A 57,671-nucleotide genomic window follows, 5' to 3' on the forward strand; every position below is an offset into this window, starting at 1 on the left:
CCGCCGTCGCCCAGTGCCTTAAGGTCATCTGACGGCACGCTAACAGACCAGGTGCCGCCCGCGTTAACGGTGGTGGTGTACTCTTTGCCGCCCAGCGACACGGTCACCGTCTGACCNGCTTCGGCGTTCACCACGCGTCCGCTGAGGGTCTGGTTAACCGACACTTCGGCTACGTTCAGCACATCATCACCGCCGATGGCATTGATGATCACCTGCGGCGCGGCAGTATTCACCAGCACGTCGTGAGTCGTAGACGTAGTGTTACCAATGGTATCTGCCACGCTGGCGCTCACGGTATAGCTCGCTTCGCCCAGTTTAGCCACATCCGCTGCCGGAACATCNAATGTCCATGCGCCGTCAGCCCCCACGATAGCGGTATAGGTTTTACCGTTTAGNTTCACGGTCACCGTCAGGCCTTGCGCCACATCGGTGCTGGTCCCGTTGATGGTCAGGCTTAAGCCTTTCTCGGTGGCGTTGATAATGTCATCACCGGCAATGGTCGCGATAGATAGCGTTGGTGCGGCGGTATTTACCATCACATCATGACTGGCATCGCTGCTGTTACCGGCTTTATCGGTCACCGTCGCGGTAATAGTCGCGGTACCGTCAGCCAATGCGCCGATCACGCTGGCTGGAACGCCTACGCTCCAGCTGCCGTCGGCATTGACCAACGTGGTGTAGGTGTTTGAACCAACGGTAACGGTTACCTGATCCCCGGCGATGGCATTGGTGGTGGTTCCACTAATCACCTGAGCCTGAGTGTGTTCAGTACTGTTGATCACATCGTCACCGGCTACGGTGCTGATGGTGATGGTTGGCGCCAAGGTATCAACCAATAGGTTATGGGTGGCGGACGAGGTATTGCCCGCTTTATCACTCACGGTCGCCGTGATAACGGCATGACCTTCCGCCAATGCGGCTAAATCAGCCCCATCAACGTTCAACGTCCAGCTGCCGTTAGCGGCCACGGTGGTGGTGTAGTCAGTCCCGTTCAGGGAGACCGTGACGGTCTGACCCGCTTCCGCGCCCACGGTGGTACCGCTGATGGTTAATGGCTGAGCAGCCTCCGCCGCGTTCAGGACATCGTCACCGGCTAAGGTGTTGATGGTGATGGTTGGCGCCGAGGTATCGACCCGGACTTCTTGTGCCGCCGAGGCTCCGTTACCCGCGGCATTGTTCACGCTCACCGCAATATCATTGAGGCCGTCTTTTAAGCCTTTCAGATCGGCTGACGGTACTGTCACCGTCCAGTGACCGCTGTCATCAACGGTAGCCAAATGATTTTTGCCACCGACGTTAACGGTTACCATCTGACCCTGTTCGACGTTTTGAGTCGAGCCGGTTAACACCAGATCCTGACCCTTTTCTGCCGCACTCAATACATTGTCACCGGCCACGGTGTCGATGCTAATAGCAACGGTCTCTAAATCTACNACCACGTTATGTACATGGCTGACCGGGTTATTGGCGCTATCGTTGGCATTCGCCGTTATCACCAATGTCCCTTCAGGGAAGGCCGAAACGTCATTGGCCGGAATACCCAGACTCCATGAACCATCNGCAGTCACGCTGGCGGTGTAATCTTTCCCGTTAACCGTAACGGTCACTACGCTGCCCGTCNCCAGATCGGTACTGGTACCGTTAATCACTAACGGCTGACCCAGTTCGATGGCGTTGATAATGTCATCACCGGCAACGGTATTAATACGCAAGCCCGGCAGGCCGGCATCAATAGCGATCTCACGATCGCCGGTGCCTTCATTCCCGGCCTGATTGGTCACCGTAGCCGTGACGTTTAGCCCGCCGTCGCCCAGNGCCTTAAGGTCATCTGACGGCACGCTAACAGACCAGATGCCGCCCGCGTTAACGGTGGTGGTGTACTCTTTGCCGCCCAGGGTCACGGTTACCGTCTGNCCTTCTTCAGCATTGACGACCCGACCGCTGATGGTTTGCGCCTCGGACACTTCATCGGCATTTAATATGTCATCGCCGCCAATGATATTGATGATCACCTGCGGTGCAGCCGTATTAACCGTAATATCGTGAGTCGCTGAAGTCGCATTACCAATCGCATCCGTCACCTGAGCGCTGACGGTATAATTTGCTTCACCCAGCTTAGCCACGTCGGCNGCCGGAACGTCTAACGTCCAGTGACCCGCAGAATCAACCTGTGCGGTATAATTTTTACCGTTCAGAGAGACCGTGACCGTCAGGCCTTCGGCTACGCCGGTACTGGAGCCGTTAATGGTCAGGCTCAGCCCTTTTTCGCTGGCATTGATAATATCGTCACCGGCCAGAGTGCCAATCAGCAGGGTTGGTGCCGCTGTATTGACCAAAACATCGTGCTCTGTACTACTGCTATTACCGGCTTTATCCGTGACCGTGGCCGTGATGGTGGCTGTCCCGTTCTGTAATCCACTGATAACGCTGGCCGGAACGCCTACGCTCCAGCTGCCGTCTGCATTAACGGTCGTATTATAGGTGTTGCTACCGATGGTCACGGTAATGCTGTCACCGATGACGGCGTTAGCGGTGGTTCCGCTGATAACCTGTGACTGGCCGTGCTCAATGCTGTTAATCACATCGTCACCGGCGACGGTGTCGATAGAAATGGTTGGAGCGGAGATATCCACCAGTATGTTATGTCCGACGGAAGATTCATTACCGGCTTTATCAGTCACTTTGGCAGTAACGTTAATATTACCTTCTGGTAATTGTGCTAAATCAGCCTCAGAGATCGAGAGACTCCAGCTTCCGTTAGGGTTAACCGTCGTAGTGTAATCCTGGCCGTTCAAAGAAACGGTCACTGTCTGGCCAGCTTCAGCACCTACAGTAGTACCGCTAACCACCAGATCATGAGTGGCTTCATCCGCACTCAAAATATCATCACCGGCTAAAGTATCGATGGTAATGGTCGGCGCAAGAGTATCAACGCGCACTTGTTGTGCAGACGATGCACTATTACCCGAAACGTTACTAACGCTGACAGCAATATGATTAACACCATCATGCAGATCCGCCAGATCGACTGACGGGATAGTGGCCGTCCAACGGCCGTCCAGAGCAACTTCAGCCTGATAGTTGTGGCTGCCTACGGTAATGGTTACTATCTGTCCAGCCTCAACATTTTCAGTTAAGCCAGTCAGTACTAAATCTTGATTTTTTTCTTGAGCGTTCAGTACGTTGTTACCACTAATCGCATCAATACTAATAGCGACCGGAGATATATCTACCGTGGCATTATGGATATTGCTGACCGGATTGCCTGAGATATCATTGGCCGATGCTGTAATCGCTAATATGCCCGCAGGGAAAAGCTCAACGTCATTAGCCGGAATACCGATGCTCCATGTGCCGTCTGCCGTTACGCTGGCCGCGTAATCTTTACCATTCACATGAACAGTGATGACTATCCCTTGCGACAGATCAGAACTGGTACCGCTAATAACCAAAGGTTGTTGCAATTCAATAGCATTAATAATGTCATCACCGGCCACGGTATCGATGCTGATAGCCGCTAAACCGGAATCAATCGTAATATCACGATCGCCATGGCCGGTATTACCGGCCTTATTGGTTACGCTGGCAGTGGCAGACAGAGTTCCGTTAGCCAACCCGACAAGGTGTTCAGTAGGAACATCAACTGACCAAGTGCCATCGGCATTTACGGTTGTAGTATATTCTTTACCGTTCAGAGAAACCTTCACCTGCTGGCCGGCTTCGGCGTTAACTACGCGTCCGCTGATAGTATGGTTCATAGCAACTTCAGCGGCGTTCAGAATATCATCGCCACCAATAGTATTGATTATCATGACCGGCGCCGCGGTGTTAACCACAATATTATGGCTTTCAGTCACGGTGTTACCCGCCGAATCTTTACCGGTAACGGTTAGAACATATTGGCTGTCCATCAATTTGCTGACATCCACTGCCGGAACGGTAACGGTCCACAGGCCATTTTCGCCAACGGTTGTCAGATAAGGGGTGCCATTTAAATTGATAACAAGCGGAGTTCCTGGCGCTAAACCATTTGATTGGCCAGAAATAACCGCTGCCGCGTTATGCTCTGTAGCGTTAATCACATTATCGTCAGAAACAGTGCTGAAAGAGAGAGTGGCATTAGCGGTAACCACTTCCAGCGTAATATCCCCTGCGCTAGTTGTTTTATCGCCAATAATTTGAACCACAGAATAAGTGTGCGTTCCTGCGGGTTGGGTAGGAATCATGACTTGCCATTTACCATCAGCATCTACCTGAGCGCTGGCAATCACCTGACCTGATTCATTTTTAATTTGAATTGTTGCGCCCGGTTGACCGCTACCGCTAAACGTTGGCTGGGTTTCGTCAGTAATATCTTTATTGTTAAGTAAACCCTGCTTGTCACCGGTTTTATCCTGCACGATGAACGTGGCAGTTATAACTTGTTCAGGCTCAATAACCGGCCTGTCAACATATTCAGTATGAGTTTTATCACTGCCGCCGCTGCTTGCTAACGCACCAATTCCGGCTCCGCCTAACAACGCACCGGCCAGCATTCCCCATGAATAATCACTTTCTGAGCTGGCATAGAGCAAGGGCTGAATATCTGCTATTAGGGTTTCAACCGGCTCCAGAATCATGGTAACCATTGGTGCATTAGGATCCATTTCACCAAAGGTTACGTGAGTTAATGCACCTGTATCATCCTGAAATACCAACTCGCCATGGTGTTGTTCAGAGTCTTCAATAAAATAACCATTACAACGGATAACGCTACCATCTTTCATCACAATTAAAAGATCGTTTCCCTGGCGTTCATAACGGGCAACATCGGCGCTGGAACCATGAATCACCAATACGCTCGGTTGTTGCAGAGAAATGTTTAAATTGCCTGCACTAATCAGGGAAGTTTTGGTTTCCGCTTTGCGGGAGATAATATCAACAGCCTTGTTCAAAATTCACCTCAATTCTAGATAATGGTAACGTTGTCAGCTTCCACCCAACGTTTTAGTTCAATTAATTAGCTTGCTAAATAAGACCTTTCATTGTTAGCAATAGTGTGGCTAACCATGATTAAAGACATGGTCATAGTCGGATAACGCCTTCATTAATTTCAAAAAAACAAATATATTAAAAATACAAAAACAAAAATGTTGCAAAAGATCACGTAAAAAATATAAACATGGTGCTTTCATTTTATTTTAAAACAAGTAACCCACCGTTATAATACTTGATACCAGTCGTTATTACGTAAACCATTACAGATATATGTATAAGTATGTAAATAGTCACCAGCGTTAATAATGTTAATACCTAATGAATGGATTAATTATAAATTAGGTAGATCGTCCCTATGTTTTCTCAGTATCTCTAAGAGTGGTAATAGATTATCTACCGCAGCTGCATAATTGACTGCAGAAGCCCAACCATCATAATCAGCATTTAATTTAGCTACTGCCGCCTGATGGACATCTTGCTCAACGCTAAGTAAATCATTCAGACTACGTTTACTTAATTTGTATTCATTGCGATAAACATCGCGGGCCGTAATTGCAGAAAAAAACTGCTGGTCACCGGCAATTTCTCTTTCTCTGGCACCCGACCAGTTGGCAAATGCCGTTGCCGCCTTTTGATTAATATCCATTTTAGCCTGACTCACCTGCGATTGAGCCGCACGACGAGCACCTTCAGCTTGCTCTACCCGGGAAGATATGGCTCCGCCCTGGTAAACAGGCATATCAACTGAAAGCTGTAACTGATCATTCCAGTAGGAGCGGTTATCTGTCTCATATCGAGTGCGGCCACCTTGTATGCTTAAGGTCGGCCAATTTTGTGACTTGGCGGCTTCAACACCATACTTTGCCGCATTTTGTTGAGACTGTGCGGCCTGTACCTGAGGGTTATTTTGATAACTAATTTGATCCAGCTCTATCGGTTGCTTGAGTAACGCTTCAGGATAATCAGGTAGATGAGATGCCCTTATTCCGGTCAGAACAGACAGTTGAGATACTGCGGTAAGATGTTGAGCTCTATATTGTTCCAGCGTGGCACGCATACCTGCAATCCGAGCCTCGGCCTGTAGAACGTCTGAACTTGAACTTAGCCCTGCTTCTGCCCGCAAATGAGCCATGTCCCTAACGGCTTCTAAGGATTTAATATTATCTTCTACTGCATCACATAACGATTGATAACGTTTAACTTCCAAATAAGACAACGCAGTTTTTTCCCCGACCTCATTCATTACATTTAGCAAACTGTAATAATAAGACGCAGATATCGTTTCTTGTTTCTTAATATTGTTATTTGTTTTACCAAAGTCATAAACTAATTGAGATAATGTTAATCCGTAAGAGGCTGAATTATTTAAGCTGCCGCTTGAATCCGTTTGTTTCGAACGCCCTGAAGTACCACTTGCGCTAATCTGTGGATACCATACGCTCCAAGCTTCATCTATTTGAGCTTGACCTATTCCAGCCTGAGCTGATGCCTGAGTAATAGCAGGGCTACGTCCGAATGAACGCAAAATGGCCTCTTTTAAAGAGAGGGTTTCTGATTGTCGGACCATTGGTGCTTCAGCCCATTTAGGCAGTGGGGCAGCATAACTAAAATTAACATTGCTAAAAAGAATTAAAACAGCAGCAAGCATAGACGTTGTTTTTTTGCAGGCGAACGTTTTCAACCTCGAATTAATTCGAGATATAGTTAAATTCAAAAATGTTGCAACCACATCTACCCATAAAAACATTGGGCGCAATTCCTTTCGCTAGAAATGAAAACAAAAACCTGCCATAACAATTTAAAAGATCGCTAAATGATCATTTTGAGGAATTTTACACGCAAAGAACAAATAGTAAACACATCATTTAGATATGAATGATATGAATTGGGCTATAACTCTTAGTATGAAGGTAAACTCAGTATTATTACCTCAATAATCATTACCATTAAGGCTAAAGCTCTAAATAAAAGTTAGAAAAAAGTTATCATTTAAAATTAAATACAAGCAGAATCACCTGAATAGCATCAGTTAATTTTTTAAGAAAAATAACATCAAGTTAAAATTCATTAAATACCCACATAAAGGTATTTAGGTAAACAAATAAAAATAAATTCTTTATAAACAATGGAATAGTTAAAGTGCCTTCATAAAAAACATCAAAAAATACGAAATAAAGTAAAAACACACATAAAAATCGATGAAAAAAAACACAATGAAAACTATAACTCACCGTTATCTGTTACAAATGAATCAGCACATCGATTTAGAGTTTTATGCTACCAGCAAGGAAGAGGTGATAGAGGAGATTAATATTAATGACTTAAAACAAAAAAAGCCCCACAAATGCATGTGGGGCATATATTACTGAGGTTTTATTTTAATAAAAAAACCAAAATTAAAGCGTTGAAATTAAAATTAACGACAGCCTCTCCCGCCGCTCATACCATGTCCATTCATTCCCATATGATTCCCCATGCCGCGATGGCCCATCATGGGGATTCCTGCTTTAGCTAATTGGATATCTAACTGAACCCGCTGCTCTGCAATTTGGTCACGCAGCGCGGTGATTTCTTTACTTACCGCTTCAACTTTTTTGTCATCTACGGTGCCGGCGGTTAACAACGCTTTATACTCGTAATTCTTAGACACCATTTGCTTACGCAGATCGGCGGTCTTGGCTTCAAATTCATCAAAGGCTTTCTGACTGGTAGCCTGCTGTTCTGGCGTCAGGTTAGCCATTCGGCCGCCCTGATGTCTTGACATATTCTTGTGATAGCCATTATCCATTCCCTGATGTCTTGCGTTATTCATATGGTAACCGTTATCCATTCCCTGATTTGTTGACTGGGTCTGCTGTCCGGCCGGCATCGTGTTCTGAGCGCTGGCAACGCCGCTAAATCCGGTCAGAGCGGCAAGTGAGATAATAGCGGCGATAGCTGTTTTATTCAGAGTCATGATTAATTTCCTTCTGGTTAATATCAAATGAATCAAACTTCGCATTAAAGCTTACAAATGTAATTGCAAACCACGTGCCAATATTTTATTTGGCACGAAAATTGGATATGAGTTAGCACAACTCAGAGCAAATAAAAATGCGGAAACGCCTGCTAGCAAGGGCATTCAGACGGAAAAATCGGCGTGATGTACCGCATAAAAGGCTATCAGAAAAATCCGTGCTGAAAATGTTAGGCTAAATAAAGTGCAAATAGAAAGGCTGTAAGCGGGTAAAAACTACCCATCAGAGGTACAATGCGAGTAATAATGACTCGTTTAATATTTGACTATCATTGATACCACGTCAATACATACGCGAATAGGCCAATATGAGGATACAGACAGTGAAGGAATTTAAAGGGAAATCCGGTTTACTGGCGGTACTGCCCTCCTGGTTCTTTATAAGTTCGGTGATTATTCTGGTTGGTATCATTATTACCATGGCAATAAAAGACCTCAACCGGGCAAGGAGTATTGAAACTCAAACCCTGCTTGAGAAAAGTTCGGTACTGATCAGAGCCTTTGAGTCCGGAACCCGAACCGGAATGGGCATGCGCTGGCGTAATGAACAGATGCAAATATTGATCGAAGAGATGGCTTATCAGCCGGGCATTCTGTATATCGCCGTCACTGATGATTCAGGAAGAATTCTGGCGCACAGCGATCCTGAGCTTATTGGCAGCCAGATTTATAACGATCAAACCATGAAGTCTCTGGATGTTAGCCAAACAGAAAAATGGCGTATGACTAAACACATGGTGGATAATGAGCAGCAGAATGCCTTCGAGGTTTATCGCTATTTTAAGCCATTAAAAAGAAGCAATAACCATCGTTCTCATATGATGATGCGCAGAGATCGGGATTATAATCAGGATTCCGAGTCGCTGGCAGAAGATAGAAACAGCCCGAAAATTATTTTTACCGCCTTTGATACCGCTGCGCTGGATGCCTCTCAGGCTAAAGATATACGCAATACCATTATCTCACTGTCAATTCTGGTGCTGCTGGCTTTGGCCAGTATTCTGACGCTGTTTTGGGTAAAGCGTTACCAACGTTCAAGCCGTATGCTACAAGATAGCAAAGCTTTTTCAACGGAGATCATCAGCCATCTTCCTATCGGTTTAATCACCACCAATGAACATAATCAGATAAGCGTGGTAAACCACGCCGCCGAGGTTATTCTCGGTTATAACGCCGTCGCCCTTTCCGGTCGGGATATTAAAAAAACGCTGCCGGAAGAGTGGAATCAACTGGTCGCTTATAGCCTGCCCAATAATCCCGTGATTGAACGTGAAATTGAATACTTATCCGGTAGCGGTCAATCCATCCCGTTAAGCATCAGCATTGCCAGAATTGCCAATAACAACGGCCGTTTTTTAGGTAACGTGTTTATCTTCCGGGATATGCGAGAAGTCCGCCAGCTACAGGAAGAGATTCGCCGCAAAGAAAAACTGGCGGCAATAGGCAGCCTCGCCGCCGGGGTTGCCCATGAAATCAGAAACCCGCTGTCATCAATTAAAGGCTTCGCTAAGTATTTCGAAGGGCGCTCTGAAGCGGGTAGCGAAGAGCAAGCGTTAGCTAAGGTAATGGCTAAGGAAGTCGATCGACTTAATCGGGTCATTACCGAACTGCTGGAGTTAGTCCGCCCTTCTGACTTAAGGATCCAGCAGGTGAATATTAATGAGGTGATTGAACACTCACTTCATCTGATTCGCCAAGATGCTGAATCTAAAAATATTGCTATTGAGTTCACACCCAATCAAACCTTGCCAAGCGTAGCCATGGACCCTGACCGCTTTACTCAAGCCTTGCTTAACCTTTATCTCAATGCCATTCAGGCGATTGGTTCTGACGGCAGGCTAACGGTTGAGGTGAGTCAGACCAATGAATCTGATGTTCAGGTCATAGTAAAGGACTCAGGAAAGGGCATTAACCCGGATGATTTAACCAATATTTTCCACCCTTATTTCACCACTAAAGCGGCGGGAACCGGCCTTGGCTTAACCATCGTACAAAAGGTTATTGAAGAGCATAACGGTAAGGTCAGCGTGACCAGCAACCGCCATCAGGGAACCCAATTTAATATGGTTATCCCGCTTAGCTATCAGCGTAGTCAGCCCGATAAAAGTGCGGATAACCACTTAACCACAGGGAGCATTAAATAATGACAACCCATAAAGCCAGCATTCTGGTTGTTGATGATGACCTGAGCCACTGCACCATTATCCAAGCTCTGATGAAAGGTTGGGGCTACCAGGTGACCTTGGCACACAATGGTCTACAGGCGGTTGAACAGGTCAAACAGGCACCTTTTGATCTAATTCTGAGTGATGTTCGCATGGCCGAAATGGATGGGATCGAAGCGCTAAAAGCGATCAAAGCCTATAACCCGGCCATTCCAATTCTCATTATGACCGCTTACTCTAACGTAGAGTCGGCCGTTGAGGCGATCAAAGCCGGAGCCTATGATTATCTGACCAAGCCACTCGACTTTGATATGTTGCAGCTAACCATACAACGCGCCTTAGAGCACACCTACCTTAAAACTGAAAACAAAAACCTAAAGCAGCGTCTGACGGTTGATAACCAAAACATGATTGGCCGTGGCCCACAGATGCGGCGGTTAATGGAAATGGTGGCAATGATTGCCCCGTCAGAAGCTACAGTATTAATCTGCGGAGAGTCCGGCACAGGTAAAGAGCTGATTGCCAAATCAGTCCATGCCAATAGTTCACGTAAAGACCGGCCGTTAGTGATTATCAACTGTGCCGCATTAAGCGAGTCCTTACTTGAGTCAGAGCTATTCGGCCACGAAAAAGGGGCATTTACCGGTGCAGATAAACGCCGGGAAGGCCGCTTTATGGAAGCAGACAAAGGTACGCTGTTTCTGGATGAAATTGGTGAAGTCTCTTTGTTAATGCAGGCAAAATTACTCAGAGCCATTCAGGAAGGTGAAATTCAACGGGTTGGTAGTAACCAAACCCTTTCGGTTGATGTACGGCTGATTGCCGCAACCAACCGAGACCTCAAGGCCGATGTTGAAGCCGGTAAGTTCCGTCAGGACCTCTACTACCGCCTGAACGTGATGACTATCGACACGCCGGCACTACGGGAACGCAATGAAGATATCCCGGCGCTGGCAATGCACTTTCTAGAAAAGTTTGCCGAGCGCAATCGCAAATCAATTAAAGGTTTTACCCCTCAGGCAATGGATATGCTGCTGAAATACAACTGGCCGGGTAACGTACGCGAACTGGAGAATACCGTTGAGCGGGCGGTTATCTTGCTATCAGGAGATTTCATCAGCGAAAGAGAACTTCCGATAAGTATTAACCAGTATTTTGCAGACCATCCAAATGGCGATCGTGATGGCAATAATGCTGACCAGCCGATTCAACCACTTGAACAGGTAGAGAAAGAGGCCATTTTGACCGCACTGGAAAAAACCGGTGGCAATAAAACGGAAGCAGCGAAACAATTGGGTATTACTCGTAAGACACTATTGGCAAAATTACAGCGTTAATCAGATAACAAAACGTCCGCTAGTTAATCTCTTTTGTTGTGATGCTATATTTTTTAGTACGCTCAGTTTAGGATTCTAACGGTAGCCCTGAATCTATAAAAATGGCCTTATACCCAAAATAATTCGAGTTGCATCGCGGCGGCAAGAGAGCGAGTCCCGATGAGCTTACTCCAGTAAGTGATTCGGGTGAGACCACACAGCCAACAAAAATGCAGCTTGAAGTATGACGGGTATAACTTACCTACTATTAATGGAACATATCAATGCCCCATATTCATATTAGCTTCACACCGAACCTGCCAGCTCAGGATAATCTTGAAACGTTTGCACTCAATCTTCATCACGCTATTTCACCGGTTGTTGCCTCCGGCGTTGAGAACTTTAAAAGCTATATTTTACCGCTGAACAGGATCGTTTTCGGTAGCAATGACAAAGAGAAAGCCCTTTTGCGTATCGATATTCGTATGTATGCCGGTCGCAGTGATGAAGTAAAACAGCAGGTAGCTGAAATTATCATTAACGAAGCTAAAAAATTATTTACCGATGCGTCCTGCACCACGCCGACAGAGATTAGCGTTGAAGTCAGAGATATTGAAAAAGAAAACTCCCACAGTGCTCTTATTAACGACTAAGCGGGTAGATACAAAGAGGGTGGTGATTGGTTTAAGCCCTCTCTGTATCATTATTCTTTCGCCTTAGCCGGGAATATAAAGCTGGCTACAATACCGAGCGCCAGCACGGTTAACACCAGGCTTAAGCTGGCTAGCGCACTAATTTCATAGCCATGATGCCAGAAGCTATCGGTTGCATTAAGCGCCAGCTTAAATCCGACAAAAAACAGTAACACAATCACCGCTTTTTCCAGATGAACCAATAAATTGCGCAACGCCTCCAGCACAAAATAGAGCGTTCTCAGGCCAAGCACGGCAAACATCATGGCAGAATAAACAATCAGCGGCTCACGGCTTACGGCAATTACTGCCGGCACGCTGTCAAAGGCAAACATGACGTCAGAAATTTCTACCACCGCTACGCATAATAATAGCGGGGTAGCGTAGTGAATATTCTTCTTCACCTGAAACACAAAGCCTGTATTTTCAGGCTTAGCCAGATCGGCTTCAACTTCAGCAGAACTGAGCATAAAGTGATTACCCACCAGCTTAGGATAAACCGGGAAAAAACGCCTGACCAGTCGGTTAGCCGGGTGATTAGAGTAGTCTTCAATCTCATCACCATCGCCTTTAGCCCGTAGCATCATTACTGCCGTCCATACCACAATGGCTGCAAATACCATTTCAACCCACGGTCCCAGCGCCAGCAGGCTGGTACCGATAGCAACAAAGATCCCACGAAACACAATGGCACCCAGAACGCCCCAATAAAGTACCCGATGACGATAGCCATCCGGGATCTTAAACCAGGCAAAAATAGCCATAATGACAAACAGATTATCAACCGATAGCACCTCTTCCAGCGCATAGCCGGTGATATATAAACTGGCGATTTCGATCCCATGTTGAAAATAGAGAAAACCACCAAACCCCAAACCAATAGCCAACCAAAACAGGCTCCAAAGTGACGCATTTTTCAGGCTAATAGGCTTATCGTTATGGTGGGCAATAAGATCGATGGCTAATGCCGATACCGCTAATACAACAAAAACCGCCACGGTTAGCGGCGGAAAACCAAGAGGGGAATGTTCCATAATGTCATGAAACCTTAATATGAGAGAAGTTTGATAAGCACGTAAACCCGCTAAAAATTATACGCCCCGCCAACGGAGGAAACATACAAATTATACCCTAAAGGTGTGTGATGCCCGATCGGTCGAATATGCGGTTAATCATAGACCCGCATCACCCGACATGAACAGCAAAACGTGCGTTAATGCCGAATGATGCGCTCTCATACCATAAAATTGACTATCTGACAGTCGGCGTTATTTTTCACACTCGCGCTGTAATATTAACTGTCTTTTACTTATCCGGCGCTTAATGACTTTAGCCCTCAACGCATCGTAGGCCAGATTATAGACAAAGGTGTACGGCAGGAAGAACAGGAAGAACCCCACCTCCATCAAGAATGCCGTTTTCGCATCAATGCCCAGTAACGCCATGACCAAGCCCAAGCCAATAACAATAAAACCAACCTCAAAACCCAACGCGTGGAGAATACGAACTTTAGTATTACGAACCACCCGGTCTGATGGCCACAGCCGATCAAACATGCTGTTATAGATGATGTTCCATATCATGGCCGCAGTAGAAAGCACAATCGCCAACGTTCCCATTTGCCAAACTGAACGCCCCATGATCCATGCGGCGGCAGGCGCGGTAATACCCACGGCAATAACTTCAAAGCCGACCGCATGAAATACGCGTTCTAATACTGATTTCTTCTGCATAAATAACCTGCTTAATTTACTCAATGTTTAAAATAGGACCTTATCGAGGAGGATTATCATCGCTATTTGGGATACATTAAAGATAGATTCCATCGATAAAAGCGATACATCATGCGATATTCACCCGAAGCATTAGTAGCATTCGTTGAGGCCGCAGCTCTGGGGTCTTTCTCCGCAGCTGCGCGTAAGTTGCGTAAAAGCCAGTCAACCATTAGTACTGCAATATCTAATCTTGAGGCCGATCTTGGCCTGGTGCTATTCGATCGAGAAGCCCGCCATCCGGTATTAACCTCGCAGGGATTACGGGTGCTAAATCAGGTAAAAGATATTCTGGCGGCCAGCCAGCGTTTAGATGAGCTGGCCATCCGCTTATCGACACATGTCGAGCCCCGGCTGACCTTTGTTCTTTCTGATATTTATCAGCCAACGCGTCATGAGGAGATTCTGTTCAACTTTGAGCAACGCTATCCGGATATTGAATTTGAGTGTTTATTGGCTGAAGACGAAGACGTTATTGATCTGCTGCAAAGCGGGCGTGCCAGCATTGGCTTTATCGAAGCGCAAAAAAATTATCCCCCCGATATCGGCTTTTCCCGAATGCATGAGCAGACTGAAATGAGCCTGTATGTTGCTCAAGAACATCCGCTCGCAGCAAAAAAGCTGGTTACGGCACAGCAGTTAGCTACCTCGCGCCAGCTATGCCTTAATACTTATCTGCGCACTCAGGAGTATGTCCCTCAGGGGCTTATCTGGTCGGCCCCCAGCTATTTGCTATTGCTGGAAATGGCTGAGCAGGGTTTTGGCTGGGCAATGCTGCCCCGCTGGCTGGTTAAACGCTTTAGTCAACGCCATCTGTTTGAGCTTTCGGCCAGAGGCTGGCCAAAAACCATTTCAGTAGATGCCATATGGTCAACCACTACCCCACCGGGACCTGCCGGGCAGTGGTTGTTAGACCAACTATTAGAAACGGACAGAGAACCGTTGTGATGATTAGCCATGATAATCGGCGGGCGGCTAAGGCAACAATAATCGATAAAATTTCATTGAGAAAGCGGACATAAGTCCCTACTATGCACCATGCTAAAATCGGAACTTAATCTTTGAGTTAACCCCTCCGATATTAATATGTTTGACACTTTGAATCGCAGCACTGATATCCGTCATTGAGGTTGATTTAGAATTGAAAAAAACAATGGATGACCAATAACTATGCTAAATAATCATGTCTTGCGCAGCGTTCGTTACATGCTGGATTTGAGCGACGCTCAAATGGTTCAGATAATCAAACTGGCCGACTTAACCGTCACTCAGGCCGAAATGGTTGGCTGGCTGAAAAAAGACGATGAACCGGAATTTCGTGAATGTGATGATAAAGTCATGGGCCACTTTCTGAATGGCCTGATCTTTTTCCGTCGCGGTAAAGATGAGAATTTTCCGGCACCGGAAATCGAAGCCAAGATCACCAATAATATTGTCTTAAAGAAGCTGCGTATCGCCTTTGAACTCAAAGACACTGATATGCTTGATATCTATAAACTGGTTGATTTCCGCGTTTCTAAGCCGGAACTCAGTGCAGTATTCCGCAAGCCGGGCCATAAAAACTATCGTGAATGCGGTGACCAACTGCTGCGGTACTTCCTGAAAGGTTTAAACGTTCGCCTGCGCGGCGTATCGCCGGAATCAAAGAAAAAAGGCGCTTAATTACCAACGCCATCGGTCTATATTCATGACAGGCACTGTCGCGAATCATCCTACCCTTAACTAAGCGCTAATTGGTTAGCTAAAACCTAGATCCCCGTTTTCACGGGGATGACGAGAGAAATAACTTCTGCATCACCTCGTTGAAAAACGGGGGGAACCTTGAAGCCAAGCGCTAATTTGTTAGCTAACCGCACTTAGCCTAAGGGCAAGCGCCCTGGCCGTAATAGGCTCCGGCCCCGTGCTTTCTGAGATAGTGCTTATCGAGTAGCTCTTGCTGCATATCACCAAGATTGGGGGTTAACTGGCGAGAGAAAATGCCCATATAGGCACACTCTTCCAATACGACGGCATTATGCACTGCGTCAGCAGCGTCTTTTCCCCAAGCAAACGGGCCATGGGAATTGACTAAAACCGCGGGCACTTGCATAGGATCGATATTACGCTTCACAAAAGTCTCAATAATCACTTCACCGGTTAAATGTTCATATTCACCGGCAATTTCGTTGGCGGTCATTCTTCGGGTACAGGGAATGGCACCATAGAAGTAGTCCGCGTGGGTGGTCCCCCATGCCGGTAAATCCAACCCGGCCTGCGACCAGATTGTGGCATGGCGCGAATGGGTATGAACAATGCCACCAATTGCACTGAATTTGCGATACAGGGCCAGATGCGTCGCGGTATCTGACGAAGGCTTTTTGTTACCTTCAACCACGCTGCCGGTAGCCAGCTCAACCACCACCATATCATCAGCGGTCATCCCAGCATATTCCACGCCGGAAGGCTTAATCACGACCACCCCCAACGTTCGATCGATAGCACTCACATTACCCCAAGTGAAAGTCACCAGATTATGGCGAGGCAGTGCCAGATTAGCCTCAAGCACCTGCTGTTTAAGTTGTTCTAGCATACAAATTCACTCTCTTTCATTTTGGCTTCAATCCACTGGCGGGCCTGAATAATTTCCATTACCGGCTCGCTGGCCTTTTCCGTCCACATCTCAATCAGGAAAGAACCGCGGTAGTTGAGCTTTTTCAGCGTTTTAAACAAACCGACAAAATCGACACAGCCGTCACCAAAAGGCACATCTCTGAACTGGCCTGCGCAGGTATCGGTAACCGGATAAGTATCTTTCAGATGAATCGCGGCAATACGATCAATCCCCAGGCTCAGCTCATCATCAACATTATTTCCCCACGCAGTCAGGTTGCCAACGTCGGGATAGACACTAAACCAAGGTGATGCGATCTGCTGCTCCCAAACCTTCCATTTAGTAATGGAATTCATAAACGGGGTGTCCATAATTTCCACGGCAAGCATAACCTGAGCGGCGGCGGCACTTTCTACCGCCCAAGCCAGTCCCTCAGCAAAACGCTGTTTAGTCCCTTCGTCCTGCTGTTCATAATAGACATCGTAACCGGCCAGTTGGATGGTGCGGATCCCCAGATCCCGAGCTAACTGAATCGCCTGAGTCATAATTTCACGCGCCCGGCTACGCACAGCATCATCTCGACTGCCAAAGGGAAAACGGCGATGGGCCGACAGGCACATAGACGGAATAGCAATACCGCTCTCTAACATGGCGCCGACCAGCTCTGTCCGCTGCTTTTTGTCCCATGTTAAACGCGATAAACGCTCATCGGTTTCATCCACTGACATCTCAACGAAATCAAAACCACAGCTTTTAGCCAACGCCAGCCTTTCCGGCCAGCTCAGCATTTTTGGCAGGGCTTTCTCGTAAATTCCTAAAGGATGTATCCTCATTTTCGCGCTCCCCATATCCGATCAATTTGCCGATGAAAATCGCCGGCAACGCCGGCCGGTTCGGGGGCTTCAGACAGCGCCCGCCCGGCAATAAAGGCACGCACCGCAATATCTTTGAACAGCGGCAAATCAGCCGGTGTAATACCACCGGTAACCGAAAGCTCAATGCCCAACTCCGTCAGAGCGGTCATCGCCTTCAGATCCTCAGCTCCCCAGCTTTGGCCGCTGGCCTGAGCATCCCGTCCGCGATGGTAGATCGCCTGTTTAACGCCTAAATCTCGCCATGACTTAGCATCGTCCAGCGTCCAGCGACCGAATAATTCGATCTGAACTTCGCCCTGATAGCTCAACGCCACTTCCTGAGCCCGGGCCACGGTCGCTATCGGTGCAGCACAAATCACCGTCATCCAATTAGCCCCCGCACTGAATGCCTGGTTAGCCAGCGTCTCTCCCGCATCGGCCACTTTAAGATCGGCAACCAGAATATGGTCAGGGCACGCCTGTCTCAGCGTCCGGACAGCATTCAGTCCTGCAGAAATACACAAAATGGTGCCCGCTTCGATAATATCCACATGGTCTTTTAACTGGCTGACACTGCGCAGTGCTGCCTGAAGATCCGTATGGTCCAGCGCCAGTTGGAGCAAAGGTCGGCTCATGATTAACAACTCCTTTGAGGAAAATGAGATTCACACCGGGTCTGATAACTACCCAGTGCTTCAACCAGAAACTGATATCGTTGAAATTTATGTTGATAAGCTGCCTGAACGGACGAATCGGGCATAATAAGGCTCGAAGGGTGTTCCAGACGTTGCTGAGCCGATGCGAAATCGGTATATACCCCGCCACCGACCATTGCAGCCATTGCCGCACCTAAACAGCCGGTCTCTTCAATCTGGAGCAGCTCAACCGGCAACCCGCTAATATCTGCCAGCATTTGCATCCAAACGGTTGAACGGGCCGGACCACCGGTAACGCTCAGAGCATTTACCTGCGTAAAACGCTCACGCATCCGGTTAAGGTGGGTCATATGGCTAAAAATCACCCCCTCATAAACCGCCTGTAGCAAATGTTCCCGCTGATGCAATGATTGCAAACCATAGAAACCCGACGTCATACCTAACCCGGCGTTACTGCCATAGAGAAACGGTAAAAACATCACATCACTGCCAGCCTTAGGCAAACCGTTAACGGCCTGATTAATGGCGTCATAGCCCATTTCACCGCACTGACGGGTTACCCATTCAAGATTGGCCGACGATGTCGGGCTGGCTTCATGAACAATATATTTACCTTCATCCGCGTAACGCCCGTAAACATAGGGATGCTTTTCATCATCCAGCACCTGCTCAACAATACCGCTGGTCACCGCCCAGGTACCCATTACCGCATTGAGAGTATGTTCGTCCTTCAATCCGGCACACAGCGCGGTAGAGACAATATCAAACAACCCACCAACCACCGGCGTACCGGTAGCAAGTCCGGTCAGCGCTGCTACCTCAGCCGTGACGCCGCCACAGACCTGTGCGGAGCTAACAATCGGCGGCAGGGCTTCAAAGATTTCATCAATACCCAGTATTCGGGCCAGCTCCGGGCTGTAGTCTCCCTGAGCCATGCGATAAAGGTTAGATTCAGAGATATTGGTCTCTTCACAGCCTCGTTCGCCGGTCAGGCAAAAACGTAAATAGTCATGCCCCATCATGACTGAGCCAATTTGGCTATAGCGCTCTGGCTGATGTTGTTTAATCCAGCGCAACAATGAAACCGGATGCCCGGTCCACAAAGTTTGGCGAGTGATGGGATACAGCTGCTGTGGAATACCCTCTTGCTGCCACTGGGTGACTATCTGAGTCGCCCGGCGATCGGAAGAGAGAATGGCTCGCCCTAATGGCCGATGTTGCTTATCCAGCATAAACAGCCCTTTTCCCTGAGCTGAAATGCCAATACCTTTAACCTGATGCCCGGCTACGCCACACTGGTGTAATACCTTCTGAATGGTCTGGCAGCAGCCTTGCCACAGTTGATCCATATCCCGTTCAGCCCAGCCGGGATGGTCACTGAGCACCGGCATTACCTGACGGCTAATGCCATACTCTCTACCGCAACTGTCATATAACCCGGCTTTAAGGTAGGTGCCGCCGCAGTCAATACCTAACCAATAGTCCATGCTTTTACCTTTGTGGTTTACCGGCCAGAATGACTAGATATCTGGCCGGTATTAATTGACTCAGGCCGTTGCCTGTCCTTCATCTAGCTGCTGACTTACCGGCTTAGTCGGTTGATCGCACTTAGACGGCAGAAGCAGTGCCAGCACCGCTGCAATCGCCAGTGACAGCGCCAGACAATAAACCCCGGCATCTTTGCTGTAATAGGTGATTAATACCCCAACCGCATAAGGCCCACAGAAGCCGCCCAGATTCCCTAATGCGTTAATCACACCGCGGGCACCACCGGCCATTTCAGCGCTAAATAATTTAGCCGGAATAGTCCAGAACACACCGGCGGCCGATTGAAGGAAGAACCCACAGCCCACCAGTGCGGCATAAGACCACCACATATAATCTTTGAGCGTCACGGAAAGGAACATGCACATGGCGAAGCCCAACAGAGGAAGGAAAACAAATAGCTTACGTTTGCCGGTACGGTCTGACAGCGTTGAGAACAGATACATGCCGAACATCGCACCGACATAAGGCAGAATGGCTAACATCCCGACCTTTTCCATTCCGCTGTTGGTCAGCTCTTTTAGAATGGTTGGCAGCCATAGGGTGTAGCCATAAATACCGGTCTGATAGAAGAAATTTAGCGAGATCAGTTGCCACATTGTCCGGTCAGATAGCACCGCTTTTAACGACGCATTTTTAACTTCTTTACCGGCAATGGCCTGCTGTTCCTGACGCAGCGTGTTTATCAGCCAGGCTTTTTCTCGTGGTGATATCCAACGCGCTTCTTCAGGACGGTTACTGATAGTCAGCATCCATAACAGCAATACCGCGGCTGACATAATGCCTTCTATGATAAATAGCCAACGCCAGTCCAGCGCGGAAATAATCCAGCCTGAAAGTGGTGCAGTGATAATGCCGGCAATAGGGACAAACATAATCACAATGGCATTCGCCCGCCCCCGCTCTTTATCCGGAAACCAGTTACTGATCATGGTCAGAACTACCGGCAGCATCCCACCTTCGGAGACTCCGAGAGCAAAGCGTAAGAACAGCAGTTCATACTGATTACTCACAAAACCGGTTAATACCGAGATCACAGCCCATGCCACCAGTGACCAGCCGATAAATTTCTTACCGCTGCCGTGAACGGCTATTTTTCCGCCCGGAACTTGTAAAAACAGATAACCGATAAAAAAGATACCGCCGGCCAGCCCGGCCATCGATGCGGTAATACCGAGTTCTTCATCCATACCACCGGGCATTGCAAAGGCAATATTGACCCGGTCCATATAAGAGATAATGCAGGTAATAAGAATGGGTGGAATGATCCGTAGCCAACGCTGGCTCGGAATTTTATCAAGTAGGGTATTTTGTTCTATATTCATATTACTTCACGCCTTAATAATTATTATTAACAACATTCAACGCGATTTGCGTAGAAAATGACGCTCTTCTATTGGAAGAAGACTTTTATTTCAGTGAAGAAACTCGCTTTATAGATTCAGAAAAATAATGAAAATAAGGCGTAAATAATCCCGTTCCCATCATCAGCATGAATCTGGAAAAATAATAAATACAATATTCTGCTTAACTATTAATGTTTAAATATTAATAGCTCAACGGCCATTACTGAGAAGCCGATATTAGCGCTTTTATTCCATCTTCAATAATGGCAACCCGGTGTTCAACGCTGGCCTGAGGATCTATTTCCAGCAGTTTAATACCTGAAAAACTCAGTGAATTAGCCGGTGCTAATTGATAAATTTCACGGGCAATATCCAACGTCATAAGTGACTCTTCACAGCCCGCTTTGGCACCGTCAAAAGGGGCAAACGGAGAGTGCAAATCTTGCCAGTCACCATAAGGTCCCGATTGGGTTGTGCCGGAGAACATCACTGAACTGAGTAAACCTGCCTGCTGGCACTGTTTTATATGCTCAACCGGTAGCGTTATATTTTGCGCTTCAAGCGCAGAACGGGCCCAGTTAATACACAGGCTAATACCAGTATTGTGCTGTTTATTTACCGCAGTTAAGACTTCAATTTCATCTTTCAGTGGCAAAAATCCTTTTCGCGGGCTGACTCCGCTCATGGCATCACAGTGCTCAACCACCAGTTCACAAGGCCAATCCCACTCCAGCATTTGATGTAATGAGGTTTGGAAGCAGGCGGCGGCTGAATGGCTATCTTTGCAACCGGCCAGCGGTGCTGACTGTAGTTCTAAAGCCAGCACTTTCTTGCAGCCAAAATGGTCATTGGCCTGGTTGATTTTGTCCAGAATATGTCGGTAGAGCCCAACGCATGCCTGACGCTGTGCTTCATCCGTTGATGCCAGGCCAAAGCCACCATTAGCCCCTCTGCGCCGCATCGTCTCCATCACGCCGGTCACAACAATTTGCCAGCTATCAGGTATATGATTAAACAGGAAGTCATCCCCATAAGGGTGAAGGTCGGCCAAGCAGGGCTGTTCAATTCCGCCAATACCGGGAATTTCTGCTAACCGCTGCCAGAACTCAACTTCTAATGACTGTTCCCGTTGGTGGAATGAAGGTGCGCTCGGATAAGCACCAACAATAAATCCTTGAGGTTGTTTCAACATAATTATTACTCCATACCGCTTGCCATTACGGCTAATGTCCATAATCAATAACGACTATTTAGTTAACTAAAAAGTAGGCTAAATGAATCATTGAAAAACAGATGGTGCGTAAACTTTCGTGCTTAATTAATTTCTGTTAATGCAACCTTAACGACAATTTTTCTTATTGCCGTCGGCTGATGATGAACACAGGCTGGCCGGTGAACATCCTGAGGAAAAAAAATGCCAAAGCTGCCCGGGGTCATAATTAATGACGATTCATTTTCCATTTGGTGATAAAAAATAATATCGCGCTGTTCCAGTAATGATTGTGAAATTTGGTTATTTCCGCTATCCGGGGCAAAGCCAATAATTTCTTCACCGCTGGCTAAATATTGAATATCAATATATCGGCGATGAACTTCAGGACGATTTTCTTCCCGAGGTCGGGTGGTCAAATCAATCACCTGAGCATAAATATTCCGCCCTTCGATTTCTATTTCACCGACCGGCAGTTGGCTAAAATCCGTTGTTCTTAAAAAAGCCAGCGCCCGCTGAATCGCAGATGGAAAAGCGCAAACATCGGGGCAAGAAATATGTCCTGAAATCATGGTTGCTCCTTGGCGCTATAGCGCTTTAATTTTTGCCCAAACGCTGTCATCAACGTTAATACCGTTGCGACGATTTTCAGCCAAAAGCTGGGTAAACTCATGGCCCGGCAGGCGAACGGCTACCTCTGGGTCTGAACGCTCAGCGGTTTTAACATATTCCACAATGCGTTTTAGTTTGGCATCGCGATTGTCACCAGAGATCAGCTTATCGACTTCAATAGCAATAAAGATTTGCGAGATGCCGTATTCGTCTGAGTTATCTTCCGTCACTTCTGCAACTGAAGCTCCGTCTGACAAGAGCGTGGCGATCATATCCAGAACAATCGACATCCCGGAACCTTTCCAGTATCCCATTGGCAGAATGCGACGATTTTTCTCAATCACTGACGGCTCTTTCGTCAAATTGCCTTGATCATCAAAACCACCGTCAACCGGTAGTTCCCGGCCGGCTAAGCGATTCACTTCCAGCATGCCGTAAGAGAACATCGACATCGACATATCAACCATGGTGATAGGCGTACCCGGTACAGCAACAATCAGCGGGTTAGTCCCGATGCGACACTCTTTGGCTCCCCAAGGCGGCATTACCGCTATAGAGTTGGTCCAACAAATACCGATATAGCCTTTTTCAGCGGCCTGCCAACCATAGCTTCCACCACGCATCCAGTGATTGGCGTTACGCAGCGCAACCAGACCAATACCGTGGCCGTCGGCCAGTTCGATCGCTCTGTCCATCATTTTTTTGGCGGTTAGATTACCGATAGAGCGGTGCGCGTCCCACTGTTCAATAGCCCCTAACGCTAGCGCCTTGGTTGGCTGAGCGTCAGGAATAATATCCCCCGCTTCCAACTGCTGGATAAAACGTGGAAAGCGGTTCACGCCGTGGGAATAAACGCCGGACTCTGTGGTTTGAGCAAACATAGTGGCACATTCATCGGCCAGCTCCGCCTTTACACCACGGGCCAGTAACACTCGTTCAAACTCTTGCTTTAACTGTTCAAAGGTTAACCGCATCTCTTTCTCCTTGGTGACAACAGCGAACGCCATTGTTCATATTTAAATCTATATATTTCACTATATGAAATTGCATTCCAAAAATAATACAGATCGACCACGATCAAGTCAAAGCAGTGTGTTTTTTAAAAATGCCGTAATATCATTGAGTTAATAATTAAATATCAGGATCGTGATGAAGGGCACAATTTGGAAACGAGGATCTCTGGCGCAAAAAAGGAAATAATCGCTGTATCTGATAGTGCATGTCAGCTAAGCATTTCTAATACCTATCTGCTCTAGTAAAAGTTAATGCCGCTAAATCGTCATCGTGCCCCTCCCGTTATTCCCGCCCTCCCGTCATCCCGGTGAAAACGGGAACGCGAGCCGTAGGCGAAGCAAACATTTGCATAGCGAATGGTCCGAAGGGTGAGCGCAGACAATCATCTAGGTTTTAGCTCACAAATTGTCATTCAACCTAAAGGCTGGATCCCCGTTTTCACCCACTACTGTCCGGGATAAATACAACAATATGTTGGTTTTAAAAGGGTCAAACGCAGGGAGAGCGTTACTGGCTACTTCCTGTCGCCAGCCCTTTGGGCCAACACTCCGTGTTGTTCAACGCCGTTCCCTACGGCTTTGTCCGTTGGGGTCGTAGCGGCGAAAGCCGCCGGAGCGCCAGTAGGAAAGGTAGGCCCGGAGCCTATTGAGCTTAAAAACATCGCCCCTCGGCCGCTAGAAAAAGATTATATTTCGACATTCTTTTTGCGGACGAAATTGACGATAAAACTAAATTGAATCATTTTGTCATCAATTGGTTGGAGTGGACTCTACTTATCCCGGACAGCAGTGCGTTTTCACCGGGATGACGATATAGGGGATGGCGTATCGCTAACCAAAAGTATCACGGATATAAATCACTATTACTTCGCCCCAAGGTTAACTTTGAGCTAACATCGTCATTATCAAGATAAATATCGGAGCGATTGACGGATATGAAAGGTAACGATCTCACTAAAGATAAGCCTCAGGGTAGCCAGAGTCTTTTTCGCGGGCTTCAACTGCTTGAAATTCTCAGTAACTACCCGAACGGTTGCCCGTTAGCCCTGCTGTCTGAACTTTCGCAAATGAACAAAAGTACGGTTCACCGTTTATTACAGGGGCTTCACTCCTGCGGTTATGTCAAACCTGCCCCGGCCGCCGGTAGCTATCGCTTAACCACCAAGTTGATTGCCATCGGGCAAAAATCTTTGTCATCACTCAACATTATTCACGTTGCGGCTCCGCACCTTGAATCACTGAATATCACTACCGGTGAGACGGTGAACTTTTCCTCCCGTGAAGACGATCACGCAATTCTGATCTATAAGCTGGAACCCACAACCGGCATGATGCGCACCCGGGCCTATATCGGCCAACATATGCCGCTGTACTGCTCCGCCATGGGAAAAATCTACATGGCCTACGGCCAGTCAAGCTACATTGAAGAATACTGGCACAGCCATCAGGATCAGATTCAGCAGCTAACGCGCAATACCATCACGAATATTGAGCTGATGTATAAAGAGCTGGAGCTGATTAAAACGCAGGGTTTTGCGATGGATAAAGAAGAAAACGAACTCGGCGTCTCCTGCATAGCGGTACCGGTTTTTGACATCCACCAGCGGGTCAGCTATTCAGTCTCTATTTCTCTGTCTACCGCCAAACTGAAGCAAATTGGTGAAAAAACCCTGATAAAACCACTGAAAGAAGCGGCAAAATCGATTTCAGAGGAACTAGGGTTAACCACGTAAAAACTCGAAGAACAGTAAGAGAAACTGATAAACAGCCTCAACGCCCATTTCATCCTTGACCTTCAACTCGAGCATGACGAATGTTGCCGAAGGAATCAGAAAGATAGCACGGCCCGCAAGGATGCGGGACGAGGCGCAGTGGAGCCGGGAGCGACTCTGCGCCGGTGCGTTGAATCTTTCTGATGACTGAGGTTGCCGCAGCAACGCTGCGGTCAACATTTGTAGCGAGGCCGCGGAGATACAAGAGGGGGTCGGCCTACCCCCTCTTGTTCGGCCGATGTACCAATGCCAAGTTAACCCCATCACTATTAACGGCCGAAACCGATCGAAAATCTAGCCTTTGCCTTCTAAGAGAGCCCAATATTAATTATTAAAATTATATGTAAAGGTCGCATTAAACCGCCACCCCCTCTTATCACTATCACTCGGAACATCCCCAATCGGCCTTGCTCCCTCCAGCGATAATGAATAATGCTTACCATCACCAATCGTCACACCCGCAGCATAAGATGCCAACTTACGATTCGCCGGCACGGCATTGAAGTAGGTCCGGGCGGTATCGAGGACAACATAGGGCTGAATGCTATTCAACCAAATACTGTCTCTGGTATGCAGATAACGCATTTCAACCTGACCGCCATAGCCATAGTCACCGGAAGCATCGCCGTCGGGATAACCACGCCCGAATCTTAACCCGCCAAAGCTGACCCGCTCCGGTTCTGGTAAATTATTATCCGACCAGTCTCCTTCTATGCTGCTGCTAAGCCGCCACTTCTTATCAAAAAGGTAGGCGGTCTCTCCGTTTCCTCTCCAGCGGGTAAAAGCAATATCGGTATTCGGCACATCGCTGTGCGCAACGCCGCCTTCAATACCCTGACGCAGGCTGAAACGGGTTGACCAGTAAGCCTGACTATATTCACGATAGCCGTTCAAAGAGAGTTCCGCAGCCGGATAGCGCAATGTCTGATCCACGCCCGGAATAGAAATAGGCAGCGTCTGCCCGGCTTGGGTAGCCCGAAAACGATATTCATAGCTTTTATTCAGGTAGTCTAGTGCGCCGCTGACCGTCCACTGATGCTGGCGCGTCAGCAATAACGGATAGTTAAACTGAATACCGCCGGTTGACTGTGTCTCTTTTGACTTGTTATCAATATCCACATCATAGGGAGGCAGCGTCAGCAGGTAGGTATAATCTTTTGGATTCTTTTGGTAATAACTGCCGCGAAGCTGCATCTGTAAACCACTGTCGCCCAGATATTGCTGATAGTTGAGGCCAAAATAATTCTCGCGATCGTCACTGTTAGAGATCGGAATCAATGCGGCTACGCCCAGCTGTTCGCCATAAGATGTCAGGCCGCTCAAGGTGGCATTCACTACCGCTTTTTGCTGATTTTTACGGCTATCCACCGTCGAACTTAGATTCCAGTAATGGGGGTGTTCGGCTTTAACATCCATCACCGTTGAGCCGTAGATATTATCCGGGTTATTCGCTGATACAGTAACTTTGGTATCCGGAGTACGGGACATCAGAATGGTATAGCGTTCAAAAACGCCTTGGGTCAGAGGTTTGTCAGCCATAATCTTATGAGACAGTCGCTCTAACCAGCGGGCAACGGCCGTGTTGTCACTTTGAATCCGGGTGTTCGCCACATAGCCTTCAACCAGAGCAACCCTCAACGTCCCTTGTTGAAAGTTATTGGCGGGCAGATAGGCATAGGACAGAACATAGCCGTCATTATGGTATTTTTCCGTGATCGACTGCGTGGCGGCCAACAGCTCTTTCAATGCGACTGTTTTACCAATAAACCGGGCGAACGGAGCAACCAGCACGTCATTTTGATAGCGGGTCCCGCCAATAAATTGAATATGTTTTACCTCAATCAAGGTATCCATAGTTAAACCGGCTGACTTTGTTGCAACGCCGGGAGAAGGAACCGAAGCTTGATCTCTTGGTGCTTGCGGTGATGAGGGGCGAGGTACTTCACGCGCCAGCCGGGCTGGGTTATTTGGATCAATTAGGGTGGGAAGAACATCAGCCCACGCACCACCAACGGCTGAACTGAGTAAAGAAAACAGGCAGATCTGTCTTATTTTCATTGTTTAATTACCCTGTCGAGACACTTTTAAAAACGCCTCCCGATTTAGAGAGGCGTTGAATGTGGTTATATTTCTTTATATGTAGTTGATAATAAATAGTAATTATTTACTTTTTAGGGGTTGAGCTGGTACCGCCTAATATGCCGCCTATGCCGACATTAGCACCAGCGCCAATACCCAAACCGCCGGCCAGACCACCATTATTAGCCGTTCCGCCGGCCAGGCCGGACACCGTACCCGTCACGCCTTTAACCACGCCACCGACAACGCCGCCAATACCAGAAGCACCAGTGCTTCCGCCCGCTGTACCGTTATCGACTAAGCCACCCGCATCACTTACTGCATTACCGACGTTAGTCACTGTCGTTCCTACACCACCCAATGCAGGAGCGCTATTACTTACCTGAGAGCCAATGCCACTGACGGTACCGCCCACCTTATCCAGTAAAGAATCAACCGGAGTACCAATGCCCGTAGCGGCTCCAAGTTGCTGAGTTACGCCCTCAACTTTGCCAACGACCGGCGTCACTACGCCAGTTAACGCCGTAGTGACCTGGGCGGTACTGCCTGAAGTCAAATCAGTTGCCAGACCGTTACCTACCACGGTTACCGTATCGCCAACCTTATTAACCAGTCCTCCGGTGGTATCCAGCACGCCGGTTTTACCAACTACACCGAGCAGCTTAGTATCACCTAAGTCAGCCACCGTATCGCCCAGCCCGGAAACGCCGGTACCCACATCGGCAACGCCTTTAGCCGCACCGGCAGCCGTAACGCCGATAGCATTCGGATTGGAACCTAACTGCCCGACGCCATTTTGGATACCGCTACCAATATCGTTAATCGCATTACCCGTACTGTCTAATAAGGTAACGCCCCCTTGAACGACCGTAGCGCCGGCATCAGGTAGTTTGACGTTGCTGACGATACCACCTAGATCTTTTACGGTATCACCGACGCCGTTAACCGCCCCGCCTGCATCGTTAAGAATATTTCCGGTGGTTGTGGTGGTATCTGTCGTGCCGGGATCTCCGCCGCCATTATTGCCGCCTCCATTGTTACCCCCTCCGTTATTCCCGCCGCCATTGTTACCACCACCGCTTCCGTTATCACCACCACTTCCGGAGCCGTCATCTCCACCAATACCGGAATTCTGTCCGCCGTTATCTTTTGCAGAGTTGAATCCACCGCCACCGCCTCCACTACACGCCGCGAGCGAGCAGGCAAGTAATATTGCCAATGCTATTTTGCTCAAACGGCCAATATTTGTCGGTTTCATGATATATAGCCTCAATAGAAACGTCATCTGACGTATTTTAATTGTAGAGTTGGTTTTAATTTATTCCATTTTGTCAGCAATATATTTGTGAGCATTTAATTCAATGAATAGAATAGGGTTATTTTTATAATAAACAACAAAAAGACCACATTCTTTATGTGTCAATTATCATTAAATATTTAACAATAAAAACTACCGTCTAAAAAATTACCATTTGAAATGTATGTTAAATTTTTAATTAAATTTAACCATTAAATTCAATTAAATACAAAAACAACAAAATGTTTATTTTTATATTAGAAATAAACATTAAAACCAAACCGTTCTCAAAGCCGTCAGATTAAAACCATATAAAAATTAGATTACAGTATCTAAACTAAGTTTCATCAATAAAACTTGATACCCAATCAATAGAAGGATTAAGCAGTCATTAACATGATAATATGTAGTTTAAAGGTGGTGATGACAGTGACTAATTTTAATATCACTGTCGCCACCTAAACTGAAGAGTTAGAAATATAGCGAATGAATTGAACAATATTTACCAGAAGCCAGAAGAAAGGAAAATAGATAGCTTAGTACTTAACCCCATTCTTTTTTATTGAAATACCAAACAGATAACGATAGAAACGTGCAGATTTAACCAATATCACCCTGCCAACCCTTGACCATATATATTGGGTTATTGCACAGCTCAGAAGGCTAACTAGCAATGCAGCTAACATATCCAACGGCCAATGAACGCCCAGATACACTCTTGCCCAGGCAATCATTAATGCCAGAGAGAAAAACGCAACAGCCTGAGAGATTCGTCCCCATAATATAAAAGCCAGTGCAAATGTGAATGCAATCGTGCCATGGCTGCTGGGAAAAGAGGGTGTTGCAGAGTGGTTCAAAAACTGATGTCCGATATGTTCAACAAAAGGTCGGGAATGAGGATAGATAGATGAAAGCATTTTTGCTGTCAAAACGGCGATGGCTAATGCGATGATTATCTTTAGTACCAGCTTACGCTGAGGTAGCCATAGCCAGCCAATCAGCAATACCACTGGAATAATATTTATCGCGTAAACGGCGATAAAATCAGCAAATTGAATTAGCCATTCCGGCGACTCAGGGGTAGCATTTATTAGCAAAAAGAGTTGATGATTAAGCTGATCCATTGATTAGAACCCTCTGAGAATGACGACCATAATAAGCAATGCAATGGCTTATCAGCCAATAAGATAAAACCTGAGTCAACCACACCCACCAGCCAGACCACAGATTATGAGAAAGAAAATGAGCACCGCGCATTACCTGACCAAACCCCATAGCCATGCCAAGCAAAAGCCCCGCTAACCAGCAAAGCCACGCGGCTTTAATCCTTAAGGGATACAGCAGAAAAAACAGGGCCATTAGGCTAAATCCTGATGACGCATGACCTCCGGGAAAGCAAGATCCCGGCCCCGAATTAGCACCGGCAGGCAACGAGGTAAGCAAAGGGATATAAGCCGCACTTCCGCCGTACTCCGTCAGGCTCCACGGACAGGAATGAATACTGACCGCTTTCAATATGCCTACGGCTAAAACACCTAAGCCCATCAATAACATTGTTACTACCAACTGAATATTTCTCTGGTAAACACCCCAAAAGAGAGCGCATATGGCACTGATAATAATCATGTACTTCATTGCTTTATGATTAATCAGCTCCAGCCAATAGTTGTCTTTCCAAGGAAAGCTATGCGTAGATGCCTGATACCAAAAGTCCGTTATCCAAAAATCTAATCGGCTATTTTGAGAAACAGACCCAAAAACCACGGCCATAATCAGTAAACCCAAAATCTGGCGACGATAGAACTCCGCAGGCAACATGCTGACGGTACTCAAATGATTCGACATGGTTAATTTCTCCACCGCTCTCCCGCTTTCGCATCATGATGACTCGGGCGCTTACTGAATGAATGGCCCAAGCATAATCAGCAATTATTAGTGAAAACTTAAGAGGGTGGATTTAAGCGGTAACGAGGAAGGCAGTTGCGACGTAATATTTATATCAGGAGTACATACTCAGTATGGTGAGTTTGCTAACATGTTATTACTGTTAACATATAGCCAAAATAATTCGAGTTTCATCGCGGCGGCAAGCGAGCGAACGCAGCCAACAAAGATGCAGCCTGAAGTAGGACGGGTATAAGCATTTATATTGCGATAAATCATCTCACCGGAGTTATCCATGTCAGACCACACCATTCCCTTGGCTTCACGTAAGCCCATTGGCGTTGCACAGCAGCATGCCACAAGAGTGGGTTTTCTTATTGCCGGGCTGGGAATGTCAGTTTGGGCACCGCTGGTCCCCTATGCCGTACTGCGCATTGGAATGGACGATGCCACTCTTGGACTGCTTCTCCTCTGTTTAGGCATCGGATCAATCTGTGCTATGCCAATGACCGGCTCTTTGGCAGAACGCTTTGGTTGCCGTGCAGTGATTATTTGCGCCGCAATTTTTATCATGCTGTGCCTCCCTCTGCTGGCCACCGTACCTTCAATTATGACATTAGGCATCATGCTCTTCATCTTTGGTGCCAGCGTAGGCACCATTGACGTAGCGATAAATATTCAAGCAGTTCTGGTTGAGAAGGCCAGCGGAAAACCCATGATGTCAGGGTTCCACGGCTTATATAGTTTGGGATGTATTATTGGTGCCGGTGGCGTTAGCCTGTTACTTACCCTGGGGATAGCAACATTGACTACTACGCTGGCCGCCGTAGCCTGCATTATTCTTTTGCTGCTGTTTGGCGCGCGTCATATGCTGCCCTATGCCAATGTAATGGATGCCAATCAAGGGCATCAGGAAAAATCGCCAATATTCATTCTCCCCCGCGGGAAGGTCGCCTTTATCGGTATATTGTGTTTTATCTGCTTTTTGGTTGAGGGTGCAATTCTTGACTGGAGTGCGGTATTCCTGACTACGGTCAAAAATTTTGCCACTGCCGAGGGTGGAATTGGCTTTACGCTGTTTGCCTTTACCATGACCTTCGGCCGACTTACCGGGGATCTTATTGTTAAAACCTTCGGCAATTTTAAGGTTCTGCTTGCCGGGAGCCTGACAACCGCAACCGGTCTGGCTCTGGTGGTTTATGGTACTAACGATCTGATCACGCTGGTTGGATTCGCCCTTATCGGGTTGGGTGCATCCAATATTGTTCCTATCCTGTTTTCCGCTGCCGGAAACCAAAGTCAAATGCCGACCAATTTGGCGATTACTGCGGTCACTACAATGGGCTATTTAGGGATACTCGCCGGCCCTGCACTTATCGGGTTTATATCGCATGCCATTAGCCTGAGCTTTGCTTTTAGCGCCATTGCGGTCTTGATGTTAGTCATAACCGGTAGCGCCAGATACATCGTTAAATAAGAAAAAATTCACGTCTATCAGATCTTCCATACCGGTGACGCATGTATATATGACACCGGTACAGGAATCAGCCCGGAATACGAATCCGGGCAAATACTACTCTGAGATTACTGCACCAGCATTGTCAGTCGGCTGAATACGCCTGATTCATCGGTATCACGTTTGACATGTAGCACATCTTCCAGCTTTTCGATTTGACTGATCATTTGTTCCAGTCGCTGATCGTCGGCTACCTGTAACCAAATACGGCTGTGCTGGTTGTCTTGCAGCGGCAGACAGAGAATGCCTTCCACGTTAAATGCCCGACGGGCAAACAGACCACAAATATGCGACATCACACCCGGATGGTTACGAACCGTAAGCTCTAAGGTCACTGTTGAACACGTTTGTTGTTGCATGGCTTACTCTCCAATCATCTCAATATTTGCAGCGCCCGGCGGCACCATAGGGAATACTTTTTCATCAGTGTCGATACGTACGTGGATCAGGCTAGGTCCCGGTCGTGATATCGCCTCTTGCAGCGCTGCCTGCGGATTTTCTGCCGCGTTCAGGTCGCAGGTTGACAGGCCAAACCCTTCGGCAATCTTAAGGAAGTTGGTTTGCCCCGGGTAAGTGGCGGCAAAAATATTTTTTTGATAGAACAGGGTTTGCTGCTGATGAACTAATCCTAACGCCTGGTTGTTCATCAGGATGATTTTAACATCCAGATTGTGTTCGGCTGCGGTAGCCATTTCCTGAATGTTCATCATCAAACTACCGTCACCAGAGAAGCACAGGACTTTACGCTGTGGATTTGCCAGTGCAGCACCAACGGCGGCAGGCAGACCGAAACCCATCGTCCCCAGGCCACCGGAAGTTAGCCACTGGCGCGGACGATTTAGCGGATAAGCCTGTGCTACCCACATCTGATGCTGGCCTACATCGGTGGTGATAATCGCGTCATCATCAACACATTCAGCGGCAGCCTTAATCAAACCATAGGGCATTAACGGATCGTTTACGCCCGGCATATTGCACGGAAACTGGCTCTTCAGCGCGTCAACCTGTTGATGCCACTGCTGGCGCTGGTCGCTATTAATCTTCGGCAGCAGTTGCTCCAGCACTTCGCCGACGTCTCCCTGAATGGAGATATGAGCCTGTTTAATTTTGCCCAGCTCCGCACGGTCAATATCGACGTGAATAATCTTGGCATTCGGGCAGAACTGTTCTGTTTTACCGATAGCCCGATCGTCAAAGCGTGCCCCCAATACAATCAGTAAATCGGCTTCCTGCAGGATAAAGTTAGTGCTGCGTGTCCCGTGCATGCCCAGCATGCCTAACGACAGCGGGTGCTTAGCCGGTAGTGTTCCCAGCGCCATTAGCGTCATCGTGGTCGGTAAATTTGCCTGTTCGGCCAACGTCCGGACTTTAGTATGGGCATTAATCACACCACCACCCAAATACAGCACCGGGCGCTGGGCCTGATTAATCATTGCAGCAGCATCTTCAATCTGCTGTGGCTCAAACTGAGGTGCCGGCGTAAGTTCAGAAACCGCTGGCAGCTCACTGATATCGATTTCAGCAGTCTGCACATCCTTTGGAATATCAACCCATACCGGCCCCGGGCGGCCAGACTGTGCAATACGGAAGGCGTCGTAAATCACCTGTGGCAGTTCACAAATATTACGCACCAGATAATTGTGTTTAGTGATAGGAATGGAGATACCATAAGTGTCTACTTCTTGAAATGCATCCGCACCAATCATCGAAGTGGCTACCTGGCCGGTAATACAAACTAGCGGTATGGAGTCCAGACGGGCATCAGCAATAGCTGTAACTAAGTTCGTTGCGCCGGGGCCACTACAGGCGATACACACCGCCGCTTTGCCTTCGGTACGCGCCATGCCCTGCGCGATAAAGCCGGCGCCCTGCTCGTGGCGCGCCAGAATATGTTGAATCTTAGTGCTTTGACTCAGCGCGTTATAAAGCGGTAGCACTGTGCCACCGGGAATACCGCTGACACGGGTAATGCCGTGAAGTTCAAGCAGTTGTACAATCAGTTGTGCGCCAGTAATACGCTGTGCCTGCGGTGGGTTTGCCGAAATTGCCATGCTCCAGTCCTTCTTCTAAGCCGGTTCGCTTTTTCGGGTTAGGGGGACTAAAACAAGAAACCCCGCCCGGTTTGCGCCGGCGGGGTTTTGAAATCGATGCGTTGATTCAGACCCTACGGCGCACTGCCGACGACCACCACCACACGCACGACGACTACCGCGGCTGGTAGCGCGGTAATGAGTCGAATCGAAGTAGGCATAGTTGAGGTCATGTGGGTCCTGAATTAATGTTGTTTATGATAGAAATCTGAATATAGATAAACATACTGAATCGCTACACACAATAGGTTTATTCGCCATCAATGAAAATCGTGCGCAAGATCACAAGGTTAAATATGGAATATCCGCATATACCGCCAAACAAACCATTGCTAAACCCCACACATTATCTATTCTAAAACCTGTTTTACGTCTATTCTGGAGAATCTGTTATTCAGCTTTGTCTCAATTGACATTGATTGTTTATCCATCAATCAAGGGGAGTTATATGCGTATTCTTACCGTTGGTGCGGGAGCCGTAGGCGGATATTTTGGCGGCAGACTGCTTGAAATTAATCAGGATGTCACCTTTCTGGTCCGTCCCGAGCGGGCAAAACGATTAAAGCAAAACGGACTGGTTATTAAGAATCCGGATGGCTCATTGAGCACCCTACAATCACCGCCTACCGTACTAAGTGAAGAGATAAAACAGCCCTACGATGTGATCGTGCTGAGCTGTAAAGCTTACGATCTGGATAGTGCAATTCAGTCGATAGCTCCAGCCGTCGGCAGTAACACCATTATTCTGCCGCTGCTTAACGGCATGCGGCATATCAATGCGCTGGAAGACGCTTTCGGAGCAGAAAAAGTCCTTGGCGGGTTATGTAATATCGTCGCCACCGTTGAGCCCGACGGAACGATTCATCGCATGACGCCAATTCATAACATCACCTTTGGTGAACGTGACGGCACGCTTAGCGAACGCGTAGTGGCTATTGCCGGCATCTTAAAACAGGCAGCATTTGACTCCGAGCTCAGTGAAAACATCATGTTAGCGATGTGGGAAAAGTGGCTATTCCTCGCCTCGCTGGCTGCCGGAACCTGCCTGATGCGCGCGCCAATCGGCGATATAGTCGCATCACCGCATGGTAAAGAGTTTATTCTGGGGCTGATAGAAGAAATACGCAGTGTTGCACTAGCATCAGGCTATTCACCGTCAGTCGAACGGGCTCATTCCATGTTATTAGTACCGGGATCAACCCTGACCGCCTCAATGTATCGGGATCTGCTTAACGGCAGCCGGATCGAATCCGATCAAATCGTTGGCGACCTGATTTATCGGGCTGAGCAGCAAAATATGCAGAAAGCCTCTTTACCACTGCTGTATACCGCTTATACCCATTTAAAAGCCTATGAGCATCAAAAACAGCGGACAGAAAATTAATCAGTCGGTGATATTAATCAGTACTGCATATAACCATCGGTTATGCGCAGTACTGAAGAAATATACACTGAATATCTTTCAGCACGTTCACCATCATTTAGATTAAAAACAGCGTTGCCAAGCCAAGGAAAATAAAGAATCCGCCGGTATCAGTAAGGGCAGTAATCATGACGCTTGATCCTATGGCAGGATCTCTTCCCAACCGATTCATGGTCATCGGAATAATCACCCCCATCAGCGCAGCCAGCAATAAATTCAGGATCATGGCTAAAGTCATGACCGCGCCCATAGCCAGATTGCCGTACAATATATAGGTCACTCCGCCCATAATTCCGCCCCAGACAATGCCATTAATAATGGCGACGCCCAGCTCACGCAGCATCAAGAAAGGCATATCTTCAGAACGAATCTGGTGTAGAGCCAATGAGCGGACAATCATTGTAATAGTCTGATTACCGGTATTACCGCCAATACCTGCCACAATCGGCATTAAGGTGGCGAGTGCCACCAGCTCAGAAATGGTGTTTTCAAACAGGCCAATCACCCGTGAAGCCACAAAGGCCGTACATAAGTTGATTGCCAGCCATGCTGAACGGCGATGTACCGAAACCAATATCGGTGAGAAGATATCTTCTTTTTCAGACACCCCGCCCATTCTGCGCAGATCGTTATCACTTTCTTCCAATACTACGTTGACCACATCTTCGACCGTTAACCGGCCAATCAGCTTATTCTGGTGATTAACCACCGCCGCACTAATCAAGTTATAGCGTTCAAACGCACCGGCAGCCTCTTCAGCATCATCTTCGGGTAAAAAAGTCAGCGGCTCCTTTACCATTAGCTCAGAAACTTTAGTCTGCGGGGGATTAAGCAGCATATCGGTAATCAGTAGCTCACCGAGTAAATGGTTTTCCCGATCGATAACAAACAGCTTATCGGTTGAATCTGCAATCTTTTTACGCTTACGTAGAAACCGTAACGCGGCCCCTAATGTAATATCATCCCGAATAGCGATAAGTTCGAAGTCCATCAAACCACCGACTCGGTCATGGCCTAGATGAATGATCTCGCTCACTCTGGCACGCTGATGCGCATCCAGAGAAGCCAGTAATTGCTCAACTAAATCACGGGGTAAGTATCCGGCCAGATAGGCCTGTTCATTCAGATCTAAATGCTGAAGAGCCGCCAGCAGTTGGCGATCGCTCATATCTTCAGTCAGGCTGTCCCATACGGTATCAGAGGCTTCTATCAGCGTTTTACCGCGTTTTTTATCCCCCATCAGGGCCCAGACGGCCCGGCGTTTATTATTCGGCAGTGACTCAAGTAAGTCCGCAAGGTCGGCGGCGTGCAGAGAATTAACTAACTTATGGGCTTCATGAATCTCTTTATCCAGAGAGGGATCCGATAAGCTTTTGGTCTGTTTACCGTAGTCGATAGCAGCAACTAACAGGTTATCTGATAATAATTCCAGAATCCGTTTTCTATTTCTCTCTAGCTTGGTATTGGTTAATTTATTGTCCTGCATAAAAGTCATTGCTCATTAATAGTGACTGATTTCCGGGCTCTTTTTTCACATTTGATCGTCGGCTCCGGCCTTTCTGCCCATAGCATACCCTGCGGTATCACAAATAGTTTAGTGGATGTTCGAGATTAATATCAGCCGATTATCTGCAACACATTAAATAATCTACTTCATAGCCCAAAACACGATCTACCTCAATAAAGACGCATTTAAAATGCAATATACCTGTTCCGATATATTCTACATGGTATGTTTTATCGATATTTGAAGATTATGCTGCTCGCTCAATGACGAAGATAAGATATGAATTCTCATTTAAAACAGATCAATGCCCAAAATAACGATGCCGATGATGACATCGATAAGGCGGCGACCCGGTCGAGAAAAAAACTGATCCGCCGCCCCGGCACCAAGGGCGGAAAACTGCCGTGGAATAGCCAGCAAAATGCTAAGACATGGCGACATGTTGCTCAGTCGGTGTTTGTTGTCATCAACATCTATATTTGCGTCACTTTCTATATCTGGGTTCGGTTTTATGAAACCGGCGGAAATAGCCTCTACCTTGAACGCCCGGCGGGTATTGAAGGCTGGCTGCCTATCGCAGGTTTGATGAATTTAAAGTATTTTCTCGAAACCTGGAATATTCCCCCTATCCATGCCGCATCGATGCTGCTTTTAGTGGCATTTTTAGCCATGGGATTACTGCTCAAAAAAGCATTTTGCTCCTGGTTATGTCCGGTGGGCACGCTATCTGAAGCGCTTGGTGCATTAGGCAAAAAGCTGTTCGGCCGGCATTTTTCTCCTCCGCGTTGGCTGGATATTCCGCTGCGCAGCCTGAAATATCTGCTGTTGGCTTTTTTCCTCTATTTGGTTGTTCCGATGCCGGTCCAGGCTATTCAGGGATTTCTGATGTCACCTTATGGGCTGATAGCTGACGTAAAAATGCTGAACTTCTTCCGTAATATCGGGCAGGTGACGCTAATTTCCGTTATCGTGCTGACGATCGGCAGCCTGTTTGTTCAAAACCTATGGTGCCGCTATCTGTGCCCTTATGGCGCACTGATTGGCCTGTTCTCTCTGTTCTCACCGTTTAAAGTACGCCGTAACCCCGACTCTTGTATCGACTGTGGAAAATGCGCTAAAGCCTGCCCGTCACGTATTCCTGTCGATCGCCTGATTCAGGTCAGAACGGTGGAATGCACCGCTTGTATGTCATGCGTTGAATCCTGTCCGGCGAAGGATACTCTGGTCTTTTCGGCCTTTAGGCCCAAAGGTCAACCGGGAGCAACCCGCAGTGCCGGATTGTCCGGTATGGCTATCGCGCTGATTCTGACCCTGATCCTGGGCGGTACTATTGGCTATGCCAAACTCGCAGGACACTGGGATACCAAACTCCCGGAACAATTTTACCAACGGTTGATTCCACAGAGCCAAATGCTAGGACATCCCTGAATCAAAACAATCAATATCAACGGGATAACAACATAGTCCGGGGCTTATTAATATTAAGCCCCCTTCCCCTCAACCGGCACAGAGTCAAAAAGATATCCGTCAAAACCGGGATCGTCGGAGTCAGACAGAACCATCAAGGTCTGCTTTACATTTTCTAAATGCTGCCACATTGCCTGACGGGCGCCCTGCGGATCTCTACATTGCAATGCCTGTAGGATCTTTTGGTGGTCGCTTAACCAGTTGCGTCGATAGTCCTGATTACTGATATGGGTGTGTAACTTTTGCCACATGGCGCTGTTATTTCGGCGCACCCAAAGATCGTGCACCATATCTTCTAACAGTGAGTTCTGTGTCGCTTTGGCAATTAAAGTATGGAACAGCTCATCGCCGTCATAGTTAGTTTGCCCGCTCTCCAGCGCAAGGCGTTCTTGCTCCAGAGCGTTACGTAAATCAGCGATATCAGATTTAACTAATTGAGTTGCGGCAAAGGCGGCAATATTGCTTTCAAGTAATTGTCTGGCCTGCAACATTTCAAACGGGCCAACATCATCGGCTGCCGATTGTGCTGGTTTTACATTATCAGGCAGATTAATCACGTAAACACCTGAGCCTTTGCGGACATCAATCAGGCTTTCCAGCTCTAACATAATTAATGCTTCACGGATAACTGCGCGGCTAACCTCAAATTGAGCGGCAATTTCACGCTCCGGCGGCAAGCGAGAACCTATCTCAAACTTGCCTGAACTTAGCATTACCCTCAGTTCCTGACCGACTTTTTGGTACAGGCGTTTAGCATCTGACATGTAATATCCCCAACGTTACGCTTTTTAATATGGCTGATTATAACAAGTCTACCAGCCTTACCCATTAACTGAATGATATTTAGCCTATTTAAGTTATTACATATCTAAGCTAAGTAATAAATCACGGTCCGTTAGGTCATCGCAGCCAGCCCATTGAACCTAAAAAAACATCGTCCGTTGACCTCAAGACAGTCACTATACTCCGAAGTCTCTTTTGCGGATGAAACCGATGCAAATATAAAATGTAATGGTTTCATCAGTATCAAGCCGCCATTACGACGGCTTATCACTACTCATGCATCAACGGTCTCAGCAGAGTGAAGCCAATACAACCTCACTAACTTGCTCGCCATTGATAAACAGAGGGCGGGTTTCGGTCTGAGGCAATATTGTCACTAGCTTATCCCATGATGGCACATAACGGCCTTTGGTCTGAATAGTCAGGTCAATACGCTGCGAATCTGAGGTAAGCGTCCAATCCAACCAGAGCGCATTCTGAGTCAGATAGTCAAAGCTTTCACCGTCATCCTCAAAAATATCGCCTGATGATGACCCGCTACCCTGCTGAGGAAATAAATACAGCTCCCGTACCTGTTCTTTTGCCAGCTGCGTTGAACACAGGCATCTTGAAGCAGGCAATACACTTCCGGCTCTGACCAGCAAAGGCAGACGTTCCAGCGGCGCAGGTACCACAATAGTCTGACCGCCGGTAAACCACTCACCGGTATAGAAGCAATACCAGCCGGTCTGATTAGCAGGAAGATAAACTGAGCGCTCACGCTGCCCCTCTTCTACTACGCTGGCAACCAGCAGGTCACGACCGATAAGGAAATCATCCGTTTCACTAAAGGTATTTACGTCGTGTTCATGGTCTAAAAAGGTCGGGCGAATCATCGGTTCATCATCGCGATGAGCCTGCCAGAGTAAATTATAAAAATAAGGGATCAGTCGATAACGCAGATTAATCGCATTACGAATCGCCGGAGTCACCTCCGGATACATCCAAGGCTCGTTGGCCGTATGATCATCATTCCATGAATGGATAGTAAAGCGCGGGTGCATTACACCATTCTGAACCCAGCGAACAAACAGCTCTGCATCAGGTTTATCGCCAGAGAAGCCACCCACATCGTGTCCTAAGTTATACAGACCGGACAAACTCATTCCAACCCCCATACGGGTGTTATAACGTAGGGTTTGCCAACTGGTGCGGTTATCTCCGCTCCATGTCTGAACATAGCGTTGAATACCGGCACAGCCGGAACGGGAAATCAGATACGGGCGTTTTTCTGGTGCAAATCGCTGCTGAGCTTCCATCGAAGCGCGAATCATCAATAATGGCATCACCGGGCGAATATGTTTAATGGCTATCGGCTTACCGAATCCGTGACATACCGCTTCCCGATCCCAAACTTCAAACTCATTATTGTCATTCCAGGTAGAACCGATCCCCATCTCCAACAGTTGGCTGGTGACGTTGCTCTGCCACCATTGAATGGTTTCAGGGTTGGTAAAGTCCAGATGAGAACCTTCATCATCCCAGAATACTGAGCGTTCCGGCTCACCGGTTTCAGAATCCCGAACAAATAGCCCCGCCTGAGCAACTTCCTGGTATCTAGGGTGATCCTGTAGCAAACAAGGTTTGATATTTGCCGCCAGTCTAAAACCGGCATCGAGGAATGCTTTACTCAATACCTTTGGCTGAGGAACTTTGTCGTAGTTCCAGTTAAACACATAACGTTTGTTATTAATCGAGGTATAACCCGATGAAAGCTGGAATGAATCGCAAGGAATATCATGCTGTTTGCATAAGCTAATAAACTGCTGAAGCTGATTTTGGGCATCCGGCGCATCCGTATATGACATAGTAGAACCGCTATAGCCAAGGCTCCACTTGGGCCCGAACAGCGTCTTACCGGTTAAACGAACGAACTTCTTCGTCACATCTAATACTTGAGGCCCAAGGAATAGGTAATAGTCGATATCGCCCGCTTCAGCCTGATAACGGCGATAAGGCAGATGGTAGTTATCCAGCTCTTTGCCTAAATCCAGCCAAGTACTGCTTAAGTTGTCATAAAACAGGCCAAAACTAACGCCTTCCCGACGGGTTATTGTAAACGGAATATGTTTATACAAAGGATCGGTTGATGCTGCGTTATATCCCATCGCATCAAGGTTACGCATCTCGAAACGACGCCCGCTGCGGTTAAGATCGCCCGATTTTTCACCCAGCCCGTACACCTGGTCCTGACCATAGCGCCGCTGATAGTGCGCAACGCCATCGCCGTGTGAATTCAACATATAGGCACCGGTTGAGCGATCGGAGGTCAGCGCCTGCCATTGGTTTTGAGCATTTTTAAATTCCCACTCCAGCCATAGCGGCTGATGGACCGTAACCCGTAGCTTATCGGTGCTGATAACTAAGTGGTTTTCAGCCTGTTCTAACCGATACGCTGGCAGAGAGAATCCTTCAACGCTCAGACGAGGGCGACCTTCCCATGGCACATCATCTTTGGGAGCAATACACCAGGTTCTGTCCAGCGCCAGGGTATTATTTTGCTTAACTAACACCCGAAACAGATCCTGTTCCAGAACGTACAGGCAAAAGGTATGGCGATTATCGACCCAAAGCTCAACGTGGTCAGAATGCTGTTGTTTTAACGTCCAGTTTTTCAATGTCTTCATAGCAAATATCTTCTTGGTTATCAGCAGTATCTTCACTGCCGGAAAAAATAAATTCAGGCATGAGTGTTTTTTTGACTACGGCGTTCGGCAAACAGGAAAATCAGGAATGCGGCACCAATCAGGTCAAAGAAGCCCATGGCAACAAACAGTGGCCCAAAGCCGATCGTGTCGGAAACGGCGCCAATAAGCAGAGTAAATAAGAAGCTGGCGATCCATGCCGATGAACCCCGCAGGCCATTCACCGTTGCAACCTGACTCTTATCAAAGTTATTCACCACCAGCGCACTTAACATGCAGGAAATAACCTGATGACCAAACCCCCCCACGGAGATCAGAGCAATGGCGATATAGGGATCTTTGGTGATCGCCACAAAGGCCAGCGATATCATCATAAAAGCGCCGGTAACCGAGCTGGCGATCACCGAGTTAATCTGACCGAAACCAAATATTTTGTGATACAGGTTAGTCATGTATCCACTGGCTACGCTGCCGATATCTGCCGCTAAGAAAGGTAGCCAGGCAAACATAGCGATCTGTTTTAGCTCCATTCCGCGCTCATTGGCCAGATATAAAGGAACCCAAAAACTAAATACCGCCCATGCCGGTTCAGCCAAAAAAGCCGGGATGGCGATTCCCCAGAATTTTTTATTTTTGCTTAGAATTCGCAGAGACTTAAAGAAAGGCAGCTTTTCAGTATCCGGCTCATTGTCCTGGCGGATAAAGGCCAGCTCTTTTTTGCTCAGATTCGGGTGATCTTCAGGTGAATGGTAAAACAACCACCACAATACGACCCAAAGCAGTGCTAAGCCACCGGAGAACAAAAATGCCCCCTGCCAGCCAAACGAGATATGAGCAACAACAATGATTGGCGGAGCCAGCATGGCACCAATGGAGAAACCGACGCCGGCCCAACCGGCAGCAACCGGACGCTCTTTTCTCGGGAACCAGTCAGCAATTGTTTTGGCATTCGCTGGCGTTGCGGCAGCTTCAGCGCCGCCCATAAAGAAACGTAGAATCGCCAGTTGCAGCCAGCTACCGGCACCGGCATGCATCATACAAACTATGGCCCAAATACTGGCGCAAATTAAGAAACCTAACTTAAGGCCAATCACATCGATCAACCAGCCACATATTGGCTGAAAAACGGTATAGGCTAACTGGAAAGAGGCGACCACCCACGAGTACTGCTCAGTGGTCATATTAAGACTGGTCTTTAACTCCGGGGCCAAAATACCCAATGAGTTACGGGTAATGTAGTTGACGGTCACGCCAAGTAAAAATAGCGCCAGCATCCACCATCTTAAAGACTTCCATTTTCTGCGGGTAGAAAAGGCTTCTTCGCCCGATTCTTTAACATCAATACTCATCGCACTCTCCATCATCCATTTTGTGGGAAATTTCCCAATACCGGTTCAATTTGGCAGAGTCAGTCAAATGTATCAGGTGTTCTGAATATGAGAAAAACACTAATGAAAAATAAAAATTTTAATAATCATTTGGTTATAATCATACCCACCGAAAAATTTATCTGACCAGTAAGAGAAATTGGTTTACCAAATAAACATAGCGATAAAAGAATCCTGGCTACAACGGCTTTATTTGCAATAATTCTCATGGAGTGACTAAAAATCATTCACATTGATCAAATAAACCTTATATTGATGCAATCACTGGCCATGAGAATTTTTTCATTTGCTAATTTGAAGGAGATCACAAAATGAACGGAAAGCTAAAAATTCGTGAAATATCAGACTCGACTGGCCTTTCGATCAGTACCGTTTCCAGAGTATTGGCCGGTAAGTCCAATACCAGCGATAAAGCCAAAAGCTTGGTGATGAATTACGCAAAATCCCAAGGAATTCTGAGTGATATTTACGGTGGAAGGCTGTTGCTCAACCACCTGACAATCTTTGCGCCGCCCAGAGCGTTTGATATCCGCACCGACGTCTTTTATCACAAAGTGATTCAGGGTGTCGTTCAGGCATTAGAAAAACGTGAAGTTCACATTCGTTATTGCGGCATTGAGGAAAATAACAGCGATACGTCGCTGTTTCTGGAAAGAATTACCGATCCGATGACCGAAGCCGCGCTGATTATTGGTATTGATGACCCTCATATTCACACTCTGGCCGCCGATTTAAAAAAGCCCTGCGTATTAATCAACTGCTACGATAAAAGTATGCAGCTAGACTGCGTTGCTCCGGATCATCGCCTTATTGGTGAATTTTCAGCGAACTACTTAATCAGGCAGGGGCATCGAAAAATACTGACGCTAATCTGCCCGAGAAGAATCACTATGGAACGGCGGCTAAGTGGTATTAAATCGGCCTATATTGATAACAATATCGAATTTATTGAGCCCCTGCACTTGGTTACCACATCGGGTTTCAGCACCGCTGAATCAGAACTGGCGATCGGTCAATACTTCAGCCAAACCGCGCCTGAAGACTACCCGACAGCCATTTTGGCCGGAGGGGAATTTATGTCAGCCGGCGCTATCAATGCGCTAAAAAACATGGGGATGTCGGTGCCCGCAGATATCTCAGTCATGAGCATGGACGGCTTTAGTATTAGCGCTATCCATGGTATTGAACTCACTTCTCTTCAGGTTCCGTGCAGTGAGTTGGGGGAAGAAGCCATTAACCTATTACAGCAACGAATTCTCCGGCCGGAGTCCTCGTACCGAACTCAGTTATTACAGGGGAAACTGGCAGTTAAAGAGTCGGTAAAACCGGCCAGCGCTTATAAAAATAATACGGCGATAGACCACCGGCTATATGACTGATTAAACCGGCTTAGGTCTCAAATAGTAAAATAGTGATTAGCAACTATAATTAAGCCATGGTCAAAATAATTCGAGTAGTGCCGATGAGCTTACTCAGCTAAGTGATTCGGATGAGGGAACGCAGCCAACAAAAATGCGGCTTGAAGTATGGCGGATATATGAGCACTTATCCGACCGGATAATCAGCAGAGACCAACGGAGGACAGAATGAATCTACATTTTTTCCGCGCCCACGTGCTGGGAATGGCCATAACCTCTATACCGGTGATTACAGAGGCGACGACGTCTAGTGAAGTTGCTGCGAAAGCGCCTAAAGAAAACGGCCAGATCGGTAGCAAAAAAGCCACTGCTAACAAAAGGCATTGATAGACCTGAAGCGAGTATTAACGCTTTAACTTCTGACCGTTGAGCAAAGGAATCGACGCCCCAAGGTCAACGGTGAAGTGATAACCAAAACATATCATATCCTGTCAAAAATAATGATTAACCTAGAGGCTCAAACCGTTTAGCTTTTTGGCGTCACCGTTAACGTATAGGTTCCGCTATAGTTACCCAAAGGATAGGTTTCGGTTCGCTGAGCAGATATAAAGCGAATATAGATCCCTTCATCGGTAGCGGGTATCTCTGTCACCGTAGCGTATACCTTAGCTTCGGCATTGAATCCGGTACTACTCATAGGCTTCGTCGGGCTACTGTACCAGGTAGAGCCTATCGGCATAATAAAGTTATTCGGGTCACCTACCTTCTTCAACCCGGTCGAACCTTCCAGCTTTAGGTTCACCATATTGGCATTACCAATAAAATGGAAAGACTTGGTCATCCCTACCATATAACTGTTTTTATCTTCCAGCTTCACCTGAACGTTACCTTCGGTAACGTCGGCGTTATGGTCATAAATAACGCGCACGCTGGACGCTATTTCAGCGGTAACATCGATGGATGTTCTCACCGAAACCACGGCAAGAGCCTGTTGGGAAGCCAACAGCACGTATACAAGTCCGAACGTCACTATCAATTTATTCATTATTTTTTCCCTGTAAATGTTCTGACTATTCGCTAAAGGCTCGGAGTCACTACCGCAGTAAAGGTATCTGAAAAGTGGGTTCCGCCTTTTAGCCCCACCAGATCCTTTCCGCGAATAGTAAAATTAATTTCTAATAGCTGCGCCGACCCTGAAGTGCTTCCCAGGGTATAGGTCAGTACGTCACCATAGCCGACCGTCCGCTTATCCACGCTGATGCCGTAAGGAATAAATTTTTCAGGCTGTTCAAGGGAATACATACGGAAGTCTCGGTTTGGCGCCCCTTTCATTGATTCAAAAGTCACATTAAACGGCAACACCGTCGCCGGCGAATCAGAAATACGCCGTACGTTAAGCACCGCCGTTTTTATGGTGTCCTGATTAATGGCGACGGTGCTAAAACGTGCCGCGTCAGCCTTTAAAAAGCTTGCATCAATCAGCGCCGGGTCGCTTCTTAAGGTTCGGGCAAAAGAGAGATAAACATTACTGGCTTTCGCCACTCCGTCGTTACCCGTCAGGCGAACATTGCCCAGTAAAATGCGTTGACCTGCAAACTGGCTAAGATCGGTGTTTTTTTGTAATACGATCTCGGTTCCATCGCCGGACTGACTATCGCCCAGCGCAAAGCCCACCACGCTATCCCCTGACGAAGACACATAATTGATGGTGCTGCCACACTGATAGTTTTTCTCATAGCGATAAGGGCGCTGACTGAACATGGCAATGGGAATTCGCACACCTTGCAGAACGCCAGAACCGGTAAGATAACGCCCTGAACATAGACCTTGCCCGGCACTTTGTACTATACCGCTAAGCTTTTCACCGTCAGACAGCGTAGAGACAAAGTATGACGGTCCCAGCGATCCTGCGCCGCCATCGCGAGTCACGATAGTGCTATAACGGCCGGGAGCGTTCTTCTCAACGTTAATAATCAGATCGCCGCTCCCCTGAGTAACCGCAGCCAGTAGCGGATGACATACCAGGCTAAGCCCGGCATAAAATAAGCACAATCCGATCCGACGAATAGGAAAACGGTGAATACACGCTGATTTCATTGATTACTCCTTGAGTGCACAGGCAACGTAGCGATACTTCTTGCCGTCGAGTTCAAAAGAGAGCTCATTTCTGGCTTTGACCTTACGTATATGAACCGGATAAACATTGATATCTTCCGATTTAACGCCGTCGATGGTGACGTTGCGCATCTCGCTGCGGCTATTACCCTGAGATTCCAACTGATAATTTCCGCCGCTGCAGTTAACCTTTAAATCTTGGGTCAGAGTACCGTTTGGCATATAACGCACTAAAACGTCATAACCAATAGCAAAGCGAACCTTGCCTGGGTCGACGGCATCTTCAGGATAGGTAGGACGAACCCGCAGGCGATAGACCTGCTCTTTCTCCACCGGTTTCATGGTCATAATGCGGATTTTCTTTTGTGAACCATAAGGAATCATCACTTTAGTTGGCGAGAACAGTAAGGTCGGTTCCGCCTTTCCTAGCTCTTTCTCAAGATCCTCTTTTGACTCCCCCGGATTCTTAATCATAAACAGATCCAGAGAGACGAACTCATACTGCTCCTTATCACTGGAAGCAGGAAATGAGGACTTAATGGTGATGTAGTTATCCCGCGGAGTGTCAATTTTTATCTGTTTAATAATAGGAATAACTTCTACCGCCGGAGCCATAAAAGAAACGCTGGCCAATGAAATTATCCCCATGAGAATAAAAGGTTTTTTACTATTAAATATGCTCACACTCGACTCCATTAAGTTGAATAACGCCCTGCAGACTCTTGGTCTTACTTTGATCTATTTGGCAAACAAACTGCTGTTCACCTTCACGGACTTTTAACTGTTCCAGCTTTTCATCTGAATTCATCAGGAAGTCACCGACAAAAAAACCTGATTCATCTGAGATGCCATTGCTGCCAATGACTCTGGCATTAGCCAGTGGCCTGCCGGCGTAATAAATTCGCCCGGTTACCGTTTGGTTCTTCACTGCATTTAACGTCACTTTGTACGACTGCCCCGGCAATACATGGGTTGATTCACTCTTAGCCGTCACGTTATAGAAGCTGTTCTCACTGCCGGTATAGACCTGCTCCGCGCTGGGGTCCACCTGGGTATAGGGCCGTACGCTGATGGTCGTCACTTTACCGCCCGGTACAATCACCGAACCGCTGTTAGCGTTACGCACTTCAAAATGTTCATCTGCCGGTAACTTGCTGGCATCAACCACCAGTGCGCTCTGGTCGGTAATAGCGCCGTAAGCCATGGTGCCATCGCCGATAGCAAAACCGCTGCGCTGAGTGACATATGACTGACGGTAGTTATTGTCATTAAAGGTTTGGCTGGTACCGAATGAGGTGTAACCAAAACGGTTATTTACCGTCAGGCTGCCGCTGGCATTTTTATTGACGCCGACTTCGTCTGAAGCAGAGAGATTGAGGTTATAACGACCGCCTCGATCGAACTCCGGGTTATTGACCGTCATGGCATAATCGGCGCTATAGATACCATCATCCCCTTCCTGGTCGGAATTACGCGCCTTCAGATATAGCGACTGATAATGGTTATAACGGCTATCGGTAAAGCCGAGGGTAAGCTGGGTGTAGATCTTATGGTCGCGATTCTCTTGTGCATCATCGTATACATCTTTACCGGTGTGGTAACCGGCATCGATACGCAGACTAATATCACTTGCCAACTGAAAGTCGCGGTTAAATAGAATATCCAGCGTGTTCTGTCTGCCTTTGTTCTGACGACCACCGGTACTAAATGAGGTACTTCGGCTATAGTCGATGCCGAAACCGACTTGATACGGCAAATAGGTACGCATACTTAGCTGCAGATATTCATTGTCATAAGCGGGAATAATTCCATACCGGCCATAGTCAGAATCGTCCCCGCTAAATACTGAATTACGGTAGGTGACGTTCAGGCTGGTACTGTCATAACTTTTAACCCCGGCGACGCTATAGCCATAAGAACCTGATTTTCCGTAAATCCCGTCGGTATAAATACGCTCCAGAAACATGGAATTAACCGGCATATCAATACTGGCATTAGCAAAGGTCAGGCCGTTATCACTCATCACCCCGGAGCCCAAAGAAATGGCATTTTCCGTGGTATATGAAGTAGCTGCGCTGGCAAAGTTATTATTTTTAATATCATTGAGCTTGCTGTCTTTTTGGCAGTTACTGCACTGATTAATCGTATCATTCAGCATGCCGTCGTACTTTCCCATCTGGACCAGATACTCGATCTTACCGGCACTGAAGTCCCCATAACGTTTGAAGAAAGGCTGAGTTCTACGCTCTTCACTGCCGTTATTCAGTTTAGAAACGATGGTGATATCGTAGCCCCCGGCAGGCCAGCGTTCGGTATTCACCGGCTGTAGTCCGCCCGACAGCTGTTGCATATCAAGCAATCTTCCCGCCCGATATATTTCAACGGTACCCGCAGTGGGCATATAGATATTCACCGGCGATGAAGCGCCGCCCGCACGATCGCGATAATAGTCAGACAGATAGCCCAACGAAACGCCGTCAAAGTTAACCGAGTTCATAAAGCTATAAGACATGGAAGGCGTACTTGAAGTCACGTTGCCGGTAATATTCTGTCGCCCGAACTTGTAGCGGGTACGTTCATCTTCCAGATAGAGTGCCGCCTCATCAAAGACCGCGCTAGAATCTTTAGAGACGCTTAATGAAGAGTTAAGGTAGCTATTACCGGTTAAACTCAACGTATCGTTAGACATCAGGTTAAAGTTAGAACCGTAGCTGTCGTCAAAATAGTTCAGATTCTGGCTATGTACAAAACCGGGACGGTGTTGGTAGTTAATAATATTATCGCTCTTATCCCCCCCTGATTTCATTGCCAAATAGGATTTTGGAAAAATCAGTATGACCTTGGCTTCATTTTCATTGATATAGGCGGTGATGTTTTCCTGAGGAAATCCCAGCTTATTCACCCGTGGAATTGGCTTCGCTAACGCTGAATTCAACTGACTAATAGTCACCGTTAAATTTGGCACAACGCCGGATGAAATCCGGCCAGCAACCACAGAGGGCTCCTTTAACGTTACGTTGCCCATATTATAGGTAATGGCGTAGGTCCCGATATTGACATCGGCGACCACCAAATCAAGAATACCGGTTAATTCCGAATTAAAAACTTCATCAAACCCCGGAGGTAAGGAGACTGGTGCAGAATAAACCGCAGGAATGGCCGTTACCGGAGATATAATAAGACCAAAGCTAATTAAGCGGGTTAAAATATATCTGCTATCCATATTATTTCCATATCATTATTATTTTATATCCCGGAAATAGCCGGTTTTATAATATTGGCGTGACAACCATCGTGAACTTACCGGTGTAATATCCAACGGCGTAATCGTCAGCCCGGTTTTTTGATTCAAATGTCACTTTTAATCCATTATTACTATTTCCATCACTTAAACGGTTTAATACCGGCACAACTAAATCCCGATCGGCGCTGGTTTGCTGGGCATTAAAAGTAAAGTAGCCATTTAGCGGAATAGCCCCACCGCCGGAGTTTATCGAGGTTAATTCAAAGGGTAAGGATTCCATCACTACGTTTGCTTTAGCGACGTTTCCTACTAAATAAAAATTATCTGACGTATTAGCAAATTTCTGGCTTACGGAATTCACCGTTAACGGAAAGTTTAATTCTCCGGAAGTAATATCAACGCCTTTATAATAAATAACTATTTTAGCCGGAGCCTCAGCGCCCACATCCACCTCAATACTCGTTCCCCGCCCAGCAGAAAAAACGCTAAAGTGAATTCCTAATAATATAAATAGAGAGGATTTAATTATATTCATTCGGTTATATAACAGGTTGGCTCTCACCAACCTGTACTCTAATTTCATTATATGAGTATTAATATATTCAAAATTATTGAAGCCGTAGCATCAATGACTGTGAAATATTATGGTCCTACGGTCACGTTTGCATATACGATGCCGCCGTAAGCGCCTTCGGTATATGAGTTATACGCAGCGGTAGACTCAAATAAGAAAGCCACTTCTTTCTCGGCGTGTGTGCCAACCGGGGCTAAAGTGTAGTTCTTAGTTTCGCCAGAATTGGTAAAGGTTTTCTTAGCGGCACCGGCTTCAATAGTTGAAACTTTGTAGGTCATCCGATTTAACTGGCCGCCGCTGGTGCTGTTCAGAGTGAATGCACTACCGGTAGCAACATTGCTATCATCTAAAGTTAACTTAACTGCGGTATCAGAAGAGCTGTTGCTCCATAAACGCAGAGACTTTAGATTTTGAGTATCAGCAGACATAGAGGTTTGGCTGTCTGCATGTCCGCTTCCATTCGGTGTTAATCGCACGTCTAGCTCAGTAACCGGGTTACCGTCTGGATCGGTGATTAATACGCTGTCAGGAACCTGAGCAGATACGTTGAAACGGGTATCGTAGTTCGCCGGAGTGGTAGCCAGTACTGCGGTAGAAAAAGCCATTCCTGCGACTACAAGTGCTAACTGTTTAATTTTCATATTGATTTATGCCTATTAAATGATATATAGATTAAAACTAGATGTTTCACATTTATGTAAAGTGTTTAGCTTTACTTTAATGACTCACTCCCGAATAACAGAAGCAAGTCATTAAAGCGCAGCACTTTATTTCACTATTTAACGGCAACCACAAAAAAAACCGAAAACAGAGAAAAACTACAATGCAAAATTAATTACCAATGGAGGGGAATGAATGTAAAAGGACGTTTAACCTTCAGAAGAGAAAATCCTTTTTAATACTATCCTTCCGATAAACATAATAGTTATTCACTGCTTATTTATGTAATTATTAGTTCTCAATTCATCTCAGTAATAAAAAATACATCTATCACCATCGTTAAATAGCCTGATTAAAATCAACCACTGCCTACATCTCTGTACTTAGATATAAGTGATTATCATAAATAAATAGGCTTCTTGATTATTCTTATTAGTTCTTACTACTTAATAAAATGAATGGCCGTAAACTCAGACAATAAGGGCCACTCCATTAGGAGCGGCCCTTATTGTTAATGATCATGCGCGACTAACTGATTAGCTGATGATCAAAATCTCTTCAGCGTGTTATGTCCAACTTCTTCAAATACTGCACGACGAAGATCGTCCTCTAGTTCATTAACATTGGTTGAGATATAGAAATTATTGTCACCAACGCATAGCTTCCAATCCACGGTCGGCGTATAGCCAATCCCGACAAAGGCTATCTTACCCACAGAGTATCTGGTACTCATTACCCGTTTGATTTTCTCACACATACCTCTTTCAATCAGGGTTGGCGTAATAATTTCATTCACCGTATCCTGCCCGTCAGAGACAATCACCAAAACGCGTTTAGCGGCAGTGCTTTTACCCAGTAACTGAGCGGCACGCAGTATACCGGAGGAAACAAAAGTATTTCCCCCGGCGGGCATAGCATTAATAGAAAGTAGTTCGTTATAGTTGGCAGTCAGCCCCGTTTCCAAAGACATTGGACTCGCCTTCAGACACGCCCAATCGGAACCATATGGTTGATAACTTATCTGAGATAAAGGGACATTTATCTCGCTATCCGACTCGTTAGGAATGGAGTTAATGGTCTTTTCATAATCGACATTATTGTGTAAATTTTTAATAATATCAGTAGATAAAGCGGTAACTTTAGTTCTGGTAGACAGCGCTATTCGACAGTTACTCCCACGATGCATTCCCCAATCAAAGGGAACAAACCCGACTTTATTACCCTGATTATAAGAGTACAGTTCAGTAGAGAGTTTCAGCACGATACGCTTTAGCTCTTGAATTCGGCTACTACCGCCACTTAACCTCTCATTCATCGAGTTTGAAAAGTCAGTCGCAAATACGACATCGATATTTGAACGGTATTTACGTGCCGCCCCGTTGTCCCCTACGCTAACCGTGGGTTTAAAGCTGGGAAAGAAAGAGGAAGAAAACCATGAAGTATGAGAAGTCTGAGCGCTGACCCGGTACTCAACATACTGGACGTTTTCATTAACCGAGACCACATCACTAACGTTAATAACCGGCCTGGAAACACTTTTTTCATTACGCATATAGCGGCGAAAATATTCACTCGCTAAAAAATTATTGCGATTAATAGCTGCAATAGTTCGATTGCCATTATCTTCAGCCGACAGGGCCAATGCCGCCTGCTCCATGGCATCAGATAGCCGAGCTTTTTCCATCACATAGCGCGAGCCCTCAAAGCCAAATGCGGCCATGCCCAGTAGAAATGAGCCTAGTATTACAAACATAATTGCAATAGCCCCTTTCTGATCCTGTGAAAAACGCCGTATATTAGCCACCAGGCGAGTTATTAACCTGCTCCTATGGCCAGAATTCTGATTGTCTATCCCTTTGTTGTGCATTCTCTTATCCCACTTGCTTGGTACAACCCTTGTTTGTGGATAGCCTTATCTCCCTGAAAACAGATTAAATACGGTAATCCGCCCGGTCGATACTTGGCTACCCACTCTCCAGTACTGTCGAAGCTATAATCCACGGCTCCGTTAAATGCCCGACCGTTTGGGTTAACGTCAATCACGGTAACCTTAAGCTGCGAGCTCAACGTAGCGCTGTAATAAAGCGTCTGATTAATATCGATAACCAACGATTGTTGCTTTACGTCAGCTGAGTCAATAAACACCATGGCACTTAAGCTCTTTGCGGTCTTCGTCGCTACAGCCTGAATGCTGAACAAGGTCAGGCTGAAAAATATAACGATGGCGATCGGCTTTTTCACGCTATCTGACGACCACAATGGCAAAGGATTTCTGCTGAGTCTTATCGTCACCGCCACTGGTTATTCGGGTAAACCAGCTACTCGTTGGTAGACATATCGTCACCTGATACAGAGGAACCCAACGCCCGTAGCTTCCCTTAGGGGAAAGATCCTGCATATTATTCAACGTAGTAAACGGCGCGCAGGTTTGCGGACCGCTCCTAAAGCTGTTGTAGCGCGAAACCACCCGATCGTTGGTACCGCTGGTTAGCTTTGGCTCAACAAAATGCAGCTCTTCTATCGTCATCGACAGCTTGCTCAAATCAGCGCCGCTTTCCATATCCTGCAGTACCTTCTTAGCCAACAGCGCTACGGTATCGACCTGATTTTGATTCAAGTATTCATCGCTACGATAAAGCTGGGTCCGTTCCCGGATGGCGCCAGCCATTGAGTAAGTCACCCGATCGAGCTTGCCGATCGTGGCCTGCTGTACCACTAAATCGACCAGAAACGCGGTAAAAAAAGTCAGCGCTAAACCAATCAGTGCAAACTCAATGGCTATTGACCCTCGTTCATTAGTCAACAAAGGCTGAACGTTCGTATTCTTGAACAAAAATCACCTCCCTATTTAATAATGTACCTGCCCATATCCCTGGAAACGGAAAGAACATCGGGTGGTAATGGTATTTCAACTGGTAGCGGGCCAGTGGGCTATCGGCCGACGTCCCGCTATAGTTATTACTTAACAAGTCATTGATATTATTTGCAAAGTTAATCTGAACGCTAACCGCATCCTCTGAAGTTAAAAATTGCCATAATCGGCCGCTGTCGTCAGTCAGGCGCGCCTTAAATCGGCGTTGATATACCGCTGAATTCGGCTGTTTGGCATTTTTGGCCTCTTTAGCGGCTTCAGTTACGGCCAGGTCGATAACTGCCGACATATAAGACAAACGGGCAATTTCAGCGACGAACATCACCATAATAAAGAAGCCAAAAAAGACCATCGCAAACTCAATACTTGCGCCACCCTCCCGCCGGTGCCAAAAACGACTTAATCGGGCCATAATCATCCGTTGTCCCTGCCTTTGCTGTTGCTGATGTTATTAACCTGATTTAGCGCTTCAATAATACCGTCCGGGTTATCAGAGAGTTTTTCAGACTCAATAATGTCCCGGGCATATCGGGTATCCCCGACTTTAACCAAAGAGAAAACCAGATTGTGTAATAGGCGATCGCCTTTGCGACCACGCAAATACTGAGGAAGAAGTAAGCGCACCGAGTCGTCATAGCGGTTATCAATAATTGCGATCATCGCCAGATTATTAATGGCAACATCATCGGCAATAAACAGTTCGCGGGAGCGTTCAATAGCCGCTTTGCCATCGGTTAAGCGACCGCTTTCAGCCAGTGCTACACCTTTAAGATTATAAGCATCGCTACTTTCTGGGCTGCGCTGTAGCAACATCTCGGCCGTACGTATCGCTTTGTCATACTCTTTGAGTGCAATCAGATTCTTTATCTGTAGCAAATAAATAGTGTCATCCGGCTTTTCCATCAGGGGCTGTAGGTAATAAAGCGAGGATTTACTGTCACCGACTAAGTAGTAATAGTTGGCCAGTTTATAGCGAATTTTGGGGTCTTCTTTTTGCTTGAGCCAGCCGCGATAAAGATCGATAAGTCCATTGTAATTTTTAGCGCTGAGTAAAATATCTTCTTTATAGCTAAGGGATTTATCATCCATGCTTTGCATGTTATTGCAGCCACTCAACATAAATGAAAACGCCAACGCCAGTGAAACAGGAACCAGTTTAGACATTAGATAAAATCCTTAATAAGCCCGGTGCGGCAATTAATATAACTATCGGGAACATGACAAAAAGAATGAGGGGGATGCTCATCTTTGCCGACAGGTTGCCCACTTTTTCTTCCGTGGAAAGCAGTTGGAGATCGCGAATATCTTTAGAGAGGTCCATAAGTTGTTCATATACTGAAGTACCGAAATAGACGCTCTGCTGCAAAGCGGTGCAGAACATTTTTATCTCCAGCGTTGGTAAGGTGTAATAGAGCTCTTTTAATGCACTTTCCAGCCCTTTGACTTCGGCCCGGCGAATGACCCGGTCCAGCGTTTTAGACAAATCCGGATTAATATCGCCAAAGTGATCTGCCACATATCTCAGCGAACTTTCAATGGTCATTCCCGCCTGAATACACACCGCAACCAGATCGATAAAGTAAGGAATATCGTTCATCATGGTGCGGGTTTTGGCGTTAATCATATATTTGCGGATCATGGCCGGCAGAACGATCACCGCCACAAGAACCAGCACCAAAATAGTGGCACCAACCTCCAACGATAAAGAGGCCACACCAACCAGATTAAGCAAAAACAGCATCGCCCCGACGCAGCTGATAATCACCAGCTTGTAGTTGACGTTCTTATCCAACTGAGTGAATAAGTTGATCGCCTGGCTGTTGCTCTCAATTAATACCTCATACTCCGCAACCGGCGTACGCTTAACCTGAGGTTCAATGTCCTCATTCTCAATCACGCGTTTAACCTGATGAAAATGTTTGCGCTCGCGCACCTGAATCAGTAAGAACGTGATACCGCCAATAATCAGCACCAGATAGTAGATAATCGCCATCAGGTTGCCCTCTTAACCAAAATCCAGATAATGCCCAGCCCTAACCCTTCACTGATCAGGACGTAATAAAGAATTAATCGCCCGGTAGGATCGTTAATGATGTAATCAAAATTCTCCGGGCTCATAAATTTCATGCCAATAAAGAACAGCAGCGGAATAGCCGCCACAATTTTGGCCGACATGCGGGCTTCAGACGTCATCGCCAGCTTTTTACGTTCCATCGCTTTACTACTGGCCAGCACGCGGGAAAGGCGAGCCATCAGTACGCGCAGTTGACCGCCGCGCTGAATACTCACCAACATCACGATGATAAAAAAATAGAACTCTTTATATTTAAAGCGCTGATAGGCATCAGAGAATACGACTTCGGCATCTTCACCAAGGTTGAGCCTGCGCCCGATAAGATGAAACTCTGCCCCCAATGGTCCTGAAACATCTTTGCCACAGCGCTCGAGCGCGTGGTGAATACTGCTGCCGGAAGAGACCGCAGCGTTAACCACCGAGAGAATCTCCGGAAAGCTGCTATCAAACAGTTTTCGGTTAGCAATCCGCCCGAAGCGAATTAATCCGCCAAAAATAAGCACGGTGGTCAGCATAATAACCACAGGCCAGTTAAAGCGGGTCCAGTAGGCATTAACGAACATAGTTCCGGTAAAAATTACGAACATAATTGTCGAATTCCGGATAACTTTTTCGTTGTTGTAGCCCCGAAAATACTGCATCCACTCGTTAAAAAATCGACTTAACCACAGGCTAATACTGCCTCGTATATGCTGTTCATTCTTAACCGCATTGTATGAATCACACTGTTTCCGCCAGCTATAGCTGTTAATGATCAGCAGCAGGACGCCGGCGATAATCACCACCAGATAAATCATCATAAAATCATTCCAAACATCTGCTTTAGCTCGTCACCCAAATCGAACATATAAGCGTTGTTCATAATAGTGGAACGCATTAATAGACCGTGATTGATAAACTCACCGTCAACAAAACCTTCTGCGGTTTTGGTCTGTTTTGCCTGAAAGGTGAAGATGTCCTGTAACACCACGTTATCCCCTTCAATTCCCATTATTTCGGTGATATTCATGATTTTTCTTGAGCCGTCGTTCATGCGGGAGACCTGAACAATCAGATTGACTGCCGAAGCTATATTGCGGCGTATCGCAGTAATCGGCATGCTCATGCCTGACATCATCAC

General features: G+C 46.9%; 50 protein-coding genes and 2 pseudogenes (1 of these 52 running past the window's edge). 11 read left to right on the forward strand and 41 right to left on the reverse strand.

Annotated elements, in window-relative coordinates:
* The 5 genes and pseudogenes from YWE_RS32150 to YWE_RS0121720 form a co-directional block, all read right to left on the reverse strand.
* The coding region (locus YWE_RS32150; RefSeq protein ID WP_428829302.1) for an Ig-like domain-containing protein at window positions 1–323 on the reverse strand (323 nt) is incomplete at its 3' end.
* A pseudogene (locus YWE_RS32155) lies at window positions 315–2,336 on the reverse strand (Ig-like domain-containing protein); the annotation flags it as partial. The gene YWE_RS32150 and the pseudogene YWE_RS32155, both read right to left, overlap by 9 nt.
* Before the next feature lie 75 nt (window positions 2,337–2,411).
* A pseudogene (locus YWE_RS32160) lies at window positions 2,412–4,934 on the reverse strand (Ig-like domain-containing protein); the annotation flags it as partial.
* Window positions 4,935–5,308: 374 nt separating this feature from the next.
* A complete protein-coding gene (locus tag YWE_RS0121710) occupies window positions 5,309–6,625 on the reverse strand; it encodes a TolC family outer membrane protein (protein WP_029096351.1) in 1,317 nt (438 codons plus the stop codon).
* Window positions 6,626–7,393: 768 nt separating this feature from the next.
* On the reverse strand, window positions 7,394–7,933 hold the full coding sequence (locus YWE_RS0121720; protein WP_029096352.1) for a periplasmic heavy metal sensor: 540 nt from the start codon (window positions 7,931–7,933) through the stop codon (window positions 7,394–7,396).
* 383 nt (window positions 7,934–8,316) lie between these two features.
* Between YWE_RS0121720 and YWE_RS0121725 the strand changes: the two genes are divergently transcribed.
* The 3 genes from YWE_RS0121725 to YWE_RS0121735 all read left to right on the forward strand — a co-directional run bounded on the left by YWE_RS0121725 (window position 8,317) and on the right by YWE_RS0121735 (window position 12,127).
* Window positions 8,317–10,137: an ATP-binding protein gene (locus tag YWE_RS0121725; protein WP_029096353.1), complete on the forward strand. Its 1,821-nt coding sequence runs from the start codon at window positions 8,317–8,319 to the stop codon at window positions 10,135–10,137.
* The gene (locus tag YWE_RS0121730) at window positions 10,137–11,495 is read left to right on the forward strand and encodes a sigma-54-dependent Fis family transcriptional regulator (RefSeq protein ID WP_029096354.1); all 1,359 of its coding nucleotides are present in this window, start codon (window positions 10,137–10,139) and stop codon (window positions 11,493–11,495) included. The genes YWE_RS0121725 and YWE_RS0121730 overlap by 1 nt, the downstream gene beginning before the upstream one ends.
* Window positions 11,496–11,758: 263 nt before the next feature.
* Window positions 11,759–12,127 carry a 5-carboxymethyl-2-hydroxymuconate Delta-isomerase gene (locus YWE_RS0121735; protein WP_029096355.1) on the forward strand — a complete coding sequence of 123 codons (369 nt, stop codon included), beginning with the start codon at window positions 11,759–11,761 and terminating at the stop codon, window positions 12,125–12,127.
* A gap of 50 nt (window positions 12,128–12,177) precedes the next feature.
* On the opposite strand, the gene YWE_RS0121740 is transcribed toward YWE_RS0121735, so the two are convergent.
* Window positions 12,178–13,200, reverse strand: a complete 1,023-nt coding sequence (locus tag YWE_RS0121740) for a TerC/Alx family metal homeostasis membrane protein (protein WP_029096356.1) — start codon at window positions 13,198–13,200, stop codon at window positions 12,178–12,180.
* Window positions 13,201–13,434: 234 nt separating this feature from the next.
* A complete protein-coding gene (locus YWE_RS0121745; RefSeq protein WP_029096357.1) occupies window positions 13,435–13,899 on the reverse strand; it encodes a multidrug/biocide efflux PACE transporter in 465 nt (154 codons plus the stop codon).
* A gap of 111 nt (window positions 13,900–14,010) precedes the next feature.
* Between YWE_RS0121745 and YWE_RS0121750 the strand changes: the two genes are divergently transcribed.
* Window positions 14,011–14,886 carry a LysR family transcriptional regulator gene (locus tag YWE_RS0121750; protein ID WP_029096358.1) on the forward strand — a complete coding sequence of 292 codons (876 nt, stop codon included), beginning with the start codon at window positions 14,011–14,013 and terminating at the stop codon, window positions 14,884–14,886.
* Between the two features lie 222 nt (window positions 14,887–15,108).
* Entirely contained in the window at window positions 15,109–15,600 is a 492-nt protein-coding gene (locus YWE_RS0121755) for a YehS family protein (protein WP_029096359.1), read from the forward strand.
* Between the two features lie 199 nt (window positions 15,601–15,799).
* Here YWE_RS0121755 and araD read toward each other — a convergent pair whose 3' ends face one another.
* The 8 genes from araD to yiaK form a co-directional block, all read right to left on the reverse strand.
* Window positions 15,800–16,507 carry an L-ribulose-5-phosphate 4-epimerase gene (araD, locus tag YWE_RS0121760; RefSeq protein ID WP_029096360.1) on the reverse strand — a complete coding sequence of 236 codons (708 nt, stop codon included), beginning with the start codon at window positions 16,505–16,507 and terminating at the stop codon, window positions 15,800–15,802.
* A complete protein-coding gene (locus YWE_RS0121765) occupies window positions 16,501–17,361 on the reverse strand; it encodes an L-ribulose-5-phosphate 3-epimerase (RefSeq protein ID WP_029096361.1) in 861 nt (286 codons plus the stop codon). Before YWE_RS0121765 ends, araD begins: the two co-directional genes overlap by 7 nt.
* Window positions 17,358–18,017 carry a 3-keto-L-gulonate-6-phosphate decarboxylase UlaD gene (gene ulaD / locus YWE_RS0121770; protein WP_029096362.1) on the reverse strand — a complete coding sequence of 220 codons (660 nt, stop codon included), beginning with the start codon at window positions 18,015–18,017 and terminating at the stop codon, window positions 17,358–17,360. The genes YWE_RS0121765 and ulaD overlap by 4 nt, the downstream gene beginning before the upstream one ends.
* Window positions 18,018–18,019: 2 nt before the next feature.
* Complete coding sequence (locus tag YWE_RS0121775) at window positions 18,020–19,525, reverse strand: FGGY-family carbohydrate kinase (protein ID WP_029096363.1); 1,506 nt, start codon at window positions 19,523–19,525, stop codon at window positions 18,020–18,022.
* A gap of 60 nt (window positions 19,526–19,585) precedes the next feature.
* The gene (locus tag YWE_RS0121780) at window positions 19,586–20,908 is read right to left on the reverse strand and encodes an MFS transporter (RefSeq protein ID WP_029096364.1); all 1,323 of its coding nucleotides are present in this window, start codon (window positions 20,906–20,908) and stop codon (window positions 19,586–19,588) included.
* Between the two features lie 241 nt (window positions 20,909–21,149).
* On the reverse strand, window positions 21,150–22,121 hold the full coding sequence (locus YWE_RS0121785; RefSeq protein WP_029096365.1) for a DUF4862 family protein: 972 nt from the start codon (window positions 22,119–22,121) through the stop codon (window positions 21,150–21,152).
* A 122-nt stretch (window positions 22,122–22,243) separates the two neighbouring features.
* Window positions 22,244–22,711, reverse strand: coding sequence for a NanQ anomerase/TabA/YiaL family protein (locus YWE_RS0121790; RefSeq protein ID WP_029096366.1), 468 nt, complete (start codon window positions 22,709–22,711; stop codon window positions 22,244–22,246).
* 15 nt (window positions 22,712–22,726) lie between these two features.
* The gene (gene yiaK / locus YWE_RS0121795) at window positions 22,727–23,725 is read right to left on the reverse strand and encodes a 3-dehydro-L-gulonate 2-dehydrogenase (protein ID WP_029096367.1); all 999 of its coding nucleotides are present in this window, start codon (window positions 23,723–23,725) and stop codon (window positions 22,727–22,729) included.
* Window positions 23,726–24,699: 974 nt separating this feature from the next.
* On the opposite strand from yiaK, the gene YWE_RS0121800 reads away from it, so the two are divergent.
* Complete coding sequence (locus YWE_RS0121800; protein ID WP_036016861.1) at window positions 24,700–25,497, forward strand: IclR family transcriptional regulator; 798 nt, start codon at window positions 24,700–24,702, stop codon at window positions 25,495–25,497.
* Here YWE_RS0121800 and YWE_RS31265 read toward each other — a convergent pair.
* The 5 genes from YWE_RS31265 to YWE_RS28330 form a co-directional block, all read right to left on the reverse strand.
* Window positions 25,486–25,716, reverse strand: a complete 231-nt coding sequence (locus YWE_RS31265; protein WP_127526499.1) for a hypothetical protein — start codon at window positions 25,714–25,716, stop codon at window positions 25,486–25,488. The two genes, YWE_RS0121800 and YWE_RS31265, sit on opposite strands and share 12 nt — an antisense overlap.
* Window positions 25,717–25,860: 144 nt before the next feature.
* On the reverse strand, window positions 25,861–27,594 hold the full coding sequence (locus YWE_RS0121810) for a ShlB/FhaC/HecB family hemolysin secretion/activation protein (protein ID WP_029096370.1): 1,734 nt from the start codon (window positions 27,592–27,594) through the stop codon (window positions 25,861–25,863).
* Window positions 27,595–27,700: 106 nt separating this feature from the next.
* On the reverse strand, window positions 27,701–28,873 hold the full coding sequence (locus YWE_RS0121815; RefSeq protein WP_029096371.1) for a collagen-like triple helix repeat-containing protein: 1,173 nt from the start codon (window positions 28,871–28,873) through the stop codon (window positions 27,701–27,703).
* Window positions 28,874–29,448: 575 nt separating this feature from the next.
* Window positions 29,449–30,036: an undecaprenyl-diphosphate phosphatase gene (gene ybjG / locus YWE_RS0121820; protein ID WP_029096372.1), complete on the reverse strand. Its 588-nt coding sequence runs from the start codon at window positions 30,034–30,036 to the stop codon at window positions 29,449–29,451.
* Window positions 30,023–30,757: a phosphatase PAP2 family protein gene (locus YWE_RS28330; RefSeq protein ID WP_036016864.1), complete on the reverse strand. Its 735-nt coding sequence runs from the start codon at window positions 30,755–30,757 to the stop codon at window positions 30,023–30,025. The genes ybjG and YWE_RS28330 overlap by 14 nt, the downstream gene beginning before the upstream one ends.
* 334 nt (window positions 30,758–31,091) lie before the next feature.
* Between YWE_RS28330 and YWE_RS0121835 the strand changes: the two genes are divergently transcribed.
* Entirely contained in the window at window positions 31,092–32,273 is a 1,182-nt protein-coding gene (locus YWE_RS0121835) for an MFS transporter (RefSeq protein ID WP_029096373.1), read from the forward strand.
* A 107-nt stretch (window positions 32,274–32,380) separates the two neighbouring features.
* Here YWE_RS0121835 and ilvN read toward each other — a convergent pair whose 3' ends face one another.
* The 3 genes from ilvN to ivbL form a co-directional block, all read right to left on the reverse strand.
* Window positions 32,381–32,671, reverse strand: coding sequence for an acetolactate synthase small subunit (ilvN, locus tag YWE_RS0121840; RefSeq protein WP_029096374.1), 291 nt, complete (start codon window positions 32,669–32,671; stop codon window positions 32,381–32,383).
* A 3-nt stretch (window positions 32,672–32,674) separates the two neighbouring features.
* Window positions 32,675–34,363, reverse strand: coding sequence for an acetolactate synthase large subunit (gene ilvB, locus YWE_RS0121845; protein WP_029096375.1), 1,689 nt, complete (start codon window positions 34,361–34,363; stop codon window positions 32,675–32,677).
* A gap of 113 nt (window positions 34,364–34,476) precedes the next feature.
* Window positions 34,477–34,575 (reverse strand): ilvB operon leader peptide IvbL, encoded by a 99-nt coding sequence (ivbL, locus tag YWE_RS30795; protein WP_127526500.1) that lies wholly within the window; start codon window positions 34,573–34,575, stop codon window positions 34,477–34,479.
* Between the two features lie 275 nt (window positions 34,576–34,850).
* Between ivbL and panE the strand changes: the two genes are divergently transcribed.
* Window positions 34,851–35,786 carry a 2-dehydropantoate 2-reductase gene (panE, locus tag YWE_RS0121850; protein WP_029096376.1) on the forward strand — a complete coding sequence of 312 codons (936 nt, stop codon included), beginning with the start codon at window positions 34,851–34,853 and terminating at the stop codon, window positions 35,784–35,786.
* A gap of 97 nt (window positions 35,787–35,883) precedes the next feature.
* On the opposite strand, the gene mgtE is transcribed toward panE, so the two are convergent.
* Window positions 35,884–37,311: a magnesium transporter gene (gene mgtE / locus YWE_RS0121855; protein WP_029096377.1), complete on the reverse strand. Its 1,428-nt coding sequence runs from the start codon at window positions 37,309–37,311 to the stop codon at window positions 35,884–35,886.
* 300 nt (window positions 37,312–37,611) lie between these two features.
* Here mgtE and YWE_RS0121860 point away from each other — a divergent pair, with 300 nt between their 5' ends.
* Window positions 37,612–38,760 carry a 4Fe-4S binding protein gene (locus tag YWE_RS0121860; RefSeq protein WP_084167166.1) on the forward strand — a complete coding sequence of 383 codons (1,149 nt, stop codon included), beginning with the start codon at window positions 37,612–37,614 and terminating at the stop codon, window positions 38,758–38,760.
* A gap of 53 nt (window positions 38,761–38,813) precedes the next feature.
* Here the strand turns inward: YWE_RS0121860 and YWE_RS0121865 are convergent, their stop codons facing one another.
* From YWE_RS0121865 to YWE_RS0121875, 3 genes are all read right to left on the reverse strand, one after another.
* The gene (locus tag YWE_RS0121865) at window positions 38,814–39,563 is read right to left on the reverse strand and encodes an FCD domain-containing protein (RefSeq protein WP_029096379.1); all 750 of its coding nucleotides are present in this window, start codon (window positions 39,561–39,563) and stop codon (window positions 38,814–38,816) included.
* A gap of 309 nt (window positions 39,564–39,872) precedes the next feature.
* On the reverse strand, window positions 39,873–42,248 hold the full coding sequence (locus YWE_RS0121870; protein ID WP_029096380.1) for a glycoside hydrolase family 31 protein: 2,376 nt from the start codon (window positions 42,246–42,248) through the stop codon (window positions 39,873–39,875).
* A 53-nt stretch (window positions 42,249–42,301) separates the two neighbouring features.
* Entirely contained in the window at window positions 42,302–43,615 is a 1,314-nt protein-coding gene (locus YWE_RS0121875) for an MFS transporter (RefSeq protein ID WP_029096381.1), read from the reverse strand.
* Window positions 43,616–43,965: 350 nt separating this feature from the next.
* Here YWE_RS0121875 and YWE_RS0121880 point away from each other — a divergent pair, with 350 nt between their 5' ends.
* Both YWE_RS0121880 and YWE_RS30800 read left to right on the forward strand, forming a co-directional pair.
* The gene (locus tag YWE_RS0121880) at window positions 43,966–45,033 is read left to right on the forward strand and encodes a LacI family DNA-binding transcriptional regulator (protein ID WP_029096382.1); all 1,068 of its coding nucleotides are present in this window, start codon (window positions 43,966–43,968) and stop codon (window positions 45,031–45,033) included.
* 207 nt (window positions 45,034–45,240) lie between these two features.
* Complete coding sequence (locus YWE_RS30800; RefSeq protein WP_154661457.1) at window positions 45,241–45,399, forward strand: hypothetical protein; 159 nt, start codon at window positions 45,241–45,243, stop codon at window positions 45,397–45,399.
* Between the two features lie 139 nt (window positions 45,400–45,538).
* Here the strand turns inward: YWE_RS30800 and YWE_RS0121890 are convergent, their stop codons facing one another.
* The 14 genes from YWE_RS0121890 to YWE_RS0121955 all read right to left on the reverse strand — a co-directional run.
* Window positions 45,539–46,057 carry a hypothetical protein gene (locus YWE_RS0121890; RefSeq protein WP_029096383.1) on the reverse strand — a complete coding sequence of 173 codons (519 nt, stop codon included), beginning with the start codon at window positions 46,055–46,057 and terminating at the stop codon, window positions 45,539–45,541.
* A 32-nt stretch (window positions 46,058–46,089) separates the two neighbouring features.
* Entirely contained in the window at window positions 46,090–47,109 is a 1,020-nt protein-coding gene (locus YWE_RS0121895) for a hypothetical protein (RefSeq protein WP_029096384.1), read from the reverse strand.
* Between the two features lie 3 nt (window positions 47,110–47,112).
* The gene (locus YWE_RS0121900; protein ID WP_227659978.1) at window positions 47,113–47,811 is read right to left on the reverse strand and encodes a hypothetical protein; all 699 of its coding nucleotides are present in this window, start codon (window positions 47,809–47,811) and stop codon (window positions 47,113–47,115) included.
* Window positions 47,798–50,350: a TcfC E-set like domain-containing protein gene (locus tag YWE_RS0121905; protein WP_029096386.1), complete on the reverse strand. Its 2,553-nt coding sequence runs from the start codon at window positions 50,348–50,350 to the stop codon at window positions 47,798–47,800. Before YWE_RS0121905 ends, YWE_RS0121900 begins: the two co-directional genes overlap by 14 nt.
* 46 nt (window positions 50,351–50,396) lie before the next feature.
* On the reverse strand, window positions 50,397–50,906 hold the full coding sequence (locus YWE_RS0121910) for a hypothetical protein (RefSeq protein WP_029096387.1): 510 nt from the start codon (window positions 50,904–50,906) through the stop codon (window positions 50,397–50,399).
* Between the two features lie 107 nt (window positions 50,907–51,013).
* The gene (locus YWE_RS0121915) at window positions 51,014–51,586 is read right to left on the reverse strand and encodes a hypothetical protein (protein ID WP_029096388.1); all 573 of its coding nucleotides are present in this window, start codon (window positions 51,584–51,586) and stop codon (window positions 51,014–51,016) included.
* A 566-nt stretch (window positions 51,587–52,152) separates the two neighbouring features.
* On the reverse strand, window positions 52,153–53,472 hold the full coding sequence (locus YWE_RS0121920; RefSeq protein ID WP_051323508.1) for a TadE/TadG family type IV pilus assembly protein: 1,320 nt from the start codon (window positions 53,470–53,472) through the stop codon (window positions 52,153–52,155).
* Window positions 53,454–53,846, reverse strand: a complete 393-nt coding sequence (locus YWE_RS28335; protein WP_227659979.1) for a hypothetical protein — start codon at window positions 53,844–53,846, stop codon at window positions 53,454–53,456. The genes YWE_RS0121920 and YWE_RS28335 overlap by 19 nt, the downstream gene beginning before the upstream one ends.
* Window position 53,847: 1 nt before the next feature.
* On the reverse strand, window positions 53,848–54,438 hold the full coding sequence (gene tadF, locus YWE_RS0121930) for a tight adherence pilus pseudopilin TadF (protein WP_029096390.1): 591 nt from the start codon (window positions 54,436–54,438) through the stop codon (window positions 53,848–53,850).
* A complete protein-coding gene (locus YWE_RS0121935; RefSeq protein WP_029096391.1) occupies window positions 54,401–54,889 on the reverse strand; it encodes a TadE/TadG family type IV pilus assembly protein in 489 nt (162 codons plus the stop codon). Before YWE_RS0121935 ends, tadF begins: the two co-directional genes overlap by 38 nt.
* A gap of 2 nt (window positions 54,890–54,891) precedes the next feature.
* Entirely contained in the window at window positions 54,892–55,641 is a 750-nt protein-coding gene (locus YWE_RS0121940) for a tetratricopeptide repeat protein (RefSeq protein WP_029096392.1), read from the reverse strand.
* On the reverse strand, window positions 55,634–56,470 hold the full coding sequence (locus tag YWE_RS0121945) for a type II secretion system F family protein (protein WP_029096393.1): 837 nt from the start codon (window positions 56,468–56,470) through the stop codon (window positions 55,634–55,636). The genes YWE_RS0121940 and YWE_RS0121945 overlap by 8 nt, the downstream gene beginning before the upstream one ends.
* Window positions 56,470–57,351 (reverse strand): type II secretion system F family protein, encoded by an 882-nt coding sequence (locus YWE_RS0121950; RefSeq protein ID WP_227659980.1) that lies wholly within the window; start codon window positions 57,349–57,351, stop codon window positions 56,470–56,472. Before YWE_RS0121950 ends, YWE_RS0121945 begins: the two co-directional genes overlap by 1 nt.
* Window positions 57,348–57,671, reverse strand: the 3' end of a protein-coding gene (locus YWE_RS0121955) for a TadA family conjugal transfer-associated ATPase (protein WP_029096395.1). Its footprint extends 960 nt past the window's final position; the window shows 324 of its 1,284 coding nt (coding positions 961–1,284); the start codon falls outside the window, past its right edge; its stop codon occupies window positions 57,348–57,350. Before YWE_RS0121955 ends, YWE_RS0121950 begins: the two co-directional genes overlap by 4 nt.

Source organism: Budvicia aquatica DSM 5075 = ATCC 35567 (assembly GCF_000427805.1).
Lineage (GTDB): Bacteria > Pseudomonadota > Gammaproteobacteria > Enterobacterales > Enterobacteriaceae > Budvicia > Budvicia aquatica.

Bases quoted from the DNA above. Each gene is read 5' to 3' on its own strand.
- ulaD (WP_029096362.1), bottom strand. From the start codon at position 18,017: ATGAGCCGACCTTTGCTCCAACTGGCGCTGGACCATACGGATCTTCAG.
- panE (WP_029096376.1), top strand. From the start codon at position 34,851: ATGCGTATTCTTACCGTTGGTGCGGGAGCCGTAGGCGGATATTTTGGC.
- YWE_RS0121815 (WP_029096371.1), bottom strand. From the start codon at position 28,873: ATGAAACCGACAAATATTGGCCGTTTGAGCAAAATAGCATTGGCAATA.
- YWE_RS0121860 (WP_084167166.1), top strand. From the start codon at position 37,612: ATGAATTCTCATTTAAAACAGATCAATGCCCAAAATAACGATGCCGAT.
- YWE_RS28330 (WP_036016864.1), bottom strand. From the start codon at position 30,757: ATGTCGAATCATTTGAGTACCGTCAGCATGTTGCCTGCGGAGTTCTAT.
- YWE_RS0121910 (WP_029096387.1), bottom strand. From the start codon at position 50,906: ATGAATATAATTAAATCCTCTCTATTTATATTATTAGGAATTCACTTT.
- YWE_RS0121895 (WP_029096384.1), bottom strand. From the start codon at position 47,109: ATGAAATCAGCGTGTATTCACCGTTTTCCTATTCGTCGGATCGGATTG.
- YWE_RS0121710 (WP_029096351.1), bottom strand. From the start codon at position 6,625: ATGCTTGCTGCTGTTTTAATTCTTTTTAGCAATGTTAATTTTAGTTAT.
- yiaK (WP_029096367.1), bottom strand. From the start codon at position 23,725: ATGCGGTTAACCTTTGAACAGTTAAAGCAAGAGTTTGAACGAGTGTTA.
- YWE_RS0121880 (WP_029096382.1), top strand. From the start codon at position 43,966: ATGAACGGAAAGCTAAAAATTCGTGAAATATCAGACTCGACTGGCCTT.
- YWE_RS0121865 (WP_029096379.1), bottom strand. From the start codon at position 39,563: ATGTCAGATGCTAAACGCCTGTACCAAAAAGTCGGTCAGGAACTGAGG.
- YWE_RS0121780 (WP_029096364.1), bottom strand. From the start codon at position 20,908: ATGAATATAGAACAAAATACCCTACTTGATAAAATTCCGAGCCAGCGT.
- YWE_RS0121920 (WP_051323508.1), bottom strand. From the start codon at position 53,472: ATGCACAACAAAGGGATAGACAATCAGAATTCTGGCCATAGGAGCAGG.
- YWE_RS30800 (WP_154661457.1), top strand. From the start codon at position 45,241: ATGAATCTACATTTTTTCCGCGCCCACGTGCTGGGAATGGCCATAACC.
- YWE_RS0121950 (WP_227659980.1), bottom strand. From the start codon at position 57,351: ATGATGATTTATCTGGTGGTGATTATCGCCGGCGTCCTGCTGCTGATC.
- YWE_RS31265 (WP_127526499.1), bottom strand. From the start codon at position 25,716: ATGTTGACCGCAGCGTTGCTGCGGCAACCTCAGTCATCAGAAAGATTC.
- ilvN (WP_029096374.1), bottom strand. From the start codon at position 32,671: ATGCAACAACAAACGTGTTCAACAGTGACCTTAGAGCTTACGGTTCGT.
- YWE_RS0121745 (WP_029096357.1), bottom strand. From the start codon at position 13,899: ATGCAGAAGAAATCAGTATTAGAACGCGTATTTCATGCGGTCGGCTTT.
- YWE_RS0121790 (WP_029096366.1), bottom strand. From the start codon at position 22,711: ATGATTTCAGGACATATTTCTTGCCCCGATGTTTGCGCTTTTCCATCT.
- YWE_RS0121875 (WP_029096381.1), bottom strand. From the start codon at position 43,615: ATGAGTATTGATGTTAAAGAATCGGGCGAAGAAGCCTTTTCTACCCGC.
- YWE_RS0121935 (WP_029096391.1), bottom strand. From the start codon at position 54,889: ATGGCCCGATTAAGTCGTTTTTGGCACCGGCGGGAGGGTGGCGCAAGT.
- YWE_RS0121835 (WP_029096373.1), top strand. From the start codon at position 31,092: ATGTCAGACCACACCATTCCCTTGGCTTCACGTAAGCCCATTGGCGTT.
- ilvB (WP_029096375.1), bottom strand. From the start codon at position 34,363: ATGGCAATTTCGGCAAACCCACCGCAGGCACAGCGTATTACTGGCGCA.
- ivbL (WP_127526500.1), bottom strand. From the start codon at position 34,575: ATGACCTCAACTATGCCTACTTCGATTCGACTCATTACCGCGCTACCA.
- YWE_RS0121720 (WP_029096352.1), bottom strand. From the start codon at position 7,933: ATGACTCTGAATAAAACAGCTATCGCCGCTATTATCTCACTTGCCGCT.
- YWE_RS0121800 (WP_036016861.1), top strand. From the start codon at position 24,700: ATGAAAGGTAACGATCTCACTAAAGATAAGCCTCAGGGTAGCCAGAGT.
- YWE_RS0121775 (WP_029096363.1), bottom strand. From the start codon at position 19,525: ATGGACTATTGGTTAGGTATTGACTGCGGCGGCACCTACCTTAAAGCC.
- ybjG (WP_029096372.1), bottom strand. From the start codon at position 30,036: ATGGATCAGCTTAATCATCAACTCTTTTTGCTAATAAATGCTACCCCT.
- YWE_RS0121870 (WP_029096380.1), bottom strand. From the start codon at position 42,248: ATGAAGACATTGAAAAACTGGACGTTAAAACAACAGCATTCTGACCAC.
- YWE_RS0121940 (WP_029096392.1), bottom strand. From the start codon at position 55,641: ATGTCTAAACTGGTTCCTGTTTCACTGGCGTTGGCGTTTTCATTTATG.
- YWE_RS0121740 (WP_029096356.1), bottom strand. From the start codon at position 13,200: ATGGAACATTCCCCTCTTGGTTTTCCGCCGCTAACCGTGGCGGTTTTT.
- YWE_RS0121765 (WP_029096361.1), bottom strand. From the start codon at position 17,361: ATGAGGATACATCCTTTAGGAATTTACGAGAAAGCCCTGCCAAAAATG.
- YWE_RS0121755 (WP_029096359.1), top strand. From the start codon at position 15,109: ATGCTAAATAATCATGTCTTGCGCAGCGTTCGTTACATGCTGGATTTG.
- YWE_RS0121750 (WP_029096358.1), top strand. From the start codon at position 14,011: ATGCGATATTCACCCGAAGCATTAGTAGCATTCGTTGAGGCCGCAGCT.
- mgtE (WP_029096377.1), bottom strand. From the start codon at position 37,311: ATGCAGGACAATAAATTAACCAATACCAAGCTAGAGAGAAATAGAAAA.
- araD (WP_029096360.1), bottom strand. From the start codon at position 16,507: ATGCTAGAACAACTTAAACAGCAGGTGCTTGAGGCTAATCTGGCACTG.
- YWE_RS0121810 (WP_029096370.1), bottom strand. From the start codon at position 27,594: ATGAAAATAAGACAGATCTGCCTGTTTTCTTTACTCAGTTCAGCCGTT.
- YWE_RS0121945 (WP_029096393.1), bottom strand. From the start codon at position 56,470: ATGGCGATTATCTACTATCTGGTGCTGATTATTGGCGGTATCACGTTC.
- YWE_RS0121735 (WP_029096355.1), top strand. From the start codon at position 11,759: ATGCCCCATATTCATATTAGCTTCACACCGAACCTGCCAGCTCAGGAT.
- YWE_RS0121890 (WP_029096383.1), bottom strand. From the start codon at position 46,057: ATGAATAAATTGATAGTGACGTTCGGACTTGTATACGTGCTGTTGGCT.
- YWE_RS0121915 (WP_029096388.1), bottom strand. From the start codon at position 51,586: ATGAAAATTAAACAGTTAGCACTTGTAGTCGCAGGAATGGCTTTTTCT.
- YWE_RS0121905 (WP_029096386.1), bottom strand. From the start codon at position 50,350: ATGGATAGCAGATATATTTTAACCCGCTTAATTAGCTTTGGTCTTATT.
- YWE_RS0121785 (WP_029096365.1), bottom strand. From the start codon at position 22,121: ATGTTGAAACAACCTCAAGGATTTATTGTTGGTGCTTATCCGAGCGCA.
- YWE_RS0121730 (WP_029096354.1), top strand. From the start codon at position 10,137: ATGACAACCCATAAAGCCAGCATTCTGGTTGTTGATGATGACCTGAGC.